At 71.9% G+C, this 57,671-nt stretch carries 44 protein-coding genes and 2 pseudogenes (1 of these 46 running past the window's edge); 15 read left to right on the forward strand and 31 right to left on the reverse strand.

Going from position 1 to position 57,671, the window contains the following annotated elements:
* Positions 1-86: 86 nt before the first annotated feature.
* Both ADL29_RS15370 and ADL29_RS45235 read right to left on the reverse strand, forming a co-directional pair.
* Positions 87-1,199, reverse strand: a complete 1,113-nt coding sequence (locus ADL29_RS15370) for a CobW family GTP-binding protein (protein WP_053924218.1) — start codon at positions 1,197-1,199, stop codon at positions 87-89.
* 285 nt (positions 1,200-1,484) lie between these two features.
* Positions 1,485-1,635, reverse strand: a pseudogene (locus ADL29_RS45235) (citrate/2-methylcitrate synthase); the annotation flags it as partial.
* Between the two features lie 116 nt (positions 1,636-1,751).
* Between ADL29_RS45235 and ADL29_RS46595 the strand changes: the two are divergent.
* The 4 genes from ADL29_RS46595 (at position 1,752) to ADL29_RS15385 (ending at position 6,065) form a co-directional block, all read left to right on the forward strand.
* A complete protein-coding gene (locus ADL29_RS46595; protein WP_425424245.1) occupies positions 1,752-1,961 on the forward strand; it encodes a hypothetical protein in 210 nt (69 codons plus the stop codon).
* A 10-nt stretch (positions 1,962-1,971) separates the two neighbouring features.
* Positions 1,972-2,982, forward strand: a complete 1,011-nt coding sequence (locus tag ADL29_RS15375) for a ferredoxin family protein (protein WP_053924219.1) — start codon at positions 1,972-1,974, stop codon at positions 2,980-2,982.
* A gap of 717 nt (positions 2,983-3,699) precedes the next feature.
* Positions 3,700-5,394: an ATP-binding protein gene (locus ADL29_RS15380; RefSeq protein ID WP_425424246.1), complete on the forward strand. Its 1,695-nt coding sequence runs from the start codon at positions 3,700-3,702 to the stop codon at positions 5,392-5,394.
* Complete coding sequence (locus tag ADL29_RS15385; protein ID WP_053924220.1) at positions 5,391-6,065, forward strand: DUF7342 family protein; 675 nt, start codon at positions 5,391-5,393, stop codon at positions 6,063-6,065. Before ADL29_RS15380 ends, ADL29_RS15385 begins: the two co-directional genes overlap by 4 nt.
* Positions 6,066-6,123: 58 nt before the next feature.
* On the opposite strand, the gene ADL29_RS15390 is transcribed toward ADL29_RS15385, so the two are convergent.
* From ADL29_RS15390 to ADL29_RS15415, 6 genes are all read right to left on the reverse strand, one after another.
* Positions 6,124-7,728 (reverse strand): solute symporter family protein, encoded by a 1,605-nt coding sequence (locus tag ADL29_RS15390; protein WP_053924221.1) that lies wholly within the window; start codon positions 7,726-7,728, stop codon positions 6,124-6,126.
* Positions 7,725-8,225 carry a DUF485 domain-containing protein gene (locus ADL29_RS15395; RefSeq protein WP_053924222.1) on the reverse strand — a complete coding sequence of 167 codons (501 nt, stop codon included), beginning with the start codon at positions 8,223-8,225 and terminating at the stop codon, positions 7,725-7,727. The genes ADL29_RS15390 and ADL29_RS15395 overlap by 4 nt, the downstream gene beginning before the upstream one ends.
* 95 nt (positions 8,226-8,320) lie before the next feature.
* Positions 8,321-9,004, reverse strand: coding sequence for a response regulator transcription factor (locus ADL29_RS15400; RefSeq protein WP_053924223.1), 684 nt, complete (start codon positions 9,002-9,004; stop codon positions 8,321-8,323).
* Positions 9,001-10,167, reverse strand: a complete 1,167-nt coding sequence (locus ADL29_RS15405; RefSeq protein WP_053924224.1) for a sensor histidine kinase — start codon at positions 10,165-10,167, stop codon at positions 9,001-9,003. The genes ADL29_RS15400 and ADL29_RS15405 overlap by 4 nt, the downstream gene beginning before the upstream one ends.
* A gap of 45 nt (positions 10,168-10,212) precedes the next feature.
* Positions 10,213-10,707: a hypothetical protein gene (locus tag ADL29_RS15410; protein ID WP_053924225.1), complete on the reverse strand. Its 495-nt coding sequence runs from the start codon at positions 10,705-10,707 to the stop codon at positions 10,213-10,215.
* 155 nt (positions 10,708-10,862) lie between these two features.
* Positions 10,863-12,983, reverse strand: a complete 2,121-nt coding sequence (locus ADL29_RS15415) for a DNA gyrase/topoisomerase IV subunit B (RefSeq protein ID WP_046925630.1) — start codon at positions 12,981-12,983, stop codon at positions 10,863-10,865.
* Between the two features lie 445 nt (positions 12,984-13,428).
* On the opposite strand from ADL29_RS15415, the gene ADL29_RS15420 reads away from it, so the two are divergent.
* Positions 13,429-13,656 (forward strand): DUF7455 domain-containing protein, encoded by a 228-nt coding sequence (locus ADL29_RS15420; RefSeq protein WP_046925631.1) that lies wholly within the window; start codon positions 13,429-13,431, stop codon positions 13,654-13,656.
* 135 nt (positions 13,657-13,791) lie between these two features.
* Here ADL29_RS15420 and ADL29_RS15425 read toward each other — a convergent pair whose 3' ends face one another.
* From ADL29_RS15425 to ADL29_RS15455, 7 genes are all read right to left on the reverse strand, one after another.
* Positions 13,792-14,598, reverse strand: a complete 807-nt coding sequence (locus tag ADL29_RS15425) for a S1 family peptidase (protein ID WP_053924226.1) — start codon at positions 14,596-14,598, stop codon at positions 13,792-13,794.
* A gap of 137 nt (positions 14,599-14,735) precedes the next feature.
* Complete coding sequence (locus tag ADL29_RS15430; protein WP_078971020.1) at positions 14,736-16,292, reverse strand: RNA polymerase sigma factor; 1,557 nt, start codon at positions 16,290-16,292, stop codon at positions 14,736-14,738.
* 397 nt (positions 16,293-16,689) lie between these two features.
* Positions 16,690-17,682 carry a FadR/GntR family transcriptional regulator gene (locus tag ADL29_RS15435; protein WP_078971021.1) on the reverse strand — a complete coding sequence of 331 codons (993 nt, stop codon included), beginning with the start codon at positions 17,680-17,682 and terminating at the stop codon, positions 16,690-16,692.
* 120 nt (positions 17,683-17,802) lie between these two features.
* Positions 17,803-19,758, reverse strand: a complete 1,956-nt coding sequence (locus tag ADL29_RS15440; RefSeq protein WP_053924228.1) for an ABC transporter ATP-binding protein — start codon at positions 19,756-19,758, stop codon at positions 17,803-17,805.
* A 168-nt stretch (positions 19,759-19,926) separates the two neighbouring features.
* Entirely contained in the window at positions 19,927-20,691 is a 765-nt protein-coding gene (locus ADL29_RS15445; RefSeq protein WP_211274324.1) for an NUDIX hydrolase, read from the reverse strand.
* A gap of 49 nt (positions 20,692-20,740) precedes the next feature.
* Positions 20,741-22,747, reverse strand: a complete 2,007-nt coding sequence (locus ADL29_RS15450; RefSeq protein WP_053924288.1) for a glycogen debranching N-terminal domain-containing protein — start codon at positions 22,745-22,747, stop codon at positions 20,741-20,743.
* A 213-nt stretch (positions 22,748-22,960) separates the two neighbouring features.
* Complete coding sequence (locus tag ADL29_RS15455; protein WP_078971022.1) at positions 22,961-24,451, reverse strand: DUF4192 domain-containing protein; 1,491 nt, start codon at positions 24,449-24,451, stop codon at positions 22,961-22,963.
* A gap of 141 nt (positions 24,452-24,592) precedes the next feature.
* Between ADL29_RS15455 and ADL29_RS15460 the strand changes: the two genes are divergently transcribed.
* Positions 24,593-26,758, forward strand: a complete 2,166-nt coding sequence (locus ADL29_RS15460; RefSeq protein ID WP_053924230.1) for a RecQ family ATP-dependent DNA helicase — start codon at positions 24,593-24,595, stop codon at positions 26,756-26,758.
* Positions 26,759-27,004: 246 nt separating this feature from the next.
* Positions 27,005-27,661, forward strand: a pseudogene (locus ADL29_RS45250) (hypothetical protein); the annotation flags it as partial.
* A 375-nt stretch (positions 27,662-28,036) separates the two neighbouring features.
* Here ADL29_RS45250 and ADL29_RS15470 read toward each other — a convergent pair.
* The 4 genes from ADL29_RS15470 to ADL29_RS15485 form a co-directional block, all read right to left on the reverse strand.
* Positions 28,037-28,684 carry a hypothetical protein gene (locus ADL29_RS15470; protein ID WP_053924232.1) on the reverse strand — a complete coding sequence of 216 codons (648 nt, stop codon included), beginning with the start codon at positions 28,682-28,684 and terminating at the stop codon, positions 28,037-28,039.
* Positions 28,685-28,750: 66 nt separating this feature from the next.
* Entirely contained in the window at positions 28,751-29,452 is a 702-nt protein-coding gene (locus ADL29_RS15475; protein ID WP_053924233.1) for a ribonuclease HII, read from the reverse strand.
* 180 nt (positions 29,453-29,632) lie between these two features.
* The gene (locus tag ADL29_RS15480) at positions 29,633-30,541 is read right to left on the reverse strand and encodes an ADP-ribosylglycohydrolase family protein (RefSeq protein ID WP_053924234.1); all 909 of its coding nucleotides are present in this window, start codon (positions 30,539-30,541) and stop codon (positions 29,633-29,635) included.
* 11 nt (positions 30,542-30,552) lie between these two features.
* On the reverse strand, positions 30,553-31,212 hold the full coding sequence (locus ADL29_RS15485; RefSeq protein ID WP_053924235.1) for a histidine phosphatase family protein: 660 nt from the start codon (positions 31,210-31,212) through the stop codon (positions 30,553-30,555).
* Positions 31,213-31,241: 29 nt separating this feature from the next.
* Here ADL29_RS15485 and ADL29_RS15490 point away from each other — a divergent pair, with 29 nt between their 5' ends.
* Positions 31,242-32,231 (forward strand): DUF1152 domain-containing protein, encoded by a 990-nt coding sequence (locus ADL29_RS15490; protein ID WP_387869226.1) that lies wholly within the window; start codon positions 31,242-31,244, stop codon positions 32,229-32,231.
* A 33-nt stretch (positions 32,232-32,264) separates the two neighbouring features.
* Here ADL29_RS15490 and ADL29_RS15495 read toward each other — a convergent pair whose 3' ends face one another.
* Positions 32,265-33,884 carry an ABC-F family ATP-binding cassette domain-containing protein gene (locus ADL29_RS15495; RefSeq protein ID WP_053924237.1) on the reverse strand — a complete coding sequence of 540 codons (1,620 nt, stop codon included), beginning with the start codon at positions 33,882-33,884 and terminating at the stop codon, positions 32,265-32,267.
* 105 nt (positions 33,885-33,989) lie between these two features.
* On the opposite strand from ADL29_RS15495, the gene ADL29_RS15500 reads away from it, so the two are divergent.
* Entirely contained in the window at positions 33,990-34,724 is a 735-nt protein-coding gene (locus tag ADL29_RS15500; protein ID WP_053924238.1) for a TetR/AcrR family transcriptional regulator, read from the forward strand.
* 6 nt (positions 34,725-34,730) lie between these two features.
* On the opposite strand, the gene ADL29_RS15505 is transcribed toward ADL29_RS15500, so the two are convergent.
* Both ADL29_RS15505 and ADL29_RS15510 read right to left on the reverse strand, forming a co-directional pair.
* Positions 34,731-35,336 (reverse strand): YdbC family protein, encoded by a 606-nt coding sequence (locus ADL29_RS15505; RefSeq protein ID WP_046925645.1) that lies wholly within the window; start codon positions 35,334-35,336, stop codon positions 34,731-34,733.
* Between the two features lie 69 nt (positions 35,337-35,405).
* Positions 35,406-36,818 carry an amidase gene (locus tag ADL29_RS15510; RefSeq protein WP_053924239.1) on the reverse strand — a complete coding sequence of 471 codons (1,413 nt, stop codon included), beginning with the start codon at positions 36,816-36,818 and terminating at the stop codon, positions 35,406-35,408.
* 124 nt (positions 36,819-36,942) lie between these two features.
* Between ADL29_RS15510 and ADL29_RS15515 the strand changes: the two genes are divergently transcribed.
* Complete coding sequence (locus tag ADL29_RS15515) at positions 36,943-37,530, forward strand: TetR/AcrR family transcriptional regulator (protein ID WP_053924240.1); 588 nt, start codon at positions 36,943-36,945, stop codon at positions 37,528-37,530.
* A gap of 185 nt (positions 37,531-37,715) precedes the next feature.
* Positions 37,716-38,237, forward strand: a complete 522-nt coding sequence (locus tag ADL29_RS15520; RefSeq protein ID WP_053924241.1) for a TerD family protein — start codon at positions 37,716-37,718, stop codon at positions 38,235-38,237.
* Positions 38,238-38,262: 25 nt separating this feature from the next.
* Here ADL29_RS15520 and ADL29_RS15525 read toward each other — a convergent pair whose 3' ends face one another.
* On the reverse strand, positions 38,263-38,844 hold the full coding sequence (locus ADL29_RS15525) for a CGNR zinc finger domain-containing protein (protein WP_053924242.1): 582 nt from the start codon (positions 38,842-38,844) through the stop codon (positions 38,263-38,265).
* Positions 38,845-38,959: 115 nt separating this feature from the next.
* On the opposite strand from ADL29_RS15525, the gene ADL29_RS15530 reads away from it, so the two are divergent.
* Positions 38,960-40,273, forward strand: a complete 1,314-nt coding sequence (locus tag ADL29_RS15530; RefSeq protein WP_053924243.1) for an MFS transporter — start codon at positions 38,960-38,962, stop codon at positions 40,271-40,273.
* Positions 40,274-40,331: 58 nt separating this feature from the next.
* The gene (locus ADL29_RS42660) at positions 40,332-41,792 is read left to right on the forward strand and encodes a hypothetical protein (RefSeq protein WP_053924244.1); all 1,461 of its coding nucleotides are present in this window, start codon (positions 40,332-40,334) and stop codon (positions 41,790-41,792) included.
* Positions 41,793-41,901: 109 nt separating this feature from the next.
* On the opposite strand, the gene ADL29_RS15540 is transcribed toward ADL29_RS42660, so the two are convergent.
* Positions 41,902-44,781, reverse strand: coding sequence for a vitamin B12-dependent ribonucleotide reductase (locus tag ADL29_RS15540; RefSeq protein WP_053924245.1), 2,880 nt, complete (start codon positions 44,779-44,781; stop codon positions 41,902-41,904).
* 124 nt (positions 44,782-44,905) lie between these two features.
* Entirely contained in the window at positions 44,906-45,433 is a 528-nt protein-coding gene (gene nrdR, locus ADL29_RS15545; RefSeq protein WP_046925651.1) for a transcriptional regulator NrdR, read from the reverse strand.
* Positions 45,434-45,955: 522 nt separating this feature from the next.
* Between nrdR and lexA the strand changes: the two genes are divergently transcribed.
* Positions 45,956-46,756 carry a transcriptional repressor LexA gene (lexA, locus tag ADL29_RS15550; RefSeq protein WP_046925652.1) on the forward strand — a complete coding sequence of 267 codons (801 nt, stop codon included), beginning with the start codon at positions 45,956-45,958 and terminating at the stop codon, positions 46,754-46,756.
* 86 nt (positions 46,757-46,842) lie between these two features.
* On the opposite strand, the gene ADL29_RS15555 is transcribed toward lexA, so the two are convergent.
* From ADL29_RS15555 to ADL29_RS15575, 5 genes are all read right to left on the reverse strand, one after another.
* Positions 46,843-48,813, reverse strand: a complete 1,971-nt coding sequence (locus ADL29_RS15555) for an ATP-dependent DNA helicase (RefSeq protein ID WP_053924246.1) — start codon at positions 48,811-48,813, stop codon at positions 46,843-46,845.
* Positions 48,814-48,873: 60 nt separating this feature from the next.
* Complete coding sequence (locus tag ADL29_RS15560) at positions 48,874-50,640, reverse strand: IucA/IucC family protein (RefSeq protein ID WP_053924247.1); 1,767 nt, start codon at positions 50,638-50,640, stop codon at positions 48,874-48,876.
* Positions 50,641-50,721: 81 nt separating this feature from the next.
* Positions 50,722-51,423 carry a GNAT family N-acetyltransferase gene (locus ADL29_RS15565; RefSeq protein WP_053924248.1) on the reverse strand — a complete coding sequence of 234 codons (702 nt, stop codon included), beginning with the start codon at positions 51,421-51,423 and terminating at the stop codon, positions 50,722-50,724.
* Positions 51,424-51,507: 84 nt separating this feature from the next.
* On the reverse strand, positions 51,508-53,562 hold the full coding sequence (locus tag ADL29_RS15570; protein ID WP_053924249.1) for an IucA/IucC family protein: 2,055 nt from the start codon (positions 53,560-53,562) through the stop codon (positions 51,508-51,510).
* The gene (locus tag ADL29_RS15575; protein WP_053924250.1) at positions 53,559-54,953 is read right to left on the reverse strand and encodes a diaminobutyrate--2-oxoglutarate transaminase family protein; all 1,395 of its coding nucleotides are present in this window, start codon (positions 54,951-54,953) and stop codon (positions 53,559-53,561) included. Before ADL29_RS15575 ends, ADL29_RS15570 begins: the two co-directional genes overlap by 4 nt.
* A gap of 281 nt (positions 54,954-55,234) precedes the next feature.
* Here ADL29_RS15575 and ADL29_RS15580 point away from each other — a divergent pair, with 281 nt between their 5' ends.
* Entirely contained in the window at positions 55,235-56,422 is a 1,188-nt protein-coding gene (locus tag ADL29_RS15580; RefSeq protein WP_211274325.1) for a trypsin-like serine peptidase, read from the forward strand.
* A gap of 114 nt (positions 56,423-56,536) precedes the next feature.
* On the opposite strand, the gene hflX is transcribed toward ADL29_RS15580, so the two are convergent.
* Positions 56,537-57,671 carry the 3' portion of a GTPase HflX gene (gene hflX, locus ADL29_RS15585; RefSeq protein WP_053924252.1) on the reverse strand. Its footprint extends 353 nt past the window's final position, so 1,135 of the gene's 1,488 nt are visible here — the last part of the coding sequence; the start codon falls outside the window, past its right edge — the gene reads right to left on this strand; the stop codon is at positions 56,537-56,539.

Below are 57,671 nucleotides of genomic sequence, written 5' to 3' on the forward strand. Positions count from 1 at the left end.
GGGCGGGGTGATGGGTGAGCCGTGGCCTCGTTGCCGGCGGTCTTGTGCGACTCACTGCATTGTGGCCGCCGGCCCCTGGCCCGTGGTCACTCCTCGCGAGCGGCCACGTAGCGCAGGACGCCCCACATGCTGTGCTCGGAAGCCTCCTGTGGGGCGTCGTCGCGGCACGTCGCCAGCTCCTTCCGCAGAGCCGCCGCATCGATCCCGCTGCCGATCAGCACGAGTTGTGTGCTGCGCTCCTCGTCACGGCCCCAGGGCGAGGGATAGAAGCGCAGAAAGTCCCCGACGGCGTGCACGGTGAACTTCTGCCGACTGCCCGGTACATCGAAGTGGACAAAGCCCTTGATCCGGTAGAGGCCGGCCGGCCGGCTGTCGAGGAAGTCCATCAGCCGCCGCGGATTCATCGGCTCCGACGAGGTGAACTCCACGCTCTGGTAGGCGGCGTGCAGGTGAGTGCACAGCTCCCCCGGGCCATGGTCGTGACCGTGATGCTCGTCATGCTCGACGTGCGGGTTACCGGCCGTCGAGGCGGGGTCCCCGGCGCTCTCCCGCAGCAGATCCTCGAACGACAGCTGCCTGACCCCCGCCTCCAGGTCCTCGCCCGCGCCGCGATCGAAGAACAGCTCCGGGTCGATCCGCCCGTACGCCGTACAGACCACGGGCCTGCCCGGTGCAAGATCCGCGAGCGTGTCCATGAGCTCCTGGCGCGCCGCGTCCCCGATACGGTCGGCCTTGTTGAGCACCACCAGATCGGCAATGCCCACATGACGGTCCAGCTCGGGGTGCCGGGCACGGGTGCCCGCGAACTCGGCCGCGTCGATCACCTCGACCAGCCCGCCGTAAACGATCCGGTCATTCTCGCTGGCCAGGATCATCCGGATGAGTTCCTCGGGCTCCGCAAGGCCGCTCGCCTCGATGACGATCACGTCGATACGGGCAGCAGGGCGGGCAAGCCGCTCCAGATAGGTGTCGAGCTCGCTGGTATCGACCGCACAGCAGAGGCAGCCGTTGCCGAGCGAGACCATCGAGTCCACCTGCCCGGCGACGGTCATCGCGTCGATCTCGATGCTGCCGAAGTCATTGACGATGGCACCGATGCGGGTTCCGGCGCCGGCACCGAGCAGGTGGTTGAGGAGGGTGGTTTTACCCGACCCGAGGAAGCCCGCGAGCACGACGACCGGGATCTGTTGCGTGGCCAAGGGAGCGCCTCCATGGAGCGGGTGGCGAGCCGCGCGGACCGGCGGCGAACGAGCTGACGATCGTAACGGACCCCCGCTGACACGCCCCCGCTCGGCCCTCAGCACTGCCTGCAGTGTTCTTGGCCCCCCCGTAACGTCCGTTCGGCCGCCGCCCGCCAGCTGCCCGGCGTCTGCCGCCGTCCTCCCCAGCTCCCCGCTCCCCTATCGCCCGGTCGCCCAACGGACGGCGTCAGGGCCACGACGCCGGGCAACAGCTACGGCGCGGGCGGGCGGGCGGGCGGGCGGCGGATCGATGCGGTCCCGCGTACCAATGTCATCAAGCATGCCGAGCGCCCGGCCGGGAGCCGCCGCCCAACGGGCCGAGAGGGCACCGGCCGCACCGGTCAGACAGGCCACGAGGGTCGGCACCGGTCGTGGCGATGACACGGGCGGCGAACCCAACGACGTGCCGCCAGCGCAGTCGGCGTTGTGGGCCGCGCGAGACGTGATCATCGCCACTGCCAGGCACGCCGAGTTGCCGCTAGCGTCGACCTTGCGCTGGCCGTACTGGCCGTGTCGGCGGGAGTACCCGCCGAGGCCGACGAAACGATCTTCGCCGTCGCCCGTACGGCCGGCTGGATCGGGCAAGCCTGGGAGCGTTCGGAGAACGCACCCGGCCCATACACCCCAATAGGCAGAACAGCGGCTCCCTTCCACTGCAGCCGCCGTCATGGCACAGACCGGTGTCGCCCCGTGAAGACCCCCCACCACGACTCAGGTTAGGCTTACCTTTGTGAGCACATGCGCTGCCGTTTCCCGCGAATCGGCCGAACCCGTCGCCGGGACCGCGGCCACCGCCCGCACCTGGCTGCTCATCGAGCAGACCGGCCCCTGGGGGGCCAATGCGCTGACGGACAGCCACCTCGATCCGGACATCGGCCGGGCCCTGGAGACCGCGACAGACGGCACGAGAGTGCGCGTCGCCCTCATCCGCCGGCCCGGACGGCATGCCGACTGCCACGCCGCCTCCCGGCGGCGCCTGTTCGTCGCGCACACCGCGCCGGGCCGTTCGTGGATCCGCTCCACCACAGTCACCGACCCGCGGGCCGTTCTCGGACTGGACTTCACTGCGCTGGGTGCCGGGGACCACGGCGGCCTCTGGGAGCCGTACCTCGGTGAGCCTCTGGTCCTCGTCTGCACCAACGGCAAGCGGGACCGTTGCTGCGCGCTTCTCGGCCGGCCGCTGGCCGCCGAGCTCGCCGCCAGCGGAGCCGAGACCTGGGAGATCACCCACATCGGGGGCCACCGCTTCTCCCCCACGCTCTTCGTGCTCCCGTACGGCTACGCCTACGGGCGGGCGTCGGCTCATCTCGTCAAGGACGCCGTGGAGGCGGCGCGCGACGGACGGATCACGCTTGACCACTGCCGTGGCCGCTCTGCGTGGGACCGGCCGGCGCAGGCTGCCGACCTCGCGGTCCGCGAGCTGCTCCGGGAGGAGCGGGCGGACGCACTCGACGTCGTACGGGCCGACGCGGTGCGGCCCGAACCGAGGCGGACCGACGGCCGGGCGCCCGCTGGCGGCCCGGTTGCGGGAAGCCCTCCCGCCTGGTCCGTTACGGTCGCGCACACCAACGGACGCCTTTGGCGCGTCGCGGTGGAGCAGCGGGCCGACGGTGCTCCGGCGCCCGCCAGCTGTGGTGCGCCGCTCGGTCCACCGGCGCGTATGGCGGTCACCTCCATCACCGCCATCGCGAACACCCACGCCGCGACGCGGCCCGCTTCGCTCGTCGTTCCGGTTCCCTGACGCCGGGGGCCGCTCCCGCTCCCCGGCCTCCGGGCGACACCTGCAGCGGCACGCATCTGCGGGCGGAACTCCGGCACCGGGCGCCCGGCTGCGCGTCATGACGAGCCCCAAAACCACCCCGAACGTCACTGCCAGCTCCAGGCCGCCCAGCACCGCCCCGACAGCGTCCAGCATCGTGACCGGGCGCCGTGCACCCCTGGGTTCGGTGCCCCGTCCCTGATCGCGCCGATCCCGTGTCCATCGCATAGCCACCCCTCCACACATTCCGCTCACCGCTGCTTCGCCTTGCGCCGCCTCGCACCCACTACAACCGCCGGCCAGCGCACGCACCCCGAGCCTTCACCGTGCGAGGCTAAGCGCCCACAATCCGCAACCGAAAGGCCTGTGGATAACTCTGCGCAGGGTCTCCTGCACCCATACGCGTCGCCCTCCGGCCACCCTCCGCAGCCGCCCTGGGAGGGATTACCGGCCCGACCGGCTGCGCGCTTACTGTTCGTTCATATGGGCGAGAAGGACGAACCGGCCTCGCGCCCGAGCGCCGCACGGCCCTCGGGCCACGCGCCGCGTTCCAGCGCCTCTACCAGGGCGCCAGGCAGTGCCGATCGACACAGCCGCAGTCAGCGGCCCGTACCAGGCCCGTCCCCGGCCGAGCGTCAGCGCACGGCCCCCAGGCTGCGTCTCGGCTGGCCGCGTCGGGTCTTTTCCCAGGTGCTGATGATGCAGCTGGCCATCGCCACCGGCGTCACGGCGCTCGCGACCGGGCTATTCCTCGCCCCGCTCAGCGCCGAACTCGACGATCAGGCGATGCACCGCGCACTCGCCATCGCCCAGACCACCGCCGCCGAGCCACGCCTCGACGACGCCCTGGAGACCTCCCGCCCGACGCGGCACGGCCCGGTCCAGAACGAAGCCGAGCGGATCCGCGCCGCCACCGGCGCCGAGTACGTCGTGATCATGGACCAGCGAGGTGTGCGCTGGTCCCACACCGACCCGGCCGAGATCGGGCACCACGTCTCCACCGACCCCAGCGTCGTTCTCTCCGGCAAGGAGGTCATGGAGATAGACGAGGGAACACTCGGCCGCTCCGCACGCGGCAAGGTCCCGCTGCGCGATGAGAACGGCAAGGTTGTCGGAGCCGTATCGGTCGGTATCTCGTACGAGAGCGTGCGGGGACGGCTGCTGTCGACCGTGCCCGAGCTGCTCGCCTACGCGGGCGGGGCCCTCGCCGTGGGTGCTCTCGCCGCCTACCTTGTCGCCCGCCGTCTCCAGCGCCGTACCCACGACCTTGCATTTTCCGACATCTCCGCGCTGCTCACGGAGCGCGAGGCAATGCTGCACGGTATCCGTGAAGGGTTCATCGCACTGGACGAGCACGGCCGGATCCGCCTCATGAACGACGAGGCCCAGCGTCTGCTCGACCTGCGTGCCGAGGACACCGGCCGCCACCTGGACGAGACCCTGCCGCCGGGCCGTACGACCGATGTGCTCGCCGGCCGGATCTCCGGTGGGGATCTGCTCGCCGTCAGCGGGCAGCGTGTCCTGGTGGCCAATCGCATGCCCACCGATGACGGGGGCGCCGTGGTCACCTTGCGCGACCGCACCGAACTCGAGCGGCTGGGGCGCGAGCTGGACGGTACCCGTGGGCTGATCGATGCTCTCCGCGCCCAGGACCACGAGCATGCCAACAGGCTGCATACGCTCCTTGGCCTGCTCGAACTCGGGCTGTACGACGAGGCCGTGGAGTTCGTGACGCAGGCCGTGGGCGTACACCGGGCCACCGCGGAACAGGTCACCGAGCGCATCCGCGATCCGCTCCTGGCCGCCCTGCTGGTCGGCAAGGCCACCGTCGCGACCGAGCGTGGTGCCTCGTTGAGCCTCTCCCCCGACACGTACCTCCCCGACCGGCTGGTCGACCCGCACAGCCTGGTCACCGTCACGGGCAACCTTGTGGACAACGCCCTGGACGCCACGGCGGGAGGGCGGGATGCGCGCCTGGAGGTGGAAGTCCGTGCGGACGGCCGGACCGCCGTTGTCCGGGTCTGTGACAACGGGCCGGGCGTCCCCGAGGCCCGTCGCGCAGAGATTTTCACGGAGGGCTGGACGACCAAGGAACCGCCGGCTCATGGGCGGCGCGGCATCGGTCTCGCGCTGGTACGCCGCCTTGCCGAGCGGTACGGCGGCAGCGTCACGGTCGGAGAACGTCCGGGTGGTGGCGCGGTGTTCACGGTGACCGTCCCTGATGCGCTGTCCGAAGAGCTTCAAGAACAGAAGCGTGAAGCATCGGGTCATGAAGGGCGCAAGGACGCCACCGCCACCGCCACCAGGAGGCCTGCCGGCGCCGACCGCGCTCCGCATTCCGCAAGTGCCGAAGATGCCGGGGAAGTCGCGGACGCCACGGGAGACGACCGATGATCGACGTACTGGTCGTGGACGACGATGTGCAAGTCGCGAAGATCAACGCCGCGTATGTCGCCAAGGTGGCGGGTTTCCGTGTCAGCTGCCTGGCCCACTCCACCGCCGAGGCGCTGGCCGCCCTCGAAGCGTACCCCGTGGATCTGATCCTGCTGGACCACTACCTCCCGGACGGTACGGGGCTCCAATTGGTGGCCGAGCTACGGCGGCGCGGTCTGCTCACCGACGTGATCATGGTGACGGCGGCGCGTGACATCGCGACCGTGCAGGCTGCCATGCGCCACGGCGCGCTGCAGTATCTGGTCAAGCCGTTCACCTTTGCCGGCCTGCGCTCCAAACTGGAGGGGTACGCGGCACTGCACCGTACTTTCGAGAGCGGCGGCCAGGCGGAGCAGTCCGAAGTCGACCGGATCTTCGGCGCGTTGGGGGGCGCCGGCGCGGGCTCCACCGACCTGCCCAAGGGGCACTCCACCGCGACCGCAGACCGTGTGCGCTCGGTGCTGCGGACCGCGGACGCCCCGCTGTCCGCACAGGACGTCGCCCTCCAGGCGGGGCTGAGCCGGCAGACCGCCCAGCGCTACCTCAAGCTCCTGGAACGCACCGGACGAGTCCGTCTCACCCTCAGGTACGGCGAGACCGGCCGCCCCGAGCACCGTTACGAGTGGGTCTGAGGCGCGGCACGCGGCAACCGGGCCCGGATCGCCGTAGGGCGCAGGGCGAGGCGAGCCCTCATGCGGCCCCCGCTCCTGTGAGCGACCGGACCTCCGTCTCCGCGTGGCGGGCTTCGTCGGCGGCCTCCGGGGAGAGCACCGTTCCCAGCCATCCCATGAGGAAGCCCAGGGGGATCGACACGAGACCGGGGTTCTCCAGGGGGAAGAGGGCGAAGTCCGCCCGGGGGAAGAGGGACTCCGGGGTGCCGGAGACCACCGGTGAGAGGACGACCAGGGTGATCGCCGGGAGCAGGCCGCCGTAGACCGACCAGACCGCGCCGCGGGTCGTGAAACGGCTCCAGAACAGCGCGTACAGGAGGACCGGCAGGTTGGCCGACGCGGCGACGGCGAATGCGAGGCCCACCAGGAAGGCGACGTTGAGGTCCTGGGCGACCAGTGCGAGGCCGATGGCGACGGCGCCGACGCCCACGGCGGCGAAGCGCGCCACGGCCACCTCGCTGCGCTGTCCGTCCCGCGCCGTGCCGCGGGAGCGCCGTAGCGAGGCGTACAGGTCGTGGGCGACGGACGCGGACGAGGCGAGGGTGATGCCGGCGACCACGGCAAGGATCGTGGCGAAGGCGACCGCGGCCACCACAGCGAAGAGAACCGTTCCTCCGGTCGAACCGGCGCCGCCGCCCAGGTTCAGGGCGAGGAGGGGAACGGCGGTGTTGCCCGACTTGTTGGAGGCGCGGACGGCGTCGCTGCCGAGCATCGCGGCGGCGCCGAGGCCCAGCACGACGGTCATCAGGTAGAAGGCGCCGATCAGGCCGATGGACCAGACGGCGGAGCGGCGGGCGGAGCGCGCCGTGGGGACGGTGTAGAAGCGGGCCAGGATATGGGGCAGTCCGGCGGTGCCCAGGACGAGTGCGAGGCCGAGGCTGATGAAGTCGAGGCGCGATGTCCAGTCGGCACCGTACTTGAGTCCGGGTGCGAGGAACGCGCGTCCGTGGCCGCTGCGGGCGGCGGCCGTGTTCAGCAGCCCGTTGACGTCGCCGTGAAAGCGCATCACCACCAGGGTGGTCAGTGTCAGTGCTCCGCCCAGGAGGAGCACTGCTTTGACGATCTGGATCCACGTTGTTGCCCGCATGCCGCCGAAGGCGACGTAGACGACCATCAGCGCGCCGACACCGATGACCGTCCAGGTGCGGGCACGTGCATCCGCCCCGTCGAGGAGGAGCGCCACCAGGCTGCCGGCACCGACCATCTGGGCGACCAGATAGAGCACGGAGACGGTGACGGAGGCTGCGCCGGACGCGATGCGCACGGGGCGTTCGCGCATCCGGGCGGCGACGACGTCGGCGAGGGTGAACCTGCCGCAGTTGCGGACCAGTTCGGCGACGAGGAAGAGGACGACGAGCCAGGCGACGAGGAAGCCGACGCAGTAGAGGAGGCCGTCGTAGCCAAAGAGGGCGATCAGCCCGGAGACGCCGAGGAAGGAGGCGGCGGACATGTAGTCGCCCGCGATGGCGAAACCATTCTCCATGGGTGAGAAAAGCCTGCCGCCGGCGTAGAACTCCTCGGGTGAGCCGTGCCTGCGGCGGCTCACCCAGGTGGTGATCGCCAGGGTGACGGCGATGAACGCGCTGAACAGGACCAGCGCCAGGGTCCGGTGGTCGCCGGTCAACGGATGGTCCTTCCGGTCAGCTCCTGGGTCTCCCAGCGGATGTCGAGTGCCGCGCGGTCCCGGTACAGCCGCGCATGCCGCGCGTATGCCCAGGTGAGCAGGAAGGTCGTGGCGAACTGCCCGAGTCCGGCGAGCATCGCGACGTTGAGCGCACCGGTAACGCGGTGTGCCATCAGGCCCGGTGCGGCGGTGGCCGCGATCACGTAGGCGAGGTACCAGGCCAGGAAGGCGGCCGTGGCGGGTACCACGAAGCGCCGGTAGCGGCGGCGTACTTCCTGAAAGGCGGCGCTCCGCTGCACCGTCAAATAGACCTCGTCGTGGCTCGCGGACCGCGGCTGCGACACCGGGGCGGGCTGGTGCGCGGGGGCCGCCGGGCCCGGTTCACCCGTCGTGTCGTCGGTCCACTCGTCCCACCCGGAGGCGGGCGTCTCGTACCAGGGGTCGTCGAGCCGTACGTCACCCGGCTCGCCGGCCGCTCGGCCGTCGTGCTTGTCCACCGAACACTCCTTGTTGCACCGGCCTGTTGACCATGGGCCCCAAGGATGGACAGAAAGGAAGATCCGGGACTCTTCAATCCGAATGCTTCACTGAATCAGGTGGGTCGTCCGGGCGGCTGTGCGAGGCCGTGGCGGTAGGCGTAGTGGATCGCCTGGGCCCGGTCGCGCAGCCCCGCCTTGGCGAAGAGGTTGTTGATGTGGGTCTTCACTGTCGCGGTGGAGACGTGGAGTGTGCGGGCGATCTCCGGGTTCGACCGGCCCTCGGCGACGAGGCGCAGCACCTCGGTCTCGCGGGCGGTCAGGCCGTCCGGGGGCTCGTCCGGCGGCTGCGGCGGGTTCCGTACGGGCTCCGCGAGGCGCTCCAGGAGGCGGCGCTGGATCTTCGGCGACAGGCCGGCCTCGCCGGAGAGCACGTCGTCGATGGCGCGGACGATCTCGTCGCCGTCCGCGTCCTTGGTGAGGTAACCGCGGGCTCCGGCCTGGAGGGCGGGGAAGAGCGAGTCGTCGTCGGCGTAGGTGGTGAGCACCACGACCTGGGTGCCCGGGTGGTCCGCGCGGATGCGGCGGGTGGCCTCGACGCCGTCGCAGCGTGGCATCCGCAGGTCCATCAGGACGACGTCGGGGGCGAGTTCGGCGGCCAGGCGGACCGCTTCCTCGCCGTCCGCGGCGGATCCGACGACCTCGATGCCCGGCAGCAGTCCCAGCAGCATCACGATTCCCTCGCGTACCACCGTCTGGTCGTCGGCGACCACGACGCGTGCCGCCCTGCGTGCCGTCATGCGGGCACCCTCAACCGGACCATGTAACCCTCCTCATCGGGGCCGGACTCCAGCGTTCCGCCGAGGAGTTCGGCACGCTCCCGCATCCCGAGCAGACCGTACCCGGAGCCGCTGTGCGCGAGTTCTGCGGGCGCCCCTCTGCCGCCCGAGTCCCGTACCTCGAGCCCCACGGCCCCGTCCGCGTACTCCAGTTGCACGCTCACCCGGGCGCCCGGCGCGTGCTTGCGGACGTTCGTCAGTGCCTCCTGGGCCACCCGGCGGAGGGCAAGCCCCGCTTCCGCCGATACGGTGCGCCGCTCGCCCGTCACCTCCAGCTGCGCGCCCTCAGCGGCCGTCAGACGGCGCAGGAAGTCCTCGATGGGGATCATGTCCCCGCGCAGGGCGGAAAGCGCCTCACGCGTACCGTCAAGCCCTTCGCGGGCCATTCCCCGGCATGCGACCACCCGCTCCAGGATCTGTTCACGGTCGGCCTCGAGGTCGGTGCTGCGCTGGATGAGCTGCCGTACCGCCTCCAGGTGGACCAGCTGGGCGCTGAGGCTGTGGGCGAGGACGTCGTGGATCTCGCGCGCGATCCGGCCTCGTTCGGCCAGCGCTGCCGTTTCGGCCTCGGCGGCACGGGCCGCGCGCTCCTGGGCCAGCAGCCGCTGGGCGTTGCCGCGCGCCTCCGCGTCCAGCCGTACGACGTAGCCCACCAGGGCCAGACCGACGGTGGTCGTGAGGGTCGCCGGCCAATTGCCGGTGTTCATCGCGGCGTACGCGCCGAGGGCAGCGGCGGAACACGGCAGGGCGACGTTCAGCGGCAGCCGTTCCATGGCGGTGATGGCACATGCGCACCACAGCACGATCGCGGCCGTCCGCGCACCGGTGGACGCGAACCCGAAGGCCGCGGCCTCCAGGAGGAAGAACAGGCCGACGGACGGCCACAGGCGGCGTGCCCGCGTCACGCGGAAGAAGCCGCGGAACACGAGAACGGTGGCGGCCATCCCGGCGGCCGCTGCCACCAGACCCCATCCGCTGAAGGCCCGCCCCGTCAGGGTGGTCCACATCAGGCCCGCCACCACCAGGACACGGATCACCCGGGCGATCCACACCCGGGCCGCGCTGAGGCCCTCACGGGACAGGGACTCCCGGAGGGGCCAGCTCGTCCAGGGATTCGGCGGCACGTACGGTCCTTCAGCGATGCGTGGCGGTTCGGGCACGCGGGAACGTCAGCCCGCAACAGGGACACGGTACGTCCCCTGGGCGGCGGCCCGGGCCCGCCAGGTGAGGACGCCGGTCCGGGTCAGCAGCATCGCGGCGACGGAGAGGGTGAGGGCCGGGCTGCTGTTCTGGTGGACGCCGATCAGCGATGCGGCGGCCATGAGGCCGATGCGTACCGCCATCCCGCACAGCCACACACCCGCCGTCGCCCAGCCGCCCTTGGCCCACACCTCGCCGTCCGCGTCCGTCCAGATCCGGGTGGTCCAGGCCCAGGCGGCACCACTGGCCAGCGCTATCAGGAGCTCCGCGCCGAGCAGCACGGCGGAGGCCGCGTGATGCGCGGGGTCCAGGAGGCCGTCCTGCCGGCAGGCCACGACCGCCAGGACCGCGGGGATCAGCCACCACTTCCCGCCCGACGAGGTGACGCGCTGCGCCGTGAACTGCCGGATGAAGATGAACGCGACAACCGCGGTGATCACGACGATGGTGAGCACGCCGCTCATGGCCTGGGCCTCCTGGGACAGGGAATCTCAACCGTCCTGACGCTACGGAGAGAGCCGGACGGCCGGATCGGAGCCAGGGTGGGCAGCGGGTGGAAAGCGCGATGGGCGCCGCTCCACCCAGGGGTGGAGCGGCGCCCGTGGTCTTCGCGGACGGCTCAGGTGTCGATGCGTGAACGGTCCAGAGTCGCGGCGGAGTTGGTGATGAACTCCTTACGGGGGGCGACTTCGTTGCCCATCAGGAGGTCGAAGGCCTTCTCCGCCGCCTCGAGATCGCTGATGTTGATGCGGCGCAGGGTGCGGTGCCGCGGGTCCATCGTCGTCTCGGCGAGCTGGTCGGCGTCCATCTCGCCCAGGCCCTTGTAGCGCTGGATGCTGTCCTTGTAGCGGACCTTCTTCCGCTCGAGCTCGAGCAGCGTCTGGCGCAGTTCGTTGTCCGAGTAGGTGTAGAGGTACTTCTCCTGGCCCTTCTTGGGGTTGACCAGTTCAACGCGGTGCAGCGGCGGTACGGCGGAGAAGACCCGGCCCTGTTCGACCATCGGCCGCATGTAGCGCTGGAAGAGGGTCAGCAGCAGGCAGCGGATGTGGGCGCCGTCGACGTCCGCGTCGGCGAGGAAGATGACCTTGCCGTAGCGGGCGGTGTCGATGTCGAAGGTGCGGCCGGATCCCGCCCCTATGACCTGGATGATGGCGCCGCACTCGGCGTTCTTGAGCATGTCCGAGATGGATGACTTCTGGACGTTGAGGATCTTGCCGCGGATCGGCAGCAGCGCCTGGAACTCGGAGTTCCGCGCCAGCTTCGCGGTGCCGAGCGCCGAATCGCCCTCGACGATGAACAGTTCGCTGCGGTCGACGTCATCGCTGCGGCAGTCGGCCAGCTTGGCCGGCAGGGAGGACGACTCCAGCGCCGTCTTCCGCCGCTGGGCCTCCTTGTGCTGGCGGGCGGCGATGCGGGTGCGGGCCGCGGCGACGACCTTCTCCAGGACGGAGCGGGCCTGCTGCTTGGCGTCGCGCTTGGTGGAGGCCAAGAACGCCTTGAGTTCGCGGCTCACCACCTGGGCGACGATCCGCGAAGCGGCGGAGGTACCGAGGACCTCCTTGGTCTGGCCCTCGAACTGCGGCTCGGCGAGGCGGACGGTCACCACCGCGGTGAGGCCCTCCATGGCGTCGTCCTTGACGACGTCGTCCTCGGCGACCCGCAGCAGCTTCTGGCTGCGCAGGACCTCGTTGACGGTCTTGGTGACCGAGCGCTCGAAACCGGAGACGTGGGTGCCGCCCTTGGGCGTGGCGATGATGTTGACGAACGACCTGACGGTGGAGTCGTAGCCGGTGCCCCAGCGCAGCGCGATGTCGACACCGAGTTCCCGGGTGACTTCGGTGGGTGTCATATGACCGCGGTCGTCCAGGACCGGCACGGTCTCCTTGAAGGTGCCCTGGCCGGTCAGCCGCAGCACGTCGCAGACGGCCTTGTCCTGCGCGAGGTACTCACAGAACTCGCTGATGCCGCCGTCGTAGCGGAAGGTCTCCTCCGTCTTGCCCGCGCCGTCGATGCCGCGCTCGTCGCGGACGACGAGGGTCAGGCCCGGTACGAGGAAGGCCGTCTGCCGGGCGCGGGCGTGCAGCGTCTCCAGGGAGAGCTTGGCGTCCTTGAGGAAGATCTGGCGGTCGGCCCAGTAGCGCACCCGGGTGCCGGTCTTGGTCTTGGGCACGCGCTTGCCCTTGATCAGGCCGTTGCCGGGGTCGAACGGGGCGTCGGGGCCGGATTCGGTGAAGACACCGGGGACGCCGCGGCGGAAGCTGATGGAGTGCGTCTTGCTGTTGCGGTCCACCTCGACGTCGAGGCGCGCGGACAGGGCGTTGACGACCGAGGCGCCGACGCCGTGCAGACCGCCGGAGGCCGCGTACGAGCCGCCGCCGAACTTTCCGCCGGCGTGCAGCTTGGTCATCACGACCTCGACGCCGCTGAGCCCGGTCTTGGGCTCGACGTCCACGGGGATTCCGCGGCCGTTGTCACGTACCTCCACCGACCCGTCGTCGTGGAGGATCACCTCGATGTGGTCGCAGTAGCCGCCCAGCGCCTCGTCGACGGAGTTGTCGATGATTTCCCACAGGCAGTGCATCAGGCCGCGACTGTCCGTCGAGCCGATGTACATGCCGGGACGCTTGCGGACGGCCTCCAGACCCTCGAGGACGAGCAGATGCCGCGCGGTGTAGTTGGATCCGTCCCGGTCTGCCCCGGTCAGCACTGCGGTGGACGGCACGGACATCTCGGCGGTCACGCGGTTCGCTCCTCGCTGAATTTCTGGCAGTCCGCATTCCGCGGACTCGGTTGTGGCGGTGTCGCCGGTGAGAGGGTACCGAGGCCTGGTAGAGCCGATGTGACGCCACCCGTAAGCACGTACATCGTAGTGGAATTTCGCTCACACGTTCGATCTCTCGATAGTATGACGTCCGACTGACGTGCACATCACGTTCCCTTCCAGGCATGAACCATTTAGGCTCCGGGCACGTCCTCATCAACAACCGGCAAGCCAGCCGGGAGGGCAGACACCAACGACCAACGTGAATCAGACCACCACGCAATACGGCTCATTCGCCGCCACCCGGCAGCACCCGGCCACCTCGGAGAATTTTTTTCGAGGAAAAGGCACAAGCGGGAACGTTTTCGGCCTGGTTGGATGTTGACCCTGGTACGACAGCTCGTCGAGCTAGAGAAGAGGCGACGTGACTACTGTTCTGACACCCGCGAGCCCGCTGACGGCCGCTGACCGCTGCGACCGCTGCGGCGCCCAGGCATACCTGCGCGTCGTTCTGATGTCCGGCGGCGAACTGCTCTTCTGCGCCCACCACGGTCGCAAGTTCGAGCCAGAACTCAAGAAGATCGCCGCGGAAATACAGGACGAGACGGAGCGGCTGACCGCTCCTGCGTCTGCGCCCGATGAGGAACGCTGACACTTCGCATCCACGACGAGCGAGCAGCGGCCTGAGGCCGTGCGGCGGGCGGTTTTCCCGGCACCACCGGGGAGGCCGCCCGCACTCGTGCGCTCGGGCGGGCCCCGCGGCCCCTCGCACCCATGGCCGTACCTCTCAACCGGCCCCGTGCCCGGACACCGCGGGGAGCAGTGCCGAGGCGCGCGTATAGACACCGGGGCTGCCGGGCTTGCCGCAGCCGGTCCCCCACGACACCAGCCCCACCAGGCGCCCGCGCACCACCAGCGGCCCGCCGCTGTCCCCCTGGCAGGCGTCCCGCCCGCCCGCAGGCTCCCCCGCACACAGCATGGACTCGGGCTTGTACGTACCGTCCGCATTGCCGGGGTAGGCCCGCGCGCACACGGAGTCCTCGAGCACATTCACGTCGGCCGACCGCAGCCGCGAGGCGTAGCTGCCCTCGCCGGTCATGTCCCCCCAGCCGTAGACGGTGGCCGTATTGCCCGCCTGGTAGGCGGCGTCGTCTCCGCGCGCTATCGGGATCGGCCGGTTCCTGACCGGCTTCGGCAGGGTGAGGACGGCCATGTCGCCCTCGTTCGTCCAGCTGTCGTATCCCGGGTTCACCCAGACCTTCGCGGGCTTGAGCTCATGGCCGCCGCCGTGCGAGAGATTGTCGCGTCCGATGACGATCCGCAGGTCGCTCACCTGCTGCCAGGGCACGCCCAGTACCTCCCTGCTCAGGCAGTGTGCGGCTGTCACCACCGTGGAGCTGCCGACCAGGACACCGCCGCAGAACTGTCCGGAGCGCCCGGGGCCGAACCGGCCGTGGGAAGCGAGGGCGACCGCCCATGGGCTCTGCGAGACGGAGACCGGCGTGCCGCCGACCACGGATCCGTCCGCGGTCGCGGCGGTCGGCACGGTGAAGACCAGTGCGAGGGCTCCGAGAACAGCGTGGGACGGACGCATACGGACTCCTGACTCTGGGGACAGTGGTCGCCCACCCAGAGTGACCCAAACGGAGGTCCCCCGCACCCGGACGGCCGCGAGCCCGGCCCCTCCGGAAGGGAGGAACCGGGCTCACGGGGTGGTCCGTGCCCCTTGGGCTAGTCGAGGTAGTCGCGCAGCACCTGGGAGCGCGACGGGTGACGCAGCTTGGACATGGTCTTGGACTCGATCTGGCGGATCCGCTCGCGGGTGACGCCGTAGACCTTGCCGATCTCGTCCAGCGTCTTGGGCTGGCCGTCGGTGAGGCCGAAACGCATGGAGACCACGCCGGCCTCGCGCTCGGAGAGGGTGTCCAGCACCGAGTGCAGCTGCTCCTGCAGAAGCGTGAAGCTGACCGCGTCGGCCGGGACGACCGCCTCGGAGTCCTCGATGAGGTCACCGAACTCGCTGTCGCCGTCCTCGCCGAGCGGGGTGTGCAGCGAAATCGGCTCGCGGCCGTACTTCTGGACCTCGATGACCTTCTCGGGGGTCATGTCGAGTTCCTTGGCCAGCTCCTCCGGGGTGGGCTCGCGGCCCAGGTCCTGGAGCATCTGGCGCTGGACGCGAGCCAGCTTGTTGATGACCTCGACCATGTGGACGGGGATACGGATGGTGCGGGCCTGGTCGGCCATGGCGCGGGTGATGGCCTGGCGGATCCACCACGTCGCGTAGGTCGAGAACTTGTAGCCCTTGGTGTAGTCGAACTTCTCGACCGCACGGATCAGACCGAGGTTGCCCTCCTGGATCAGGTCCAGGAAGAGCATGCCGCGGCCCGTGTAGCGCTTGGCCAGGGAGACCACCAGACGGAGGTTGGCCTCCAGGAGGTGGTTCTTGGCCCGGCGGCCGTCCTCGGCGATGATCTCCAGCTCGCGCTTGAGCTTGGGCGCCAGCTTGTCGGAGTTCCCCAGCTTGTCCTCGGCGAACAGGCCGGCCTCGATGCGCTTGGCGAGCTCGACCTCCTGCTCGGCGTTGAGGAGGGGGACCTTGCCGATCTGCTTGAGGTAGTCCTTGACCGGGTCGGCGGTGGCACCGGCCGCGGCAACCTGCTGCGCGGGGGCGTCGTCCTCGTCCTCGTCGGACAGGACGAAGCCGGCGTTCTCCGCGCCCTCGGCGGCCTCGGGAGCGTCGCCCTTGCCGGGCGCCGGGGTCTCCTCGGTCATCTCGTCGTCGAGCAGCTCGTCGACGTCCTTCTTGGCCGCGGTCTTCTTCGCGGCGGTCTTCTTCGCGGTCGCCTTCTTGGCGACCGTCTTCTTGGCGGCGGTCTTCTTCGCCGCTGCCTTCTTGGCAGGCGCGGGCTCGGTCTCACCGGCCGGGTCCGCCATGGTGGCGGCTGCGGCGGTGGCCTTCTTCACCGTGGCGGTCTTGGCCGCGACGGTCTTGGTGGCGGTGCGCTTTGCCGGACTCTTCGCTGCGACGCTCTTGCGGGTGCGCTTGGGCGTCTCTGCAGAAGCAGCACTGACCATCAGCGTCACACCCTCCTCGTCGAGGATCTGGTTGAGGCTGCGCAGAACGTTCTTCCACTGGGTTGGCGGAATCTGGTCAGCCTCGAAGGCCCGACGCACGTCATCGCCGGCGATCTGCCCATCAGCCTTTCCCCGCTCGATGAGCGCCATCACAGACTCGGACTCGGCGATCTCCGGCGGGAGCGTACGGGATGTGCTGGCCGACACGAACAACCTCTCGGAACGATGGAAACGGCTTCCGACCCCGTCCAGTGTGGATCGGAGCCGACGACCGCCGGTGGGGATGGACCGACGGCGCGGGGGCAGCCGGGGAGCTGAACAGCGTCATCGACGCCGTCCGTATTCCCTCCTCGGCTATCACCTCTTAAGTCATCGCGCTTCCCCGAAGAGCGTTACGCCCAATCTGCGTGGCCCGAGTCACACCTCATAACGACCCATTCCCGGTCATATGACATGCAACCCTCCCGAGGTTCACCGCCGGACCCGGGTGACGTCCCGGATCCGACGATCTCGCGTGCCGTCGACGCGTACGGCGCACCCCGCCCGTGGGGGGCGCGGGGCCGTCCGGCCGCGCGGCGCCCACGGTCCGTACGCATTCGAGTGCGGCCCTTCAGTGCTCGCGGGGCGCGGGGACGACGTGGTCGACGGGCGTCCCGGGGCCCTGGCCGCCGGCCTCGCCGTGGGCGGCGAGCAGCTGGCGCATCGCGGACTCGGCCGCCGCGGCGTCTCCGGAGCCGATGGCGTCGACGATCCGCAGGTGCTGGCCCACGGATGCCTCGATGGGGCGCTCGCATCCGCCGGACGGGCCGCCGGAGACGTGCAGCGCGGAGGTGACGATGCCGGAGAGGTGCTCGAGCATGCGGTTGCCGGCGAGGGACAGCAGCAGGGTGTGGAACTCGGCGTCGGCGCGGCCGAAGGTGACGGTGTCGCCCTGGGCGGCGGAGTGGCTCATGATCTCCACCATGTCGGCGAGGCGCTGGTGGATGTCCTCGCGGGCATGGCCGGCGGCGAGGCGGGCGGCGAGCGGCTCGATGGTCCAGCGCAGCTCGCACAGCTCGCGGCGCTGGTCGTCACGCTGCGGTCCGTAGGCCCGCCACTCGATGATGTCGGGGTCGAGGAGGTTCCAGTCGCTGACCGGGCGGACCCGGGTGCCGACGTTGGGGCGGGCGCTGACCAGGCCCTTGGCTTCGAGGACGCGCAGGGATTCGCGGACGACGGTGCGCGAGACCTCGAAGCGCTGGCCGATCTCCTCGGGGACGAGCGGGCGGTCGGCGCCGAGATCGCCGGAGACGATCATCTGGCCCAGCTGCTGGACGAGTTGGCCGTGCAGACCGCGGCCTCGGCTGCCGGCGTTGCGGCGGCCGACCCGGCCCATGTCTGCTTCGGAGCCGTCCCAGACCGGCGAGACGCGCTCGGCGCGGTCCACGCCTGCCGCGTTCGCGGCATTGGCGCTGTTGGCATAGGGGTAGCGGTCAAGCTCGCCCGGACCTGCGAGGCCGGTGTCGCCGGGGCGAGCCGCGGTCATCATGGTGTGCGCAAGGGTACTCACGCATCCTTTGTCGGCGACACCCTGAACACCCTTGAGGTCTTTGGTGAAAAGCACACGAAAGGGTGATCGCCCGTCATCTCCCAATTGACGCTTTATCGGAAAGAAATGCGCCGTCTGCGGCGAGTTGTGGACAGTGGCGCAACAACAGGGCTGTGAAACGGGCGTCATACGAGGTCAGCGCGCCAAACCGCGGAGCATCGTGACGGCATACGCGCAGACCAGCGCGGTCAGCGACAACGCCATTGCGCTGCCGACCGGTTGGGTCGCGAGTCGCATGGCGACCGATACGGCTTGGTCGATTCCGGACGGCCACTGATAGAGAGCCGACGACCCCAGTCGCCCCGGCAGCCCCACCAGTGACCGGGCCGCGGGCCCGGTCACCTCGCGCTGCACAAGCGGCAGGACGACGACGGGTACGGCGAGGACGGCGGCCAACCCCGTTGCGGTGGAACGGAATACACCGGCGGCCAATACGCCTGCCCATGCGCAGCCGATGAGCAGGGCCAGCCAACCGGCAGCGAGAAATGGCAGTTCGGTGATGCTGGTGACCGATTCCGGGCCGAAGAGATAGCGGGCGCCTGCTTCGTCGACGGTCAGTACGCAGACGCCGAGGGTCAGTGCGCAGGCCCCGCTGACAAGGAGTTTGGCGACGAGGAGCCCGAGGCGGCGGGGTACGGTGCCGCGTTCGGAGGCCAGTGCCGGGTAGCGGAACTCCTGGCCGAAGGCGAGCGCTCCGAGGAGCCCGGCGCCCAGTGCGGCCGGAGGGAAGGGCAGTTGACGGGGCCAGCCCGTGAGGACGCGGGACATCGGCGCCTCGCCCTGCCGGGCCAGCAGCAGCGCCAGCGCCAGGGATACGAGGACGGACGCGACCGCCGCGAACAGTCCGGTGCGGTCGCTCAGCGTGCGGCGCAGCTCGTAGCGCAGCGGCCAGGCCGGGCCGGGGGCGGGCAGGCGGGGGATGGCGAGCTTCTCGGGGGCCGGTGCCGAGGACCGGGCCGGACGGGCGGCGGGGACGGTGGCCCCGATGATCGGGAGGGTGAGGGTGTCGGACACGGTGTCCGTGCCCTTGGGGGCGATGGCGGCGCGGGCCGCCTGGATGACGCGGAGCATCGGCGCGGGGCCGGGCGCGGGCGCCGGCTCGGGCGCGGTGCCGTCCGGAGGCTGTGGTGCGGACGGGGCGTCGGCGGCGGGACCGGGCAGGCGGCCGTCGGCGCGGTGGAGTGGGGTGACCGGTCCGGTGTCGCCGACCTCGTCGGCGAGCTGGTGCACCAGGATGCCGTGACGGAAGGCGACCTCCCCCACGGCGCCGCAGCTGCTGCCGTAGACGGCGAGCCGGGTGCCGCTCTCGCGGACGACCTCGATGGTGCGGCCGACGGCGGGATCCGCGGCGTGCTCGGCGCGCTGGGACTCGTCGACGAGGAGGGTGGCGAGGCGGTCTGCCTGCGGGGAGCGGACGGCCACCCGGGGGCGCAGGCGGGTGCGGGCGAAGTCGGCGGCTTCCTGATCGGCGACAAGTCGACCTTCTTGCATGGTGACCACGCGGTCGGCGGTGCGCGCGGCCTCCTTGGCGTCGCGGGAGGTGACGAGGACGGCGCCGCCCTGTGCCGTGTAGCTGTGCAGCAGGCCGTGCAGCCAGGCCGCTTCGCGGCGGGAGAGCCCTTCGGTGGGCTCGTCGAGGACGAGCGTGTGCGGGTCGCCGATGAGTGCGGACGCCAGGCCCAGGCGGCGGTCCATCCCGCGGGAGAAGCCTCCCAGGCGCTGGTCGGCCAGGCCGCTGAGGCCGACGAGCTCGAGTACGTCGTCGGCGCGGCCGGCCGGGACGCCGGCGGCGGCGCTGAGCATGCGCAGATGCCCGCGGGCCGTGCGGGAGGGGTCGGCGGGGGTGTCGCCCAGGAGGACGCCGAGTTCGCGGGCCGGGTTGGGGATGCGGTGCAGGGGGCGGCCGCGGAAGAGGGCTACGCCGCGACCGCGTTCGAGCTGGAGCATCAGGCGCAGGGCGGTGGTCTTGCCCGCGGCGGCGGGGCCGAGGAGCACGGTGATCTTGCCCGGCCGGGCCTCGAAGCTCAGGTCGTCGACGGCGGGCGGGAGTTCACCGCGGGGTGCGCTGGTCAGTCCGATGGCCTGGATCATCGCGTCCCTCGCGGGGCGTGAGACCGTTCGGCAGTTGCTGGGGGTACGAGAGGGCTCACCCCGCCAAGGTAACCCGATATGTCTTATTTACCCGTAATTGCCGGGGCGGGTTGTTCCGCCGTGTCCCGTCGTGTGCCACCGCGCTCCGCAGCGGCCGCCGCTTGCGGCTCAGACCTCCGGGCGCAGCATCGGCGGGTTGAGCAGTGTCGCGCCCCCGGCTCTGAACAGCTGGGCGGGGCGGCCGCCCTGACGGGTCGTCGTACCGCCGGTGGGCACCAGGAAGCCGGGGGTGCCGGTCACCTTGCGGTGGAAGTTGCGGGGGTCCAGGGCGACGCCCCAGACGGCTTCGTAGACGCGCCGCAGCTCGCCGACGGTGAACTCCGGCGGGCAGAAAGCCGTGGCGAGCGACGAGTATTCGATCTTCGAGCGGGCGCGCTCGACGCCGTCCGTGAGGATCTGTGCATGGTCGAAGGCGAGTGGAGCGGCCAGCTCGCCGTCGCGGCCGTGCGTGCCGTCCTGGTCGAGGAGTGTCTCCACCGGGGCCCAGCGGGCGCTGTGGGCGTCGCCGCCGGCGCGGGGGGCGGGCAGGTCGGGGGCGAGGACGAGGTGCGCGACGCTGACCACCCGCATCCGGGGGTCGCGCTTGGGGTCGCCGTAGGTGGCGAGCTGCTCGAGGTGCGCGCCGTACGCGGGCGGCGGGCCGGTCGGGGACTGGGCGTGCAGGCCGGTCTCCTCGGCGAGTTCCCGGGCGGCGGCATCCGCGAGGTCCTCGTCGGCCCGGACGAATCCGCCGGGCAGGGCCCAGCGGCCCTGGAACGGCGGCTCACCACGGCGCACGGCCAGTGCGCACAGCGCGTGGCGGCGCACGGTGAGCACGACCAGGTCGACGGTGACGGCGAAGGGCGGAAAGGCCGACGGGTCGTAGGGAGGCATGCCCGCGATCATAGTCGTCCGCTTGACGATAAACAGGTCTTGACCTGTATCAGGACCCCAGCTGCAGGCCGTCCGCCGCGGCCTCGACCATCCCCATGCCGAGCCTGCTGATGCGTACGGCGAACGGCTGCGCCGCGACGCTCAGGCCGGTGAACTGCATCGCGCCCAGCGGCGCGGTGCCCAGCGGCCGGACGGACACGGTCCCGGCCGGGACGTCGGGGCGCAAGCCGGCGAGCGCGATCAGCGTCTGGACCGCACCGGCCGCCGCCACCGCCGCGGGGCGGCAGGCCGCCGGGTGCGGGACGGGGGCGCCGCCGGCGGTGCGCTGCTCCCCCGCGTACATCTCCGGGAGGCGGTGGCCGAAGCTGTCCGCGGCGTCGAGGACGCCCCGGGCGAGGGCTCCGGCGGCCTTGTCGTGGCCGGACGCGGCGAGTCCGGCGACGGCGACGGCGGTCTCGTGGACGCGGACCGCGCCGCTGCGGTGGCCGAAGGGGTTGTAGCCGCTTTCCTTGGCACCGAGCCCGCGCAGACCCCAGCCGGTGTCCAGGGCGGGGCCGTGCAGGAGCCTGGCCAGTTGGTCGGTCCGGGCCGCGTCCAGCAGGCCGGGGGCCAGGGTGCCGCCGCCGAGCAGTCCGGTGTCGAGGAGATGCGCCGCACTGGAGCCGAGATGCGGGAGCGGTCGGCCGTCGGCGGTGAGCCAGGCGGCGGGGCGGCCGCCCGCCCGGTCCTCGAGCCAGAAGTCCGTACGGAACCGGGCGCGCAGATCCGCTGCCCACTCCCGCAGCACCGTCGCGTCGGGCAAGCCGAAGTCGGCCAGGAGGTCGGCGCCCAGGAGTGCGGCGCGGTGCGCGTGGGCCTGGGTCTCGCAGCGGTACGGCCCGTCGGGCGCGGGGTCGGGGACATATCCGCCGCGTCTCGTGCCCGTCGTCTCGCTCGCGATGCGCATCCACCGCAGACAGCGTTCCGCGGCGGGCAGCAGCCGCTCGGTCTCCTGGTCGGGCAGTCCCCAGCGGCGCGCCTCGGCGAGGACGGCGGGGAACAGCAGCGTGGCCTCGATGCCCGTGCAGCTCGGCGGGGCATGTGGTCCGGCGTCGCGGAGGGTTCCGGGAATTCGGCCGAATTCCGCTCCTGGGGTGGCTTGTTGGGTACGGGCGAGTGCCCGCAGGGTGCTCGCGGCGAGCCGGGTGCCCAGGGGAAGCAGCATCCTGGCGGTCCACAGCGCCTCCGCCGGGGCGAGCCCGCACCGCCAGGGGAAGCCACCGGCGACATAGGTGTCCAGCGGTTCGGCGGGGTCGCGCACCAGCAGGCCGTACAGATCGTCGAGGCTGCCGGCCAGGAGCGCGTCGGCTCGGTGGTCGTCGCACTCCAGCCGTGCGGGCGACCAGGGGCGCGGCGGCCGGTCGCCACGCAGGCGGGGGACGGGGGCCCGGCCCCGCCTGCCGGCGGCCCGGGTGGCCCCGGAGCGCCGTCGGCCGGACGGATGGGCGCCCGGGACATCGCCGGCATCGAGGTCGAGCCGGACGCGCAGCTCGATGGTGCGGTGGCCGCCGGGCGCCAGGTCCAGATCCCAGCGCAGCAGGCCTGCCGACGCCAGTACGTCCTGGGGTGCGGGCACCGCGGAGACCACCGCGTGTGCCCCGGACGCGGACCAGCGGAGCCCGGATCCATGGACGGCGGCGCGCAGTTCGGGCCCGGGGAGCCCGACGGCGACGGCGCCGAGCTCCGCGAGATCGGTGCCCAGGCGGATCTCGACCGGGATCCGGACGTGCCTGGTGGCACTGCTGTGGAAGGTGAGCTGCTCGGTGCCGTCGGCGGACCGGAGCCGCTCCATCCGGATGTCCGGGTCCGGTCCGCGCTCACCGGCTTTGCGGACCGTGCCGATGAACCGCGCGCGGTCCGCGGCGGCCAACCGCCCCTGGACGACGAGGGGTTCACCGCCTGCCGCCCGCACCTCGCAGCGGGAGAGGATCCGCAGGCCGTCGCGGTAGCAGCCGTCCAGACCATGGCCGGTCAGCTGTCCCGAAGGGGGTGAGACGGCCAGGCCCGGCAGCGCCACGCAGACCAGCGAGGAGTGGACGGGCTGGGGCCGGGGGACGCGGGGCGGCGCGGGGCGCCGTTCGCCGGACGGCCGGCGCGCCGGCTGGGTGATGGGGACGATGCCTGGCACGCTCTGCGCTCCCTGGTGGTGTCGGCTCCGTACGGCCTGCGCCACCTTCGTGAACGGTCCGGTCGGCGCCCAGGTCACGCCGGCCGCCCGGCGCCGGGACGGTCACCGTCGGCCCCGGTCACCGTCCCGGCCGGCCCGGCGCCTGCCGCGTCCGTCGGTGGTACGGCCCCGGGGGCGGGAGCCGCCGCGTGGCCCGAGGGGACGGTCGGCGGCGGTTCCGGGGCGGACCGACTGCGGCCGTTTGCCGGGCCGTGGCGATTCCTTGGCGGGCGTCGTCTTCGCGGGCGTCGTCGTGGCCGGCGTCGTCGCCCCGCGGCTGGACGCGGCATCGTGTTCCTCGCGCTCTTTGCGCTGCTCGCGCAGACAGCGGCGCAGCGGCTCCGGGTCGAGTCCTTCGTTGACGGCGCGGTGCAGCAGGTCGGCGAAGACGTAGCCGGGGTCGATGGACAGGGCGCGGCCGAGTGTGACCCGCGCCGAGGGGCCGTCATCGGTCGCCCAGCAGACCCATCCGGCCAGGGTCAGCAGGGCCACGGCGTGCTCGAGATAGCCGCCGGCGCAGCGGCGGGCGAGGGCGCGCCAGAGCCGGAGCGCGGGCGCCGCGGCGGGGCCCTCCATCCACTCCGCGGCGCGGTCGCGGGTGATGCGGTCCTGGAGCCCGTGGATGAGGGAGGCAGCCTCGGCGTCGGTGATCAGCGCGTCGTCGCAGGCGTCGCGGGCCCGGTTGCTGCCCGTGGGGGTGTCCAGGCGGAAGCGGCGGATCATCGCCTCGGCCAGCTCGAGGGTGTCCCGGCGGACGGCCGCCGCGCCCTCGGGCCGGAGCATGCGCGGGACGAGTGCGGCGGCCTCGGCGTCCAGGGCCTTTTCCTGGTCGGCAGCCCTGGGGCCGGTGCGGGGCGCCAGCCGGGCCTCCATTTCCTTGAGCGAGCCGCGCACCTGCATGCCCGCGTAGGCGGCGGCCGCGGCCATCACGGACGTGCCCGGCATGGCCATGGGGGTGCCGTCGGCGGGGCAGCAGCGGAAGTCGGGGCAGCAGTACGACCAGAAGCGGCCGTTGGAGAGACAGAGGGCTTCGAGCACGGGCACGTCCAGCGCGCCGCAGGCGGTGCGCAGGCGCTGGGCGAGCGGACGGAGGCGGTCCTTGACGTCCTTGCCGCTCTCGCCTGCCGCGGGTTCCTGGCAGAGGAAGACGAGGATGCCCATGGGGCGCTCGCCGCGGCCGGCGGCGGAGATCAGGCAGTCGGCGAGCTGGTCGGCGGCGTCCGGCCACTGTGCGGAGTCCGCCGGGATCCCGAGGCGGACCCGGCCGCCGAAGCGTCCGCGGTCGCCGTGCAGTGCGACGAGAACGATGCTGTCGTCCGGGTAGAAACCCATGAGGTACGGGAGCGCGTCGGCGATTTCGGCGGCGCTGCGCAAGGTGACCTGGGGGTCGGCGGGCGGGCCGGCGGGTGTGGCGGGTTCGGCGGGGCGGGCGGCACGGGACGGGTTGTCGGCGGTGTGCGAGGAGTTGTCGGAGGCGTTGGGCTCGGTCGGTTCGCTGTGCGGATTCTTGCTGTGCGGGCTCTCGCTGTGTGCGTTCTCGCTGTGCGGATTCATGGCTCGAAGATCGCGCGGTCGCCCGCCGCTCCGCGACCCCTGTGGATAACTCGCGGGTGACGCGGTTTTCCACAGCCGCGGTTTTCCACAGATTCGGGCGGGGGTTCGCGCGTTGTCAGCGGCATCGGGTTGCATGGGGGCATGAGCAACGAAGACCTGCGTGCCGCGGCCGATGCCGTCCTGTCCCGACTCGTCGGGGATCCCGGCGGCGAGGCCCGGCTGCGCGAGGATCAGTGGCGGGCGATCGAGGCGCTGGTCGCCGACCACCGCCGGGCGCTGGTCGTGCAGCGCACGGGCTGGGGCAAGTCCGCGGTCTATTTCGTCGCGACGGCGCTGCTGCGGGCGCGCGGCAGCGGCCCGACAGTGATCGTTTCGCCGCTGCTGGCGCTGATGCGCAACCAGGTCGAGGCGGCCTCGCGGGCCGGGATCCACGCGCGCACGATCAACTCCTCCAACACCGAGGAGTGGGAGAGCGTGCAGGCCGCGGTGGCGGCCGGCGAGGTCGACGTGCTGCTGGTGAGCCCCGAGCGGCTCAACAACCCCGATTTCCGCGATCAGGTGCTGCCCGAGCTCGCCGCGGCCACCGGCCTGCTGGTGGTCGACGAAGCGCACTGCATCTCCGACTGGGGCCATGACTTCCGGCCGGACTACCGCCGGCTGCGCACGATGCTCGCCGGTCTCCCGCCCGGTGTGCCGGTGCTCGCGACGACCGCCACCGCCAACGCCCGGGTGACGGCCGATGTCGCCGAGCAGCTGGGGACGGGCGAGGGCACCGCCGAGGCGCTGGTGCTGCGGGGCCCGCTGGACCGGGAGAGCCTGAGTCTGGGCGTGCTGGCGCTGCCGGACGCCGCGCACCGGCTGGCGTGGCTGGCGGACCATCTGGACGAGCTGCCGGGCTCGGGGATCATCTACACCCTCACCGTCGCCGCCGCCGAGGAGGTCACGGCGTTCCTGCGGCACCGGGGGCACACGGTCGCCCCGTACACCGGCAGGACGGAGAACGCCGACCGGCAGCAGGCCGAGGACGATCTGCTGGCCAACCGGGTCAAGGCGCTGGTGGCGACGTCCGCGCTGGGGATGGGCTTCGACAAGCCTGACCTGGGGTTCGTGGTGCACCTGGGCTCGCCGTCGTCGCCCATCGCGTACTACCAGCAGGTGGGGCGGGCCGGGCGTGGGGTCAAGCATGCCGAGGTGCTGCTGCTGCCGGGCCGCGAGGACGAGGCGATCTGGCAGTACTTCGCATCGCTGGCGTTCCCGCCCGAGGAGCAGGTGCGCCGGACGCTGGACGTCCTGGCGGCGGCCGGCCGGCCGGTGTCGCTGCCGGCACTGGAGCCGCAGGTCGAACTGCGCCGCTCCCGCCTGGAGATCATGCTCAAGGTGCTCGATGTGGACGGCGCCGTGCACCGCGTCAAGGGCGGCTGGACGGCCACCGGCCGGCCGTGGTCGTACGACGCGGAACGCTATGCGTGGGTGGCCCGGCAGCGTGCGGCGGAGCAGCAGGCGATGCGGGAGTACGCCGCCACGGCGGGCTGCCGGATGGAGTTCCTGCGGCGGCAGCTGGACGACGAGGCGGCGGTGGCGTGCGGCCGCTGTGACAACTGCGCCGGGGCGAAGTTCACCGCCGAGGTCTCCGCCGCATCACTGGACGCGGCACGTGGTGAACTGGGGCGCCCGGGTGTGGAGGTGGAACCGCGCCGTATGTGGCCGACGGGGCTGCCCGCCATCGGCCTGGACCTCAAGGGGCGTATTCCGGCGGGTGAGCTGGCCGCCACCGGCCGCGCCCTGGGCAGGCTGTCGGACATCGGGTGGGGCAACCGGCTGCGGCCGATGCTCGCACCGCAGGCACCGGACGGTCCGGTGCCCGACGATGTGGCGGCCGCCGTGGTCACGGTGCTGGCCGACTGGGCCAAGGGGCCCGGGGGTTGGGCCTCCGGGGAGGACGGCGCACCGGCCCGCCCGGTGGGTGTCGTCTGCCTCTCGTCGCGCACCCGCCCGCAGCTGATCCGCTCGCTGGCGGAGCGGATCAGCTCGGTGGGCAGGATGCCGTTCCTGGGGACGGTGACATCGGTGGACGACGGAGCGGACGGCAGGGTTCCGCGCAGCAACAGCGCACAGCGGCTGCGGGCCCTGCACGGTGCGCTGAGCGTGCCGCCGGAGCTGGCGCAGGCGCTGGCGTCGGTGGACGGCCCGGTGCTGCTGGTGGACGACTACGCGGACACCGGCTGGACGCTGGCGGTGGCCGCCCGACTGTTGCGCGGCGCCGGGGCCGACGGGGTGTTTCCGCTGGTCCTCGCCGTACAGGGATAGCAGCAGCGGGAGTGAGAAGGGGCCGCGGGGCATCGGAGGCCGGTGCGGCGGGCAGGAATATTGATGGCGCACCGGGCGATTCCGGATCGCGCGTGGAATTGCTCGTTGCCGCAAGCCTGTACGAGCAGGAAGAATTGGAGCCGCTTCCCGTACCCCGGCCGTTCACGGTCAGGCAGGGCCATGCCGTGGTGCGCCCCGCGCCCGGCCGGTGCCCGCTGCGTGGACGCGTAGACGAAGGGAGGACCTGTGACCTTCGGATTCGCCCCGCCCATGAATGCGTCCTACCTCGCGTCCGCCGATCCCACTGCCCGGCTGAGCCGGATGCTGGAGCCCGCCGAGTGGGCCTCGGCCGGTATTCCGCTGCTGCGCAATCCCCGTGAGATCGTCGTCGACCTGCACGAGCGTCATCTCCCCGGGCCGTCGACGGCCGTTGTGGCGGTGCTCGATCCGCTGGGGCGGGTGGCGGCCAGCGCGTCGTTCCCGCAGTCCGCGGATCTGCCCGACGGCTGGGAGTTCCGCAATGTGCTGCTGGCGCATCTGCGCCGGGTCATCCCGCATGATCTGCGGCTGCGCTCCCCGGTACGGACGGCCGTGCTGCTCTACTGCCGTGAGGGCGAGCTCCGTTGGACGGAGACGGACGGGGCGTGGATGTGGGGGCTGCGCGACGCCTGCACCCTGCACGGGCTGCGGTGCGGGGCGTATATCGCGCTGACCCGGGACCGGTGGCAGGTGCTGGGCGAGGACCGCGGCGGGCGTCGGCCCGGACCGTCCCGGCAGCCCGGTTCCGGCCGGCAGAGCCCGCAGTCCGGCCCTGTGGAGCCGGCGGTTACGGAAGCGCCGCGCGCGATATCACCACGTACGGGCCCGTCACATGGGGACGCACCACGGGCGGACGCACCACCCGGGGACGCATCACAAGCGGCTGCTTCGCACACGAACGCCTCGCACACGGACGCCTCGTATGCGGACATCCCGCGCACGGGCGCCCTGCACCCGGCGCTGCCACGCATGCCCGCACCGCGTAAACCGCCGCCGCGCAAGACCTCGGCCGAGCCGTTGCCCACTGCCGACCAGCCCGCGCGCCGGGGCGGCCCGGCGGCGCCCCGGCGCTCCGCAGGAGGGGCCAGGGAGCCGCAGCGGCACACCGCGGCCCGCTGAGGCGGCCGCGGGCCGCGCCGGGAACACACCCGCGTCCGGGAACGCGAGCAAGCCCGACCGACCGGATGGCCGACGGGCTGCTTCGGGTGGTGAGGTGGTGAGGGCTTCCGGCGTGTGCGACTAGGCGTTCGCGCCGAGGACGCTGTTGATCCGCTGCGGGTCACCGCAGACGACCAGCAACGTTCCGGCTCGGGCCATCGCCGAGGGCAGCGCATGGGCGGTGACCTCGTCCGTGCCGCCGTTGACGGCGACGACCACGACGGGGCGCCCGGTGGCGCGCTGGGCGGCGGCGTCCGCGTAGAACACATCGTCCACGGCGTCGTGTTGGGCCCAGTAGGACGCCTCGCCGAAGGACAGCTCATGAGCGGCCCACGGGTGCAGCTCGCCCGTGGTCAGCACCAGGATCTCGGACGGGGCGCGCCCGGAGTCCAGCAGCAGATCCACGGCTTCGTCGGCGGCGTCGATGGCGCCGTCGGCGGGGGCCGGGATCAGCTGGAGCTGCGCTCCTGCGGCGTTCTCGGGTATGGCTGCGGGCTGCGGGGAGCCGGTGCGCTGCGCCGGCGGAGCGGCGACGGGCCCACGCGGCGGGGCAGCGGGTCCGGGCTTGCCCGGACGGGCACTGGACGCCGGGGCGCCGCGCGGAGGCGCGGGGCGCGGGCCGGGGCCAGGGACGGGACGGGGGGTCGGCGCGGTACGGCCGGCGGCCGGGGTGGCGCGGGGACCCGGGACACTCTCGTGAATCTGAGGCTCCTCGGGGATGAGAGGCATAAAGGGATGTCTATCAAACGTAAGTGCGGGACGCGTCATCGGGTACCGAATTGATGCCCGTACCGCTCAGAAGTCGAAGCCGAGTTGGCCACCGGCCTCCAGAGCGGCTGCTTCGGGGGTGATGCGCACCTTCTTCAGGTGCCGCCACCGGGGCAGCGCGTCCATGTAGGACCACGACACTCGGTGGTGCGGCGTAGGACCGTACTCCTCCAGGGCGATGCGATGGGTCGGAGAGGGGTAGCCGGCGTTGGCCGCGAAGTCGAAGTCGGCGTAGTCCAGCCCCAGTTCGGCCATCATCGCGTCGCGTCGCACCTTCGCGATCACGGACGCGGCGGCGACCGCGATACAGGACTGGTCCCCCTTGATGACCGTGCGGACCCGCCAGGGCGCCCCCAGGTAGTCGTGCTTGCCGTCGAGGATGACCGCGTCCGGCCGGACCGGCAGCGCCTCCAGGGCGCGGACGGCCGCGAGCCGCAGCGCCGCGGTCATCCCCAGGTCGTCGATCTCCTCGGGTGAGGAGTGCCCCAGGGCGTAGGCCGTGACCCAGTCGCCGAGTACACCGCAGAGTTCGGTGCGGCGCTTGGGGGTCAGCAGCTTGGAATCGGTGAGTCCGTCAGGCGGCCGGCGCAGGCCGGTGACGGCTGCGCAGACGCTGACCGGGCCCGCCCAGGCTCCGCGTCCGACCTCGTCGATCCCTGCGACGATCTTGGCGCCCGTAGTGGCGCGTAGTGATCGCTCGACGGTATGGGTGGGGGGCTTGTACGGCATGGCGCCAGCCAGATTACGCCTATTCGGCCGAGCCGTCCGCACCGGATCCCGATCAACTACGGATCCGGTGGCGGCCGGGCACGGAGCGGGTTCGGCGCGGCGCGGCGGCGGTCCGTGCACCGGGGCGCGTACGGAGACGAACTGGCCCTGCGCTGCCGCTGGTTGGGATGCCGCCGCGGCTCAGCCGACGCCCACGGGCGCCCAGGCAGGAAGGGCCTCGGTGCCGTCCAGCCAGGCCCGGGGCGGGGCGCCTGCGGGGTCCGAGGCGACGATGCCGCCGACGATGGCGCAGGTGGTGTCCACATCGCCGCCTGCCTGGGCGGTGGCCCAGAACGCCTTCTCGTAGTCGCCGAGGTGGCGGGCCGCGGCCCAGAGGGTGAAGGGGACGGTGTCATGGGCGCTGGTGCGCCGTCCGCAGCCCAGGACGGCGGCGACGGTGCCGGAGTCGGCGTAGTCGAGCATGTCCCGGGCCCGGCGCAGTCCGGCCTGTACGGCGCTGCGCGGGATCAGTGCCAGCACGCCGTCGAGCAGCTCCTCGGGGCCGACGGCGCGGGACGGGTCGGCCACCAGGGCGGCCGCGGCGGCCACCGCCATGGCGCCGACCACGGCCTCGCGGTGCTGGTGGGTGACGTAGGCGGAGATCTCGGCCTGGTGGGTGGCCTGCTCGGGGTCGTCGGCGTACCAGGCGCCGAGGGGGGCGATGCGCATGGCGGCGCCGTTGCCCCAGGAGCCCTGGCCGTTGAAGAGTGCGGAGGACAGTTCGCGCCAGTCGCCGCCCTCGCGGATCAGCCGCAGGAGGCGGTTGACGGCGGGGCCGTAGCCGCGGTCGAAGTCGTGGTGGTCGGCGAAGGAGCGGACGAGCGTGTCCTGGTCGATCCGGCCGTGGATAGTGAGCTCCGCCAGGACGGAGCAGGCCATCTCGGTGTCGTCGGTCCACTGCCAGGGAGAGGGGGGCAGTTCGCGGCGTTTGAGGGCGGGGTAATGGGCGGGGACGAAGAACTGGGATCCGAGGGCATCGCCCACGGACAGTCCGCGCAGGCTGGCCAGCGCCCGCTCACAGCGGGCTGCGTCACGGTGGTCGGCGGTCATCGGTGTGCACTCTAACCGGTGGCGCCATAAGGCTCGGGTTCACACCAGCGTTCAAACGGCCGATCGAGGGAGTAGCGTCCGTCCGGGCCCAGGAGCAGGGTGCGCCACTCCGCGTTGCCCGGGTTGGACAGCGATTCGAAGTCCGCGACCGTCCAGTGGAACCAGCGCATGCAGAACAGCCGCATGGTGAGGCCGTGCGTGACGATCAGGACGTTCGGCGGGTGGTGCGGGTCCTCGAAACTGCGCCACAGGCTTTCCAGGAAGGCACCGACCCGGTCGTAGACGTCCGCGCCGGACTCGCCCTGGGCGAAGCGGTAGAAGAAGTGGCCGTAGGCGTCGCGGTAGGCCTTCTGGCGCCGTACGTCGTCCCGGTCCTGCCAGTTGCCCCAGTCCTGCTCGCGCAGCCGGGGCTCCTCGCGGACGCGGACCCTGTCCGGGTCCAGGCCCAGTTCCCGGAAGGTCTGGTGGGTGCGGCGGTAGGGCGAGACATAGGCGGAGATCCGTTCGTCGCCGAACATCTCGCGCAGCGGGCCGCCGGCCTCCTCGGCCTGCCGGCGCCCCGTCTTGGTGAGGTGCAGCGCATGGTCGGGTTCCCGCTCGTACACCGTGTCGTCGACGTTCCCCTCCGACTCTCCGTGACGGAGGAGGACGATGCGTCGTGGCCGGGCCATGCCGCCAGCCTAAAACGCCTGCCCTGTACATGCCGCCCGCTGCTACGGTCGCGGCTGTGCCCGCACTCCACCTGCCTCCCTTCTTCGCACGTCTGCAGCCTGCCCGGCGGGTGCTCATCGCCGGGGCGGGCGGCGGCTTCGACATCTACGCCGGGCTGCCGCTCGCGCTGTCCCTGTGGGAGCAGGGCAAGGACGTCCATCTCGCGAATCTCTCCTTCAGTCATCTGCACGGAATGGATCTGGATGCCTGGGTGGACATGGACGTCGCCGCGATCACGCCCGGGACCGTCGTGCGTGATCCGTACGCTCCGGAGCTGGCGCTGGCCCGCTGGCTGGACGGGCAGGGGCTGCCGTCGACGGTGTATGCCTTCCCGCCGACCGGGGTGCAGCCCCTGCGTGCGGCGTACCGGGCGCTGATCGGGCACCTGGGCGGGGTGGACGCCGTGGTGCTGGTGGACGGCGGGACGGACATCCTGCTGCGCGGTGACGAGTCGGGGCTGGGCACGCCCGAGGAGGACATGGCCTCCCTGGCGGCGGTGTCGGGTCTCGAGGTGCCGGTCCGGCTTGTCGCGTCGATCGGTTTCGGCGTGGACGCCCACCACGGTGTACGGCATGCGCATGTGCTGGAGAACATGGCGGCGCTGGAGGCGGACGGCGCGGCCCTCGGCTGCTTCTCCATCCCGCGCACCAGCCGGGAGGGCGAGCTGTTCCTGGACGCCGTGGCGCACGCCCAGGCGGCGACGCCGATGCGGCCCAGCATCGTCAACGGCTCCATCGCCGCGGCCCTGCGCGGGGAGTTCGGCGATGTGCACTTCACGGAGCGGACCCGGGACAGTGAGCTGTTCATCAACCCCCTGATGTCGGTGTACTTCACGTTCGAGCTGGCGGGGCTGGTGCGCCGCTCGCTGTATCTGGACCGGATCGAGGACACACATCTGATGCGGCAGGTCGCCGGCCGGATCGAGGAATTCCGCGAGCGGCTCCCGCGGACGCGTCCGCCGCGCTCGATCCCGCACTGAACCCGTCGCCCCCGCCACGCCGGGCGGGCGCTCTCAGCAGGCGGCGAGGGCCGGGCGGCCGTCGCGTATCTCGTAGTGGCTGCCGCCGAAGCGGCGGCGCAGCAGGCGGTCGTGGGAGACGACGACCAGGGCGCCGGGCCAGTGCGCCAGCGCCTCCTCCAGTTCTTCGATCAGGGCGAGGGCCAGGTGGTTGGTCGGTTCGTCGAGCAGCAGCAGGTCGGCGGGGCGTGCCAGCAGCCGGGCCAGAGCCAGCCTGCGCCGCTGACCGGCCGAGAGCGCTCCGACGGGCACCTGGAGATCACGCTCGCGGAAGAGACCGAAGGACAGCAGGAGGTCGCGTAGCTCCCCGGCGTCCCCGGCCAGGCCCCGGCCGAAGACGGCCAGCAGGGGCTCGGCGGGGCGGGAGACGGGTATTTCCTGGGCCAGGAAGCCGATCCGTCCGCGCCGCTCGACCGTTCCGCTGTCCGGTGCGGTGACGCCCGCCAGGACGCGGAGCAGCGTGGTCTTGCCCGCGCCGTTGGCGCCGTCGACCAGCAGGCGTTCACCGGCGGCCACGGAGAACGAGTCCACCGCCAGCCGGGAGCCGACCCGCACCCCGTCGAGGGCGACGAGGGTGCCCTCCGCCTCGCCGACGTCCGGTGCCGCGCGGAAGCGGAGCGGGTCCGGTGGCCTGGGTACGGGCGCCTCGCGCAGTCTGCGCAGTCGCTCCTGGGCGTTGCGCACCCGGCTGGAGACGGATGCCTGGACGCGGCCCCCGGCCCGGTCGTAGGCCATTTTGTTGCCGTCCTTGATGGCCCGGCCCTGGGCGACGTGGTGTGCCGTGCCCGCCGCGAAGTCGGTGAGCTGCGCTATCTGCGCGCACCAGCGGGCGTGGTCCTGCTCCCAGCGGCGGCGGGCGGCGGTCTTGGCGGCGAGGAAGGCGCCGTAGCCGTCGCCGTAGCGGACGAGGGTGTGGCGGTCGGCGTCCACTTCGAGGATCGCGGTGGCGATGCGCTGGAGGAAGAGGCGGTCGTGGGAGACGGCGAGGACCGTGCCGCGGTGGGCGAGCAGGGCGCCTTCGAGCCAGTCGAGGGCCGCCGCGTCGAGGTGGTTGGTCGGCTCGTCGAGGAGCATCACCTCGGGTGATGCGGCGATCAGACAGGCGAGCCCGAGCCTGGCCTGCTGGCCGCCGGAGAGGCTGCCGAGCGGCCGGTCGTGGTCCACCGCCGCCAGCCCCAGGCCGTGCAGGGCCTTGTCGACCCGGGCGTCGGCTTCGTAGCCGCCGCGGAGTGCGAAGAGGGTGAGCAGATCGCCGTAGGCGTCGAGCTGCGCGGCCGTGGCGCCGTCGAGCTCCTGCTCCATCGCGCGCAGCCGGCTTTCCATGGCCCTGAGGTCGGCCAGGGCGGCGTCGATCGCGTCCTGCACGGTGTGGTGCGGCGGGAGCTCGGGGGTCTGGCCGAGGTAGCCGGTGCCGCCGTCGGCGCTGAGCACGACATGGCCGTCGTCGGGCTTCTCGACGCCCGCGATGATGCGCAGCAGCGTCGACTTTCCGGTGCCGTTCTCCCCCACGATCCCGATGCGTTCGCCGGGTCGTATCGACAGCGACACGGCGTCGAGCAGCGGTCGTTCGGCGTAGGACTTGGTGACATCGCGCAACGAGATCTGGGTGGGCAATCAGGCCTCCGGAGGGTCGGTGGGAGCGAGAGATCATGCAAATGCAACTGACGTTGCATTACGATGATGACACACGCCACCGCACTAACGCAACGGGAGTTGCAATTGTCTGACGAGAACGACGACGAGAACAACAACGAGAACGACGACGAGAGGGCCGCGCGGAACGCAGCCCGGCGCCCCGGCACCCAGCGCCCCGGCGGCCGTACCGCCCGCACGCGAGCCGCCGTGCGCGACGCCGTGCTGGCCGGCCTCAGCGAGCACGGCTATCCCGGCCTGACCATCGAATACGTCGCCGAGCACTCCGGCGTGCACAAGACCACGCTCTACCGCCGCTGGGGAGACCTCGAGGGCCTGCTCGCCGATGCGCTGGACCTGGCGGGCGAGGACAGCTGGCTGCCGCCGGACACCGGATCCCTCGAGGGCGATCTGCGCGCCCTCGCCCGCGAGGTCGTCGACTCCTTCACCGACCCCGCGGTGGCCGCGTCCGGCTCCGCGGTGATCGCGGCCGGATTCCAGTCGGAGCGGGCCGCCACGGCCCTGCGCGCCTATTACACCGAGCGGTTCCGGCGCTGCGAGACGATCGTGGAACGCGCCGTCGTGCGCGGCGAGCTGCAGCCCCCCGCGCACGCCAAGGAGACGACGGCGCCGCAGGCCGCGATCGACGCCGGTGCGCTCGTGCGGGCCGTCTCGGCACCGCTCTTCCTCCGGCTGTTCATCACCCGCGAGCCGGTCGGCACGGCGCTCGCCGACCAGTCGGCCGCGGCGGCGCTGGCGGCCGCCCGGGCCGGGGCGTTCACCACGGGCACCACGGCCTCGCCCCCCGGCCCCGCCACCTGACGCGCCTCACACCGTCCACGAGGGTTCGAGCTGCACCACATCGCCCGCGATCGCCCGGACATCCGCGGCTATCTGGGCCCGCAGCGCCAGCCGCTCGACCCGTTCCGGGCGGTACTTGCCCCGCTCGGCCGCCGACTGCCACATCGACACCACCAGGAACTCCTCCCCCGGAGCCCTCCCCAGCATCCCCCGGAGCATGCCCGGAGACCCCGCCATCGCGGGGTTCCAGACCTTCTCCTGCATCAGCATGAAGTGATCGACCCGGTCCTGGCGCACCTGGCAGTGCGCCAGCCGGAGCACATCCGCATCGCCGAAGACCGGCCGGAAGCCTACCTTCACATCGAATTCGTGCTCGAAGAGCCGCACTTGCCGGTCCTTGTACGTGCCCACCTGGGCGGCGGCCAGCCGGTCGTGCGAGCGGGCCATGAAGGAGTCGTAGAACGCCCGGCTCTCCCAGAAGGCCACCAGGTGCGCGACCCCCGGGCGGCTGCGGCTCCACCCCCCGCCCTGCCCGCGAAACCCCGGCTCACCCAGCAGCCCCGCCCATTTCCGCTGCCCCCGCTCGAACCCTCGACGGTCCACGACGGTGAGGCGAATCCACTTGACCAGCACCGCGCCATCGTACGGCCCCCGGCCCGCCCGGCATCACTGCGCGTCACCTGCCCACCACCGCGAACTCCCCTACGGCCGCGGGTCGATGGGCGTCAGCACCCCCAGCCGCCGCTCCACCGCCCCGGCCGCCTCCAGGCACAGGTCCTCCCGGTAGGAGCGCCCGATCAGCTGCACGCCGTACGGGAGCCCGTCCACCACCCCGGTGGGTACGGACACCGCGGGCACGCCGACGAAGCTGGTCGCGGTGCACAGCCGCATCGCCGTCTGCACCCGCAGATGAGCCGCCGCGTCCCGCACCTCCTCCCCCGGTGCGAACGGCGGATCAGTGAATACCGGCCCCAGGACCAGCGGAAAGGTGTCCAGGAAGGCCGCCCAGTCGCGGCGGATACCCAGCCGTACACCGGTCAGCCGCAGGTATTCCGTCACCTCCACCGGGGCACGCCTGGCCATCCCCATCTCGATGTAGCGGTGGCCGTCCTCGCCCAGGAGGGGCTTCACCACCGGCCAGGAGGGGGCGAATTCGGTCAGTGTCATCCGGCCGTAGACCTCCAGGGCGTCGTCCAGCCGCGGTACGTCGGCCACTTCGCGCACCTCGTACCCGGCGTCCCGGAGCGCGTCCGCGGCACTCTCCACGGCCTTGCGCACCGTGGGGTGCACGCCCTGCCCCCCGGGGTCGGTCACCATCGCCACCTGGAGGGGACGCGGCAGCGGCTCGCCGTACAGGGGCACGGGTACCGCCCTCGGGTCGCGCGGATCGGGCCCGGCCAGGACCTCGTACGCAAGCCGCAGATCGCCGACGCTGCGCGCCAACGGGCCGTCGACGACCAGCTCCTGTGCGGCGAGGCCGGGATCGTCGGGCCCGATGCGGTGATCCGCGGCGAACCGCCCGTAGGTCGGCTTCAGCGCGGCAACTCCGCAGAAGGATGCGGGAATGCGCACCGATCCCCCGGAGTCGTTGCCCAGCCCCAGCGGCGCCATCCCGCTCGCCACGGCCGCGCCGTCCCCGCCGCTGGTGCCGCCGGGCGTGACGGCGCGGGTCCAGGGGTTCGCGGTGTCACCGAACAGCTCGCTGCGGGTGTGCACACCGGCGAGGATCATGGTGGGCATATTGCTGTGCCCGATCGGGATCGCGCCGGCCGCGCGGAGCCGCGCCACCGGGGGCGCATCGGAGCGCGCCACGAGGTCGCGGAAGCGCTCCGCGCCGTATGTCGTCGGGACGCCCTCGATGGCGGTGCTCTCCTTGACGGTGAACGGCACCCCGGCCAGCGGTCCCGGCTCCGCGCCCGCGGCCCGCCGACGGTCCGCCGACGCCGCCTCGGCCCGCGCCCGTTCGGTGAGCAGCTGTGTGACGGCGTTGACGGCCGGATTCACCTCCGCGATCCGCTCCAGATGGGCATCGACCAGTTCGACGGCCGTCACCTCGCCCGCCCGTACGGCCGCGGCCTGGGCGACGGCCGTCCGCTTCCACAGCGCACCGGACATGAACTCCCCCTCTCCTGGCGGAACGGACACCCGGCATCCGTTCCGATGCATCTGCATCACTTCGTCGTCGGCATCGTAACCTTGTCGGCGATACGCACGCATCGAATAAACCGGGGAGCGCGGCATGCCCAGACAGGTGGACCACGAGAGCCGGCGCCGGCAGATCGCCGAGGCGGTCTGCCGGCTCGCCGACGAGAGCGGGCTGGAAGGCGTCACCCTCCGCGATGTGGCGGCCCGCGCGCAGGTGTCCATGGGGGCCGTTCAGCGGTGCTTCGGCACCAAGGAGGAGATGCTGGTCTTCGCCCTCACACACATCGGCGAGCGGGTCGCGGCACGGGTGGGGGCCCGGATCGCCGCCTCACCGGCCCAGTCGGCCCGTACGGCACTGGGGCACGCCGCCACCGAGGTCTCGCTGCTCCAGGAGGAGCATCGCGCCGAGGCCCGGGTCTGGCTGGCGTTCGTGGCCCAGGCCGCGGTCAGCCCGTCACTGGCCGAAATTGTGCGCACCAACTACGCAGGTCTGCAGGCCCTGTTCGCCCGGCTCATCGCCGAGGCCACCGAAACCGCAGATCCGGAGCGCACGGCCCGTACCCTCCTCGCCCTCACCGACGGGCTCACCACACACGTCCTGATCGGGCATCTCACCCCGGCTGCCGCCCTGGACGTCCTCGACGCGCATCTCAACGACCTCTGGGGCCCGGCCGCCGCCTGACCGGGCCGGGCGGCGCAATCAAGCCATCGGAGGTCCCAACCCGGTCCGTTCCGGCCCCACTTCACGCCGCCCGGGGAACGGACGTCGTGGCACGATGGTCAATCAAGGGGAAATCCCGGGGGAGTTGTCCGCACGGCCAGGTGGGCGAGCCGCGGGTCCGACGCATGCGCAGAAGGGGAAGCCCGGTGAGCACTTTCAACAAGGGGACAGAGAAGGCCGAGGTGTCGCTCAAGTGGGACCCCAGCCCCATCGGCGAGCCGGACAATGACCTCGACATCATCGCGGCGACCTACACCAAGGACGCACCGCACGGCGAGCCGGCCTACCTGGTGCACTTCGGCAGCCGGTCGCCCGACGGCACCATCATCCTCAACCGGGACAGCAAGACCGGTCAGGGATTCGGCGCCGACGAGGTCATGACGCTGGAACTGAACCGGCTGTCCGAGAACTACTCCCGTGTCCTGGTGGGGGTTGCCATCCAGCAGGGCGAGGGCCGCAAGGTCTTCGGCGACGTCGAGGGCACCGAGGTACTCGTCCGCGAGGGCCACACCGATCTGGCGGAGAACGACTTCGCCGAGGTCGCGGGGTCCACCGCCGCCACCGTCGCCGAGTTCTTCCGGGACGAGTCGGGCGAGTGGCGGTTCCGCGCCGTGCTCCGCGGGTTCGACGCGGATCCGGAGACGTTCGCCGGGCTGATGGGCGCCTGACGCACACCCCCGGCGGGCGTCGCCGCTACGCGCCCGCCCGCCGGCGACGCCGGTGCGCCGCGACCCGCTCCCGCGATGCGCAGGCGCTCGAGCAGTAGCGGCGGGCGCTCCCGGGCCCCGTGCCCAGATAGAGGGCGGAACACCCCGGTGCGGCGCATTCGCCCCAGGGGACGCGGCCGTATTCCGTCAGGATCCAGGCCAGCGTCAGAGCGCTCGACGCGAGGAACCAGTCGGCCCAGCTCGCGTCGTCGCCCCGGTCGACGTGCAGATGCCAGGGGTGGCCGCCGTGCCGCGACAGACGCGGCCGGGCGCCGCATTCGGCCAGCAGCGCGTTGAGGGCGTGGGCGGCCCGGTCGGTGTCCGCCCCGTCCGCGCCCCCGCCTTCCGCGACGAGTCGGGCGATACGGTCGGCCGCGGCCCGCAGACCGGCCGCGTCGTCCTCCGAGAACGCCTGCCCGGTGAGATCGTCCGGGCTCTCCCCGTGCCGTGCGAGCAGCCCGGCCAGTTCGTCCCGCGGCAGGTCGGGGCGTGCCCGGACCGCGTTCGCGAGCGCGATCAGCCGCTCGGCCGGCCGGAACCCCCACGGCGCCGCCCGCTCACCGCTCATGCCACCGCCTCGCTTTCCGCCGCCGGTACGCCGGTCCCTGTCTCTCCTGCTGTCTCTCCTGCCAGGGTAACGTCTTATTTCGTTAAGCCGTTACAGGGTGAGGCTGGAGGCACACATGCGGAAATCGCCTACCGGGCCGGGGGCCCGCTCCGACGGAATGCGGCTCTGTCTGGCGGCCGCGTTCTTCGCCCGTCTGGCGGAGGAGGGCATGGCCGTGGCGGCGGTGATGCTGGCGGTGCAGCGCACCGGAAGCGCCGCACAGGGGGCGTTCGTCCTCACTGCCTGGATGGCACCGCATGTGTGCGCCGCGCCCCTGGTGGGCGCCGTCGCCGGCCGGGCGCGGCGCCCCCAACTCTTCTGTGCGGGCGCCCTGGCCGGTTTCGCCGCGGCCGTCGCCACGCTGGCGGCGATCACCGGACGGGCCCCGATGCCGGTGACCCTCGCCGTCGCCCTGGTGGGCGGCGGCTGCGGACCGGTGGTCTCCGGCGGGCTGTCCAGCCTGATCGCCGGCCTGGTCCCCGCGGGCGCGCGCCGCGACCGGGCGTACGCGCTGGATGCCTCGGCCTACAGTGCCGCGTCGGTGGCCGGACCCGCCGCCGTCGGCATCATGGCAGCCCTGACCTCACCCGCCACGGCGATGGCGCTGCTCGGCGGTGCGGCGGCCGTGGCGGCGGGCCTGGCCGCGGCGCTGCCAAACGGGAACGGGCCGTACGGGAACGGGCCGTACGGGAACGGGCCGTACGGGGCCGGGCAGCCCGTACGGACGGCCTCGGGGCCGGCCGCGCTGCGCGCCGAGCTGGCGGCGGGCCTGACCGCCGTCCTGCGGACCCGCGAACTGCGGGCGATCACCGCGGCCACCTGTCTGGCCTTCCTCGGTATCGGCGGGCTGACCACCACCACGGTGCTGCTCACCGGACACCACGGCCGGCCGGGAAGCGGTGGCGTCCTGATGACCGCCTTCGCCGTCGGGGCGCTCGCCGGCTCGCTGGCCGTGGCCAGGTGGCGGCCGCCGCTCACGGTCCATCGCCTGGCCGCCGTCGCCCTCTTCGGTACCGGCGCCGCGCTGGCCGCCGCAGCGCTCGTCCCGTATCCGTCCGCCCGTACGGGGCTGTTCGTCGGCGCGGGGCTGTGCGACGGCCCCCTCCTGGCCGCCACCCTCCGCATCCGGGCCGAGCACGCCCCGCCGTCCGCACGGGCCCAGGTCTTCACCCTCGGCGCGGGGCTGAAGATCTCCGCGGCGGCGTGCGGGGCCGCCCTCACGGGGCTCGCCGCCGCGCTCCCACCGCCGCTGCTCCTGCTGGGGATCGCGGCCCTCCAGGTCGCCGCGGCGCTGCTGTACGTCCTCCTCCGGCCGCGCGCGGTACGGCCACGAGGGCCGGTGTCCCCGTTCACGGCCAGGAAATCGTGTCCCCCGTCTGGTGTCTCGTGAGCAGCCTCTGTAAAGATCACCCCATGAACAATCGAAAGGACGCCCGGGCCCTCGTCCGGTGAGCCGCCGCCCGCCATGGGATCCGGGAGGCACGCTCAGCGGCCGCCCCTCCCTCTACGACACTGCGCCGACGGATGGGCGCCGGCGCTCCGCCGGACCGGACGGCCGCAGAACAGCCCGGCCGAGCCGCCGGGCGAACCGCGCCGCAGGGGCCACCACCCGCATCACCGCCGCCGTCAGGCGCGTCGTCGAGTCCGCGCCCGACCGCGAGGTGCTGGCGGTCCTCGACACCCAGCTCCGCCGGCTGGAGTGGCGCGACCATTCCGACGCACTCGCATCGGCCCTCGAACGGCTTCCGCTCCCCGCCGGCCGCCTGCGTCTGCTCGGCCGGTGGCTCGCCCGGCACGGCGAACACCCCAATGCCGTCCGTACGGGAATTCTCCTGCTCGGTATGGCGGGGACCGACGAGGACCGGGACACTCTGCTGACGCTCGGCGTCCGCTCGGCTTTCTCCGCGGAAGTCTGCGAAGCGCTGCAGCGTTCCCAGAGCGATCCGCAGGACGCCTTGTTCACCCTGGCCCGGCGAGGAGAGGGCTGGGCACGCGTCGATGCCGTCGGCCGACTGGGGAGAACAACCGATCCGGGGGTCGATCCGGATATCAGGGAATGGCTGGTCCGGGCCGCATGCACCGGAGATGTCCTGGACAGCTATTTCGCGCTGACTGCCGCGATTTCCGGCGATCTCGCCGGTGTGCTCGCCCGTGACGTAGTGGACAAGGAAATGCTCGAGGGTGCGGGCAGACTCCTCGAAGCGCTGACCGATATCGAGGGGCCCTGCGCCGCACTGTCCTCGTACCGGCATGCGCAAGAGGCGATGGACGGATATCTGCGGCATACGACAGCACGCCCCTTGACGCTGCCGCGTCTCTTCCAACTCATCCTCATCAACCGCTATTTCGACCGGCCGGGGAGGCCGTGGCCGGAAGGGAATTCGGACGGCTACGACCGCATCCGCTCCCGCCTGGCGCAGCTGATCCGCGGTACGGCTGCCCAGGCGCTGATACGGGACGGCCTCGCTGATGCCGGAACGGCCACCTTCCACCAGGCCGCATGGGCCGCTCGCCACCTGGGGCTCCCCCTGCGCCCCGCCCTCCTCGAAAGAGCCGGGTCGACGCCCTGCGACGCCACCGTCTGGTATCTGCTCCTCGACGGCTGCCCGGAGGAAGAGATCGCGGAGGTCGTCGCGACGGCGGAACGCCTGCTGCAGGACGCCGATGCCCCCGTCCTCGACACCGTGGTCAGCCGGCTCGACGGCCACCCGGGCCTCGGCTGGAAGCTGATCCGTACGGCCCTGGGCAGCCGGCGGGAGCGGAACCGGCGTATGGCGCTCCGGGCGATCAGGGCCTGGCCGAGGGAAAGCCTGCCGGCGGAAACCCCGGAACTGCTGCGGGCCGCCTGCGAGGCGGAGCCGGTGGCGGACCTCGGGAAAGCGATGCGACAGGAATTGCTGCGCCTCTAGACGGCGCCTCTGGACACGTCGGACCGAAAAGCGGCGGTGGCCGGAGAATTCCTTCTCCGGCCACCGCCTCATGCGCCGTTCACCGGGCGATCGGCCCGGAATTCAGCGATCAGCTGCAACCGCTCGTCGATCCGCAGCCCTCGCACAGGTAGCAGCTGCCGGCCCGCTGCATCTTCGTCCCGCAGGAGAAGCAGAGCGGAGCGTCGGCGTTGATGCCCAGCTGCATCTCGACCAGTTCGGCGTTGGTGTGCGCCTGCTTCGGGGCCGGGGCGGCGGTCTCCTCGACGACCTTGGCCGCCGGGGCGGCCTTCGGGACCTCGGTCAGCGGCGCGGACTGAGCCAGGCCCTCGACGTCGACCTCGTCGTCGGACGGCTCGTACGAACCGGTCTCCAGGTGGCGCGTGCGCTCCTCGACGGAGTGGATGCCGAGCGCCGAACGGGTCTCGAACGGCAGGAAGTCCAGCGCCAGGCGGCGGAAGATGTAGTCGACGATCGACTGCGCCATCCGCACGTCCGGGTCGTCCGTCATACCGGCCGGCTCGAAGCGCATGTTGGTGAACTTCGAGACGTAGGTCTCCAGCGGGACGCCGTACTGGAGGCCGACCGAGACCGCGATGGAGAAGGCGTCCATCATGCCCGCCAGGGTCGAGCCCTGCTTGGACATCTTGAGGAAGACCTCGCCGAGACCGTCGTCCGGGTAGGAGTTGGCGGTCATGTAGCCCTCGGCGCCGCCGACCGTGAAGGAGGTGGTGATGCCGGGACGGCCCTTCGGGAGACGCTTGCGGACCGGGCGGTACTCGACGACCTTCTTCTCGGCGACCGGTGCCTCGGCGGCCTCGGCCTTCTTCTCCTCCTTCTTCTTGGCGGAGAGGGGCTGGCCAACCTTGCAGTTGTCGCGGTAGATCGCGAGCGCCTTCAGGCCGAGCTTCCAGCCCTCGAAGTAGACCTCCTCGATCTCCTCGACGGTGGCCGTCTCGGGGACGTTGACCGTCTTGGAGATCGCACCGGAGAGGAACGGCTGCGCCGCGGCCATCATGCGCACATGGCCCATGGCGGAGATCGACCGGACGCCCATGGCGCAGTCGAAGACCTCGTAGTGCTCCGGCTTCAGGCCGGGGGCGTCGACGACGTTGCCGTGGTCGGCGATGTGGGCGACGATCGCCTCGACCTGCTCGGGCTGGTAGCCGAGCCGCTTGAGCGCCTTGGGGACCGTGTTGTTCACGATCTGCATGGAGCCGCCGCCGACCAGCTTCTTGAACTTGACCAGGGCCAGGTCGGGCTCGACGCCGGTGGTGTCGCAGTCCATCATCAGGCCGATGGTGCCGGTGGGGGCCAGCACGGAGGCCTGGGCGTTGCGGAAGCCGTTCTTCTCGCCGAGGCGGACGACGTCCTGCCAGGCCTCGGTGGCCGCGGCCCAGACGGGGGTGTCCAGGTCGTCCATGCGCACCGCGGCACCGTTGGCGTCGGAGTGCTGCTTCATGACGCGCTTGTGGGCGTCGGCGTTCCGGGCGTAGCCGTCGTACGGGCCGACGACCGCGGCCAGTTCGGCCGAGCGCTTGTAGGAGGTGCCGGTCATCAGGGAGGTGATGGCACCGGCGAGCGCGCGGCCGCCGTCGGAGTCGTAGGCGTGGCCGGTGGCCATCAGGAGGGCGCCGAGGTTGGCGTACCCGATGCCCAGCTGGCGGAAGGCGCGGGTGGTCTCGCCGATCTTCTCGGTGGGGAAGTCGGCGAAGCAGATGGAGATGTCCATCGCGGTGATGACCAGCTCGACGACCTTGGCGAAGCGCGCGGCGTCGAAGGACTGGTTGCCCAGGTCATCGTCGCGCAGGAACTTCAGGAGGTTGAGCGAGGCGAGGTTGCACGAGGAGTTGTCCAGGTGCATGTACTCGCTGCAGGGGTTGGACGCGGTGATCCGGCCCGACTCCGGCGAGGTGTGCCAGTGGTTGATGGTGTCGTCGTACTGGATGCCGGGGTCGGCGCAGGCCCAGGCGGCCTCGGCCATCTTGCGGAACAGGCTCTTGGCGTCGACCTCCTCGATGACCTCGCCGGTCTGGCGGGCACGCAGGCCGAACTTCGAGCCGGTCTCCACGGCCTTCATGAACTCGTCGTTCACGCGGACGGAGTTGTTGGCGTTCTGGTACTGGACGGACGTGATGTCGTCGCCGCCCAGGTCCATGTCGAAGCCGGCGTCGCGCAGCGCGCGGACCTTCTCCTCCTCCTTGACCTTCGTGTCGATGAAGGCCTCGACGTCCGGGTGGTCGACGTCCAGGACGACCATCTTGGCCGCGCGGCGGGTGGCGCCGCCCGACTTGATCGTGCCGGCCGACGCGTCGGCGCCGCGCATGAAGGAGACCGGGCCGGAGGCGTTGCCGCCGGAGGAGAGCAGCTCCTTGGAGGAGCGGATACGGGAGAGGTTCAGGCCGGCGCCGGAGCCGCCCTTGAAGATCATCCCCTCTTCCTTGTACCAGTCCAGGATCGACTCCATGGAGTCGTCCACGGAGAGGATGAAGCAGGCGCTGACCTGCTGCGGCTGCTTCGTGCCGACGTTGAACCACACCGGCGAGTTGAAGCTGAAGACCTGGTGGAGGAGGGCGTAGGCCAGCTCGTGCTCGAAGATCTCGGCGTCCGCCGGGGAGGCGAAGTAGCCGTGGTCCTCGCCGCCCTTGCGGTACGTCTTGACCACCCGGTCGATGAGCTGCTTCAGGCTCGACTCCCGGGTCGGGGAGCCCACCGCGCCGCGGAAGTACTTGCTGGTGACGATGTTGACCGCGTTCACCGACCAGAAGTCGGGGAACTCGACGCCACGCTGCTCGAAGTTGACCGAGCCGTCGCGCCAGTTGGTCATGACGACGTCACGGCGCGCCCACTCCACCTCGTCGTACGGATGCACGCCGGGGGTGGTGTGGATGCGCTCGATGCGCAGCCCCTTGCTCGCCTTGCTGCCCTTGGCGCGGGAGCCTCGTGCCGGGCCGCTCGTCGTCTCTGTCATTCCGCCTCCCTGTATACGGGCAAACGCCCATATGTGCGCACGCATTCCGTGGCACGGTGTATGTCTTTCTGATGCCGGGACCGCCTGCTCTTTGCCCCGGCCAGGTCCTGGATGTGCGCCGAGCTCAGTCGGCGGTGGTGGCGGGGACCGGGAGGGCCGGACCGGCCTCCCCGTCGGTCCCGCAGTGCCGGCCCGGCGGCGACTGCTCACGCAGTTCGCGCAGCTCGGCGATGGCCGCCTCGAAGTCCTCGAGCGAGTCGAAGGCCCGGTAGACGGACGCGAAGCGCAGGTATGCGACGAGGTCCAGCTCCCGCAGCGGGCCCAGTATGGCGAGCCCGACGTCGTGGGTGGACAGCTCGGCACTGCCGGTGGCGCGCACCGCCTCCTCGACCCGCTGGCCGAGCTTGGCGAGGGCGTCCTCGGTGACCGGGCGGCCCTGGCACGCCTTGCGCACGCCCGCGATGACCTTGTTGCGGCTGAAGGGCTCGGTGACCCCGCTCCGCTTGATCACCATCAGCGATGCCGTCTCGATGGTCGTGAAGCGGCGGGCGCAGTCGGGACACTGGCGGCGCCGGCGGATCGAGGTGCCGTCGTCCGTGGTGCGGCTGTCGACGACCCGGCTGTCGGGGTGCCTGCAGAAGGGGCAGTGCATGGCTCCACCCTCCTCACCCTCGTATACGGGCGCACGCCATCGAACCCGGCGTACGACTGAATGACCCCGACCGCCCGTACGGGCCCTTCGGAGCAGCCACCAGCATAGGCGATCCTTGGGGTCCCTAAGGACCAGGCACCACAACTTCTAGGCGGCGAAACGCATCTAAGCACTAGATGTGGTGTCGGGGCGCTTATAAGTGCCTACCGCGTGTCGCCGCGGCGGCGGGCCTGGTCGGCCGCCCATGAGGGTACGGGAAGCCACCCGGGCGGCGGGGCACAGGGGCGGGGTGACAGAATCGGCGGCGGGCCGCCCCCGGCACCGTAGGCCGGAAATCGTCGCGACGGCAGGCGAAGGCGGCGAAGGCGTGCATCCGAAGCTCGGATTCCTTTTCGCCATACACCCAGCTACTTGATCGGGTCAGCCAATCAGCGAATTTTTCACTCGAACGTGTGTTTGGCGCAACCTTTCGAAAGCAACTACCGTTGGCTAACTAGGGAGAACATTTCGAGAGGGGCCGACGTGACCACCACCGCAGACAGCGCGACCATCACCGCACAAAGCCACTCCCAGAGCCGGTTCGAGCATCCGCAATCGGCACGCAACACGCCGATGGACGACGCCACGTTGGACTCCGAAGAGCCGAAGCCCACGCGCTCGCTGCCGGGTCGGCCACCGGGGATCCGAGCCGACAGCTCCGGGCTCACCGACCGCCAGCGCAGGGTGATCGAGGTGATCCGGGATTCGGTGCAGCGACGCGGCTATCCGCCGTCCATGCGGGAGATCGGCCAGGCGGTCGGGCTGTCCAGCACGTCGTCCGTCGCCCATCAGCTGATGGCCCTCGAGCGCAAGGGCTTCCTGCGGCGCGACCCGCACCGCCCCCGGGCGTACGAGGTCCGCGGCTCGGACCAGACCACCAGCGCGACCACCGAGACGGCCGGCAAGCCCGCGGCATCGTACGTCCCCCTGGTCGGCCGGATCGCGGCCGGCGGGCCGATCCTCGCCGAGGAGTCGGTCGAGGATGTCTTCCCGCTTCCCCGCCAGCTGGTCGGCGACGGCGAGCTGTTCGTGCTGAAGGTCGTCGGCGATTCCATGATCGAGGCCGCGATCTGCGACGGCGACTGGGTCACGGTCCGCCGCCAGCCGGTCGCCGAGAACGGCGACATCGTCGCCGCGATGCTGGACGGCGAGGCCACCGTCAAGCGCTTCAAGCGCGAGGACGGCCATGTGTGGCTGCTGCCGCACAACGCCGCCTACCAGCCCATCCCCGGCGACGAGGCCACCATCCTCGGCAAGGTGGTGGCGGTGCTGCGGCGCGTCTGACCGCCGCCCACAGGACAGCCCCGGGACCACTGCGCCGGTCCCGGGGCTCTGTGCTGCGCGGCCGGGCCGCGCAGCACAGAGCCCCGCTACTTCTCCGCCGCCTTCGCCGCCGCGTCGATCGCCGCCAGCGACCGCCGCACCTGATTGCGGTCCGTGGTGTACCAGAAGTCCGGCATGGACTTACGGAGGAAGGAGCCGTAGCGGGCCCGCTCCACCCTCGGGTCCAGCACCGCGACCACACCCCGGTCCCCGGTGGCCCGGACCAGACGGCCCGCTCCCTGCGCCATCAGCAGCGCCGCATGGGTCGCGGCGACCGCCATGAAGCCATTGCCGCCGGCCTCCTCCACGGCCTTCTGCCGGGCGCTCATCAGCGGATCGTCCGGCCGCGGGAAGGGCACCCGGTCCATCACCACCAGCTGGCAGTTCGGGCCCGGGACGTCCACGCCCTGCCACAGCGACAGCGTGCCGAACAGACACGTCCGGGCGTCCTCGGCGAAGGCCCGGATCAGCTCGCCGAGCGTGTCCTCGCCCTGGAGGAGGACCGGCATGTCAAGGCGGCCGCGCAGCTCCTCAGCCGCGGCCTGGGCGCCGCGCATCGACGAGAACAGGCCGAGCGTACGGCCGCCCGCGGCCTCCACCAGCTCTGCGAGCTCGTCGAGCATGTCCTGGCGGTTGCCCTCGCGGCCGGGCTGGGCGAGATGCTTGGCGACGTAGAGGATCCCCTGCTTCCCGTAGTCGAAGGGCGAGCCGACGTCGAGGCCCTTCCACGGAGGCGCATCCTCGGCTTCCGTGCCCTCGGGGGCCAGGCCCAGGGATGCCCCGACGCCGTTGAAGTCACCGCCGAGCTTGAGCGTGGCGGAGGTCAGGACGACGGAGCGGTCCTCGAAGAGCTTCTCGCGCAGGAGGCCGGAGACCGACAGCGGCGCGACGCGCAGGGAGGCCCCGAAGCGGTCATGGCGCTCGTACCAGACCACGTCGTACTCGGAGCCGTTCGCGATCCGCTCGGCGACGGCGTGGACGTTCTCCACCGAGGCCAGGGCCTGCTTGCGGACCGCGTCCTCGTCCTGGACGGATTTGTCCCGGGTCGAGCCGAGCGCGGTGATGACCGTACGGGCCGCGTCGCGCAGCGCCATCAGGCAGTAGCCGAGCTCCTCGGGGATCTCCTCCAGGCGGCCGGGCAGCGCCAGCTCCATCAGCCGCTCGAAGGTCTCGGAGGCGGTCTGGAGCTGGTCGGCGGCCTTTTCGTCGACGAGCCTGGCGGCCCGGCGCACCGCGCGGTTGACCTGGCCGGGGGTGAGCTCACCGGTGGCGACGCCGGTGACCCGGGAGACCAGCTCATGGGCCTCGTCGATGATCAGGACCTCGTGCTGCGGGAGGATCGGCGCGCCCTCGATGGCGTCGATGGCGAGCAGCGCGTGATTGGTGACCACCACATCGGCGAGCTTGGCGCGCTCCCTGGCGGCCTCGGCGAAGCACTCCGCGCCGTAGGCGCACTTGGAGGCGCCCAGGCACTCCCGGGAGGAGACCGAGACCTGCCCCCAGGCGCGGTCGGAGACACCGGGGGTGAGCGCATCGCGGTCGCCGGTCTCCGTCTCGTCCGCCCAGTCGCGCAGCCGGAGCAGGTCCTTGCCGAGCTTGCTGGTGGGCGTCGCCTGCTCGAACGGGTCGAAGAGGCCGTCCTCCTCGTCCTGCGGCACGCCCTCGTGCAGGCGGTGCAGGCAGAGGTAGTTGGAGCGGCCCTTGAGCATGGCGAACTCGGGACGGCGGCGCAGCTGCGGATGGAGCGCCTCGACCGTACGCGGAAGATCACGCTCGACGAGCTGGCGCTGGAGGGCGAGGGTTGCGGTGGCCACCACCACTCTCTCGCCGTGGGCCAGCGCCGGCACCAGATAGCCGAGGGATTTTCCGGTGCCGGTGCCGGCCTGGACGAGCAGATGGGAGTTCTCGTCCACGGCCCGGGCGACGGCTTCGGCCATCGCCACCTGGCCGGGGCGCTCGGTGCCGCCGACGGCGGTGACGGCGGCGTGGAGCAGATCGGGGAGAGAGGGCTTCGTCATAGCGCTTGCAAGCCTACGCGGGACCACTGACAGCGGGGTCCGTCACCGGACAATCGCCGGTCACAGGGCGTGCAGGGGGTTGGGAACGGTCCCGTGCACCGCGGCGTGCGGGCGGTCGCGGCGGTCGCGGTAGCCGTCGACGTGCAGCCGGTTGCGGTTCAGACACAGCCGGGCGATCCGCGGGGTGAGCAGGTCGAAGGTCTCGTGCCGCTCCTTCAGGCCCGGGAAGCGTTCGTGGTGGCTCAGGATCTCGGCCCGGACGAGTGACCAGAACTCGCCCTCGGGGACGCCGAGTTGGTCCTCGCACAGCGGCGCAAGATAGCGGAAAACGCCGACGAACAGGCCGGAGTGGATGAACTGGATCAAGAAGGACGGCGGTTCGGTCAGCAGCACCGCCCGTACCTCCTCCGGCATGGAGTCGTGCTCGGGCAGCGGCTGGGAGCTGGTGTTGACGTCGTCGACGAAGTCCTTGACCGCCAGGCGGGTGGGGATGTCGTGCTCGTCGAAGACGACGATGGCGTTCTCGCCGTGCGGGGAGAAGACCGTGCCGTACCGGTAGAGGAAGTGCAGCAGGGGCGGCAGCAGGGCGGCGAACAGGCGGCGCAGCCAGACGCGCGGGGCCAGGCCCGAGCGGTGGACCAGTTCGGCGGTCAGGGCGCGGCCGTGCGGGTCGGTCTGCAGCAGGGAGGCGAGGGTGCGGGCGCGTTCACCGGGGTCGAGCTGGGGGGTGACCGGCTCGCGCCAGATACAGCCGAGGAGCTCCTTGAACTGGTACGGGACGCCGGGCAGCCGGTCGTAGAGGGGGTGCTCGACGGTGACGGAGGCGGTCTCGCCGAGCAGGATCACCCGGGTCTCGTCGCACAGGTAGGGGTCCTCGTCGCGCAGGCTTTGGACCCAGCGGGTGACGGCGGGGGCGGCGAGGGTGCGCTCGGTGGGCAGTCCGCGCCACACGAGCGTGTTGAGGATGGACAGCGGCAGCTTGACCGTACGGCCCTGGGGGCGGCTGATGTTGGTGAAGGTGCGGATCGACTGCTGCGGGAGCCGCAGGTCGTTGTCAGTGGGCAGCGCGATGATGGATCCGTCGGCGAGCTGCGGCGCGAAGAGCGGGGCGATGGTCTCGTCCCACTGCCAGGGATGCACGGGGAGGTAGAGGTAGTCGGCGGGCTCGCGGCCCAGGGAGGCGACGGTGCGGGCGAAGGTGTCGCGGACGGCGGGGGTGAGTTCCTCGCCGTAGAGACGGTCGGGGGTGGCGAGGGTGGGAATACCGCGGTAGTGGGCCAGGCTGTGGTGTGCGGCGAGCCACGGCAGCCGCTCGGGGGTCCGGGCCTCCGGGGCCCAGTGCGCCGCGTCGGCGGCCGAGAAGCCGAGCCGGCCTTTGTTGGCGACGAGCCAGGGGTGGCCGGTCTGGTGGCCTTCGAGGCCGGCGTAGTCCAGGTCGGCGAGGTCGGCGGCGGTGACGGCGGTGGCGTCGAGGCGGGTGTCGGCGGCGAGCGTGGCGGTCAGCTCGCGGACGAGATGGCCGGTGGTGTCGCCGGACAGGCCCAGCACGGTGTCGTGGGCGTGGGTGAGGAAGCGCAGGGGGTCGGAGTCGGGGGTGAGGGATTCGGGGTCGACGCGCCAGTGGCCGTAGGCGCCGCGGCGGGCGTGGAAGTGGTAGACGAGATCGTCGGTGACCGTGAGGCGGTAGCGCGCGGTGCCGTCGGGGGCGGTGCCGTCGGGCTCGGGGGTGAGGATTTCCTCGTACGCGAACTCCGCCAGCATCTTGGCGAACAGTCGGCGTGCGGCGTGCTGCCAGGCGCTGTGCGGGGGCTGGGGCGCGGGGGTCAAGGCGGGACTCCTCGAAACGGGACGGCCCCGGCTCGTACGAGGGACAGCCGGGGCGGGGGTGGACGGGGGCCGGCGCAGGGGTCAGAGCAGATGCCGGGAGTCGCGGTCGCGGATCATCAGCGCCGCGCGTTTGTCGGGCAGTTCGATCTCCTCGCTGTAGCGGAAGCCGGCGCTCAGGAAGGCCGCCACGGAGGCGGTGTTGCGCAGATCGGGCTCGGCGATGACCCGCTCGCACGACGGCCGGCGGTCCAGTACGAGATCGGCGGTGGCACGCAGCAGGGTGGTGCCCAGGCCCCGGGAGCGGTCGCCGGCGCCGCCGATCAGGAGGTGCAGGCCGGTGTCCTGGGGGCGGGCGGAGTAGGAGCGGGCGACGGGGTCGAGATCGGCCCGGTAGATCTCCCAGTAGCTCATCGGGACGCCGTTCAGGACGCCGAGGAAGGGCACGCTGCGGCCGTCGCCCGCCAGCTGGGTGCGCAGGTGGGCGGCGGTGGTCTCCGGGGCGCCGGCCAGTTCCCAGAAGGCAGCGACGGCCGGGTCGTTCATCCAGCGGGCGATCCGGCCGAGATCGCGGTCGAGGCGGACGGGGACGAGCGCGAACGGCCCGGCGGGGGTGTCCGCCACGGCCCCGTCGGCCAGACCGCCGAGCAGGGCGCCCGCGGCCGGGGTGCCGGCCGGGGGCTGTTGCCGGGGCACCTCGTCGCACAAGACGCGCCGTTCGGGCGGAAGGTGCAGGCCGAGGGTGCCTGCGGAGCTGGAGCCGAGGCCGGATTCGGTGGGTGGCACGACGGCGCTCTCCTCTCGTGGCCGTCCGGCGGGGGCCTTGTGGGCCGTGGACGGCGCCGGGGTCCGGGGGCGGATACGGCGGGGCTAGACGGCGAGGGGGTTGGGCACGGTGACGTAGACGGACTGGGTGTCGACGGGGCCGACGAGCTCGTCCAGGCCGTGCAGCCGGGTGGCGAGGTTGGCCTTGCAGCGCAGGGTGCGGGCGGTCAGCAGCTGCTCGGGCAGGGCCGAGCGGTGGGGGCGGGGGGCCGCGGCGGCGTCGGCGAGGAAGCGGCGGAAGGCGGCGAGCAGGATCTCCTCGCGGATCAGGTGCTGGGCGCCGAAGGCTCCGATGAGGCCGAGGACGTTGTTGATGCCGAGGTAGTAGGCGAACCGTTCGTCGGTGACTTCGTCGGAGACGAAGGTGTCGCTGGTCGCGCCGATGCCGGGCAGCCGCCGCTGGAGGTCGGCGCGCCGGGACTCGCGGAAGTAGTAGCCCTGGTTGTCCCGGTAGCGGCCGCCGACGGGCCAGCCGTCGGGGTCGAGGAGCACGAGGGTGTTCTGCTGGTGGGCCTCCAGGGCGACGCCCGCGGTGCCGTCGAGCCACAGGACGGGCCGCACGACCGCCTCCAGGTAGCGCAGGAACCATTCGGTGGCGACGGCGCCCTGGGGGCGGCCGGTGCGGGCGGAGAGCGCCCCGATGAGCCCTTCGAGCCGGGAGCGCACGCCCGGATGCCCGGGCCAGGGCCGGGGCGAGGTGAGTCCGGCGATGCAGACGGCGTCGTCGGCGGGGATGAAGGGGTTGTGGCGGATGACGACGTCCAGGCCCTGGACGGGGCGCCCGTCGAGGCCGTCGACGGCGAGATAGGCCGGGTCGCGGACGATGTCGAAGCCGGGATGGACGGACTGCCACTGCTCGGCGAGGCCGGTGCGCAGCAGCCGGTGGACCTCGACGCCGCGTTCGAGTTCCTTGCGGAGGTTCTCCCGGCGGGAGTTGGTGATGCGCAGGCCGAGGGAGAGCTTGAGCATGGCGTCCGCGTCGGGGCGGTACACGGTGCGTACGGAGGAGGTGGGGTGCCACAGGGGGCCGTGGGGGCCCAGATCGTGCAGCAGGCCGGCGTCGCGGAGGGCGGCGATGTCGGGGCGGCCGGCCAGTTCGCGAGCCTGCCAGGGGTGCAGGGGCAACGGCACGGTGTCGTCGGGGAGTTGCAGGCCCTGTGCCAGGCGTCCGGCCAGCTGCGGGGCCGGTACGGGCTTGCCGCGCTCGGTCCAGGCGGAGTCGGTGGCGAGGACGGAGCGGTGGACGGCCGTCCAGTGCAGCGGGAAGGCGCCGCGCAGCTCGGGCGAATAGGCGCGGGTCTCGGCCTCGGTGAGGCCCTCGCGGCTCTTGGGTGTGGGGTGCAGGGGGTGGCCGAGCAGGAGGGACTGTTCGGCGTCGAGGAAGAGGGAGGCGTGGGTGTCGGCCGGGCGGGTGCGGCGGTCGGCGAGGAAGACGGCGGTGCTGCGGACGGAGGCCGCGACCCGGCCGACGAGTTCGGCGCCGTCGCCGTCGGGTGCCTGCGGCCGCTCGCTCTCGGGGGTGTGGTGCCGTTCGCCGGGCGCCCGGGGCGTAGCGCCGTCGGCCGTTCCGTCGTCGCCGTCCGGTGCCCGGCGCTCGCCTCCGTACGCGGCCTCCCGGCGCAGCAGCGCGGCCACGGTGACGGCGTCCAGGGGGGCGGCGACGGGCGGGGCGCCTTCGAGGGCGGGGGCGCCGAGGCGGTGCCAGCCGGTGGGCGACCAGTAGCGGACGGGGATGTGCAGGGCGGTGCCGCTGGCGTGGAGCGGGATGCGCAGCCGGCCGCCGGCCGGGCGGCGGGCGCCGCTCTCGCGGATCCAGCAGCGCAGCAGGCTCTCGATGCCGGCGGCGTCGGCGGCGGCCGCCGGGTCCGGGTGGTCGAGGGGGTCGGCATCGGCGGGCAGCGCGCGGTCGCAGGGGCGCGGGGCGCCGTGCGCGGCGGCCGCGGGCCGGGTCTGGCGTTCCGGGAGCGGCTGGTGGCAGGGGTCGTCGTCCGCGGTGTGCCGCTGCTGGCGCGGCACGGTCGGCTCGGTGGTGGCGCCGCCGTCGTGGGCGGACAGCCGGCCGGCGGCCGGGGTCCCGTCGGGGCCGGGGCGTTCGTTCATGGGGTGGTGCCTCGCATTGTCGTGGGGGACGAGCCCGTCGGCCCGGGGGTGGTGCGGACCGCCGCCGCGATGGCGTCGGCGAGGCGGTCGAGGATCGCGTCCGCCTGTTCGTCGGTGATGGTCAGGGGTGGCAGCAGACGGACGACGGCGGAGTGCCGGCCGCCGAGTTCGACGATCAGGCCGCGGTCCAGACAGGCGCGCTGGACGGCGGCGGCGAGCCGGGGGTCGGCGGGGCGGGCGCCGCCGGCGTCGGGGCCGGCATCGCGGTCGACGAGCTCGACGCCGAGCATCAGGCCGCGGCCGCGGACGTCGCCGATGCAGTCGTGGCGGGCGGCGAGCCCGCCGAGCCGGGCGAGCATCCGGGCGCCCAGCTCCTGGGCGCGGCGGTCGAGTTGATGCTCGCGGACGTGGGCGAGGGTGGCGCGGCCGGCGGCCATCGCGAGCTGGTTGCCGCGGAAGGTGCCGGCGTGCGCGCCGGGCTGCCAGGCGTCGAGGTCCCCGCGGTAGACGATCACGGCGAGCGGCAGACTGCCGCCGATCGCCTTCGACAGGACGAGGACGTCGGGCACGATCCCGCTGTGCTCGATGGCCCAGAAGGTGCCGGTGCGGCCGACGCCGGTCTGCACCTCGTCCACGATCAGCGGGATGCCCCGCTCGGCGGTGATCTCCCGCATCCGCCGCAGCCAGCCGTCCGGCGCGGGGATCACCCCGCCTTCTCCCTGGACGGGCTCCAGGATCATCCCGGCGGGCCGGGTCACCCCGCTCTTGTCGTCGTCGAGCAGGTTCTGGGCCCAGCGGGCGGAGAGTTCGGCGCCGCGTTCCCCTCCGGTGGCGAACGGGCAGCGGTAGTCGTAGGGATAGGGCAGCCGGGTCACGCTGGTGTGCCGCGCTCCCCCGGAGGCCGCGAGCGCCTCGGCGGTCATGCCGTGATAGGCGCCGGAGAAGGCCATCAGACCGTCTCGGCCGGTGGCCGTGCGGACCAGCTTGAAGGCGGCCTCCACGGCGTCCGTTCCGGCCGGTCCGCAGAACTGGATGCGTGCCGTTTCGGCCAATTCCCGCGGCAGCGTGGCGAACAGTTCGGTGACGAAGGCGTCCTTGACGGGGGTCGCCAGGTCGAGGGTGTGCAGCGGCGCGCCGGAGTCGAGGACGGTATGGATCGCTTCTAGCACGACGGGGTGGTTGTGCCCGAGCGCGAGGGTGCCGGCGCCGGAGAGGCAGTCGAGGTAACGGCGGCCGTCGGCGCCCTCGATGGTCAGCCCGCGGGCGCGCACCGGGACGATGGGCAGCGAACGCGCGTAGGTACGGGCAGCGGACTCACGCAGGGACTGGCGGCGCAGGATCCCTTCGTGGGCCGACGGCACCGCCGCCGGCACGGTTTCGGTCAACGCCACGGCAGTTGTGTCCTCCTGCTGGTGTGCTGTTGGATGCCGCTCGGGCCGGCTGAGCAGCCCGGCGGTCCCCCGTACGTACCAACGACGCCGCGGACGGCGGATCACGGCCACCGTCAAGATCCTTGCGGGGCCGGAACCGGGGACCCGGCTACCACCGTCTGTGTCGGCACCGGCATAGTGGGGGGTCGCGCCGGGATCTTGGGGTTCATGACAAGTTCACATGGCGCACCTCAGCACAGGCCGTACCGGGCCATCCAGAAACAAACAGGGGGAACTCACCCATGCGATCCATACGTCGGCCAGTGATGGCTGCCGCCGCTCTCACCGCCGTGGTGGCGCTGACCGCGACCGGTTGCGGGCCGTCCGACGAGCCCGCGAACGACAAGCCGACCAACGCGGCCGGGGACACCTCGGGCGGGGGTAAGTTCGAAATCCCCAAGGAGATCCAGGACAAGCTGAAGGAGCACGGCTTCGACCTGGACAAGTGGAAGAACGGCGAGTGGAAGAACTGGTCCAAGGACAAGTGGCTCCGCGAGGCCGGGGAGTTCATCAACCCGATCATCAAGGACTTCTGGAACCCGGACAAGATCGGTAAGGCCAAGCCGCCGCAGGACAACACCAAGCCCGGCGACGTCTCGGAGGACCAGGGCAAGACCGATCCGGAGCCCGACGCCGTCCCGGCCAAGGCGGTCGGGACCCCGTACGACAAGACGGCGCCCGGTGTCGGCCTTCTCGTGTTCAGCACGCCGGAGGGCGACGCCCGCTGCACCGCCACGGTCGTCAAGGACCCGGCGCACCCCGGTAAGTCCAACCTGGTGTGGACCGCGGCGCACTGTGTGCACGCCGGCAAGAACGGCGGCTGGTACCGCAACCTGATCTTCGTGCCGAGCTTCAACAAGACGGGCGGCACCGCCGGCGAGATCAAGAACAAGCCCTTCGAGGAGCGTGTCCCCAAGGGCAAGTGGTGGGCCGACGACCTGGCCACGTCCAAGGAGTGGATCAAGGACGGCGGCGCCGTTCCGGGCGTGCCGATGGCTCCGTACGACTTCGCGCTGATGCACGTCAAGCCCGAGGAGAACACCGGCGGCAAGTCTCTGGAGGAGATCGCCGGCGGTGCGTACGACGTCAACTTCAACGCTTCGCCGATCGGTAAGATCCCCAGCCTGACCGCGCAGGGCTACCCGGCCGAGGCGCCGTTCGACGGCGCATCGCTGCAGCAGTGCACCGACAAGCCGACCCGCCTGTCGATGGCCGCCGAGAAGCCGACCATGTACCGGATCGGCTGCACCATGACCGCCGGCTCCTCCGGTGGCCCCTGGTTCACCAAGGGCACCGACGGCAAGCTGCAGCTGATCTCCAACATGTCGATGGGCCCGCGCCCCGCCAAGTGGGCGGCCGGACCGCACCTCGGTCCGGAGGCCAAGTCCCTCTTCGACGCGATGAGCCAGAAGTGGGCCAACAAGCAGTAAACGGCTGAGGGGTGTGCCCGCCGCTCCGGCGGCAGGCACCCGCCCTGCTGGGTACGACGAAGGCCCGCACCGGATTTCCCCGGTGCGGGCCTTCGTCGTATCCGTCCTGCGGGGCTACGCCGCCGGGACGAACGGGCGGAACTCGGCGGCCAGTTCCTCGTGTACCCGCGCCTTGAGGACCGTGCCCTCGGCGGTGTGCTCCTCGGAGATGACCTCGCCCTCGGCATGCGCCCGCGAGACCAGGGCGCCCTGGGTGTAGGGCACCAGCGCCACGATCTCGACCTGGGGCCGGGGAAGTTCCTCGTCGAGCAGTTCGAGCAGCTCCGTCATGCCCTGGCCGGTACGGGCGGACACGGCGAGGGCGTGCTTCTCGTTGCGCAGCAGGCGCTGCAGCACCAGCGGATCGGCGGCGTCCGCCTTGTTGACGACCACGATCTCGGGCACGTCCGTCGCGCCCACCTCGCGGATCACCTCGCGGACGGCGGCCAGCTGCTCCTCCGGCACCGGATGCGAGCCGTCGACCACATGCAGGATGAGATCGGAGTCGCCGACCTCCTCCATCGTGGAGCGGAACGCCTCGACCAGGTGGTGGGGCAGATGCCGGACGAAACCGACGGTGTCGGCGAGGGTATAGAGCCGCCCGCTGGGGGTCTCGGCCCGGCGGACGGTCGGGTCCAGGGTGGCGAACAGGGCGTTCTCCACCAGGACACCGGCGCCGGTGAGGCGGTTGAGCAGGGAGGACTTGCCGGCGTTGGTGTAGCCGGCGATGGCGACCGAGGGGACCTTGTGGCGCTTGCGTTCCTGGCGCTTGATGTCCCGGCCGGTCTTCATCTCCGCGATCTCCCGGCGCATCTTCGCCATCTTCTCGCGGATCCGCCGCCGGTCCGTCTCGATCTTGGTCTCACCGGGACCACGGGTGGCCATGCCGCCGCCCGCAGAGCCGGAGCCACCGCCACCCATCTGCCGGGACAGCGACTGACCCCAGCCACGGAGCCTGGGGAGCATGTACTGCATCTGTGCCAGCGAGACCTGCGCCTTGCCCTCGCGGGACTTGGCGTGCTGGGCGAAGATGTCGAGGATCAGGGCGGTCCGGTCGACCACCTTGACCTTGACGACGTCCTCGAGGTGGATCAGCTGGCCCGGGGAGAGCTCACCGTCGCACACCACGGTGTCGGCCCCGGATTCGAGGACGATGTCGCGCAGCTCCAGGGCCTTGCCGGAGCCGATGTAGGTGGCCGGGTCGGGCTTG

The sequence above is a fragment of the Streptomyces chattanoogensis genome (assembly GCF_001294335.1).
GTDB lineage: Bacteria > Actinomycetota > Actinomycetes > Streptomycetales > Streptomycetaceae > Streptomyces > Streptomyces chattanoogensis.

Coding starts and splice junctions, on each gene's coding strand:
- ADL29_RS15540 (WP_053924245.1), bottom strand. CDS start 44,781: ATGACAGAGACGACGAGCGGCCCGGCACGAGGCTCCCGCGCCAAGGGC.
- ADL29_RS15570 (WP_053924249.1), bottom strand. CDS start 53,562: ATGAACGAACGCCCCGGCCCCGACGGGACCCCGGCCGCCGGCCGGCTG.
- ADL29_RS15380 (WP_425424246.1), top strand. CDS start 3,700: ATGCAGCTGGCCATCGCCACCGGCGTCACGGCGCTCGCGACCGGGCTA.
- ADL29_RS15485 (WP_053924235.1), bottom strand. CDS start 31,212: ATGGCCCGGCCACGACGCATCGTCCTCCTCCGTCACGGAGAGTCGGAG.
- ADL29_RS15455 (WP_078971022.1), bottom strand. CDS start 24,451: ATGAATCCGCACAGCGAGAACGCACACAGCGAGAGCCCGCACAGCAAG.
- ADL29_RS15400 (WP_053924223.1), bottom strand. CDS start 9,004: ATGACGGCACGCAGGGCGGCACGCGTCGTGGTCGCCGACGACCAGACG.
- ADL29_RS15525 (WP_053924242.1), bottom strand. CDS start 38,844: ATGAGCGGTGAGCGGGCGGCGCCGTGGGGGTTCCGGCCGGCCGAGCGG.
- ADL29_RS15490 (WP_387869226.1), top strand. CDS start 31,242: ATGCCGCCCGCTGCTACGGTCGCGGCTGTGCCCGCACTCCACCTGCCT.
- ADL29_RS15410 (WP_053924225.1), bottom strand. CDS start 10,707: ATGAGCGGCGTGCTCACCATCGTCGTGATCACCGCGGTTGTCGCGTTC.
- ADL29_RS15480 (WP_053924234.1), bottom strand. CDS start 30,541: ATGACCGCCGACCACCGTGACGCAGCCCGCTGTGAGCGGGCGCTGGCC.
- ADL29_RS15580 (WP_211274325.1), top strand. CDS start 55,235: ATGCGATCCATACGTCGGCCAGTGATGGCTGCCGCCGCTCTCACCGCC.
- nrdR (WP_046925651.1), bottom strand. CDS start 45,433: ATGCACTGCCCCTTCTGCAGGCACCCCGACAGCCGGGTCGTCGACAGC.
- ADL29_RS15555 (WP_053924246.1), bottom strand. CDS start 48,813: ATGACGAAGCCCTCTCTCCCCGATCTGCTCCACGCCGCCGTCACCGCC.
- ADL29_RS15445 (WP_211274324.1), bottom strand. CDS start 20,691: ATGCCTCCCTACGACCCGTCGGCCTTTCCGCCCTTCGCCGTCACCGTC.
- ADL29_RS15460 (WP_053924230.1), top strand. CDS start 24,593: ATGAGCAACGAAGACCTGCGTGCCGCGGCCGATGCCGTCCTGTCCCGA.
- ADL29_RS15470 (WP_053924232.1), bottom strand. CDS start 28,684: ATGCCTCTCATCCCCGAGGAGCCTCAGATTCACGAGAGTGTCCCGGGT.
- ADL29_RS15515 (WP_053924240.1), top strand. CDS start 36,943: ATGCCCAGACAGGTGGACCACGAGAGCCGGCGCCGGCAGATCGCCGAG.
- ADL29_RS15475 (WP_053924233.1), bottom strand. CDS start 29,452: ATGCCGTACAAGCCCCCCACCCATACCGTCGAGCGATCACTACGCGCC.
- ADL29_RS15425 (WP_053924226.1), bottom strand. CDS start 14,598: ATGCGTCCGTCCCACGCTGTTCTCGGAGCCCTCGCACTGGTCTTCACC.
- ADL29_RS15510 (WP_053924239.1), bottom strand. CDS start 36,818: ATGTCCGGTGCGCTGTGGAAGCGGACGGCCGTCGCCCAGGCCGCGGCC.
- ADL29_RS15530 (WP_053924243.1), top strand. CDS start 38,960: ATGCGGAAATCGCCTACCGGGCCGGGGGCCCGCTCCGACGGAATGCGG.
- ADL29_RS15385 (WP_053924220.1), top strand. CDS start 5,391: ATGATCGACGTACTGGTCGTGGACGACGATGTGCAAGTCGCGAAGATC.
- ADL29_RS15440 (WP_053924228.1), bottom strand. CDS start 19,758: ATGATCCAGGCCATCGGACTGACCAGCGCACCCCGCGGTGAACTCCCG.